This is a genomic window from Bradyrhizobium sp. C9 (assembly GCF_002532045.1).
Classification (GTDB): domain Bacteria; phylum Pseudomonadota; class Alphaproteobacteria; order Rhizobiales; family Xanthobacteraceae; genus Bradyrhizobium.
In genome coordinates this window covers 1-55,635 of the sequence record NZ_NWTG01000038.1, presented here as the reverse complement: position 1 = coordinate 55,635, position 55,635 = coordinate 1, and the positions used below count along the sequence as shown (strand labels likewise).

46 protein-coding genes are annotated in these 55,635 nt (G+C 65.5%); 24 read left to right on the top strand and 22 right to left on the bottom strand.

What is annotated here, in order from left to right; all coding sequences use genetic code 11:
• Window positions 1-78 precede the first annotated feature (78 nt).
• Together CO675_RS37635 and CO675_RS37630 are read right to left on the bottom strand one after the other, a co-directional pair.
• A complete protein-coding gene (locus CO675_RS37635; protein WP_097676923.1) occupies window positions 79-1,305 on the bottom strand; it encodes an ABC transporter substrate-binding protein in 1,227 nt (408 codons plus the stop codon).
• A gap of 55 nt (window positions 1,306-1,360) precedes the next feature.
• A complete protein-coding gene (locus CO675_RS37630) occupies window positions 1,361-2,563 on the bottom strand; it encodes a cytochrome P450 (protein ID WP_097676922.1) in 1,203 nt (400 codons plus the stop codon).
• An 82-nt stretch (window positions 2,564-2,645) separates the two neighbouring features.
• On the opposite strand from CO675_RS37630, the gene CO675_RS37625 reads away from it, so the two are divergent.
• Window positions 2,646-3,170 (top strand): MarR family winged helix-turn-helix transcriptional regulator, encoded by a 525-nt coding sequence (locus CO675_RS37625; RefSeq protein WP_095731163.1) that lies wholly within the window; start codon window positions 2,646-2,648, stop codon window positions 3,168-3,170.
• Between the two features lie 429 nt (window positions 3,171-3,599).
• Here CO675_RS37625 and CO675_RS37620 read toward each other — a convergent pair whose 3' ends face one another.
• On the bottom strand, window positions 3,600-5,459 hold the full coding sequence (locus CO675_RS37620) for a feruloyl-CoA synthase (protein WP_097676921.1): 1,860 nt from the start codon (window positions 5,457-5,459) through the stop codon (window positions 3,600-3,602).
• A gap of 155 nt (window positions 5,460-5,614) precedes the next feature.
• On the opposite strand from CO675_RS37620, the gene CO675_RS37615 reads away from it, so the two are divergent.
• Window positions 5,615-6,142, top strand: coding sequence for a MarR family winged helix-turn-helix transcriptional regulator (locus CO675_RS37615; protein WP_097676920.1), 528 nt, complete (start codon window positions 5,615-5,617; stop codon window positions 6,140-6,142).
• A 237-nt stretch (window positions 6,143-6,379) separates the two neighbouring features.
• The gene (atzF, locus tag CO675_RS37610; RefSeq protein ID WP_502693448.1) at window positions 6,380-8,167 is read left to right on the top strand and encodes an allophanate hydrolase; all 1,788 of its coding nucleotides are present in this window, start codon (window positions 6,380-6,382) and stop codon (window positions 8,165-8,167) included.
• An 18-nt stretch (window positions 8,168-8,185) separates the two neighbouring features.
• Here atzF and CO675_RS37605 read toward each other — a convergent pair whose 3' ends face one another.
• The 10 genes from CO675_RS37605 to ugpB all read right to left on the bottom strand — a co-directional run bounded on the left by CO675_RS37605 (window position 8,186) and on the right by ugpB (window position 19,499).
• On the bottom strand, window positions 8,186-8,905 hold the full coding sequence (locus CO675_RS37605; RefSeq protein ID WP_198964887.1) for a GntR family transcriptional regulator: 720 nt from the start codon (window positions 8,903-8,905) through the stop codon (window positions 8,186-8,188).
• A 13-nt stretch (window positions 8,906-8,918) separates the two neighbouring features.
• Complete coding sequence (gene hpxZ / locus CO675_RS37600) at window positions 8,919-9,311, bottom strand: oxalurate catabolism protein HpxZ (protein WP_097676918.1); 393 nt, start codon at window positions 9,309-9,311, stop codon at window positions 8,919-8,921.
• A gap of 1 nt (window position 9,312) precedes the next feature.
• Window positions 9,313-10,689 (bottom strand): AtzE family amidohydrolase, encoded by a 1,377-nt coding sequence (locus tag CO675_RS37595; protein ID WP_097676917.1) that lies wholly within the window; start codon window positions 10,687-10,689, stop codon window positions 9,313-9,315.
• Window positions 10,690-10,717: 28 nt separating this feature from the next.
• A complete protein-coding gene (locus CO675_RS37590; protein WP_097676916.1) occupies window positions 10,718-10,897 on the bottom strand; it encodes a DUF4089 domain-containing protein in 180 nt (59 codons plus the stop codon).
• Between the two features lie 21 nt (window positions 10,898-10,918).
• Window positions 10,919-12,637 (bottom strand): dipeptide ABC transporter ATP-binding protein, encoded by a 1,719-nt coding sequence (locus CO675_RS37585; RefSeq protein WP_097676915.1) that lies wholly within the window; start codon window positions 12,635-12,637, stop codon window positions 10,919-10,921.
• A 301-nt stretch (window positions 12,638-12,938) separates the two neighbouring features.
• The gene (locus tag CO675_RS37580; protein WP_097676914.1) at window positions 12,939-13,838 is read right to left on the bottom strand and encodes an ABC transporter permease; all 900 of its coding nucleotides are present in this window, start codon (window positions 13,836-13,838) and stop codon (window positions 12,939-12,941) included.
• A gap of 4 nt (window positions 13,839-13,842) precedes the next feature.
• Window positions 13,843-14,856 carry an ABC transporter permease gene (locus CO675_RS37575; RefSeq protein WP_097676913.1) on the bottom strand — a complete coding sequence of 338 codons (1,014 nt, stop codon included), beginning with the start codon at window positions 14,854-14,856 and terminating at the stop codon, window positions 13,843-13,845.
• A gap of 297 nt (window positions 14,857-15,153) precedes the next feature.
• Window positions 15,154-16,776: an ABC transporter substrate-binding protein gene (locus tag CO675_RS37570; protein WP_097676912.1), complete on the bottom strand. Its 1,623-nt coding sequence runs from the start codon at window positions 16,774-16,776 to the stop codon at window positions 15,154-15,156.
• 233 nt (window positions 16,777-17,009) lie between these two features.
• A complete protein-coding gene (locus tag CO675_RS37565) occupies window positions 17,010-17,957 on the bottom strand; it encodes an aminoglycoside phosphotransferase family protein (protein ID WP_097676911.1) in 948 nt (315 codons plus the stop codon).
• A gap of 222 nt (window positions 17,958-18,179) precedes the next feature.
• A complete protein-coding gene (gene ugpB / locus CO675_RS37560; protein WP_097676910.1) occupies window positions 18,180-19,499 on the bottom strand; it encodes a sn-glycerol-3-phosphate ABC transporter substrate-binding protein UgpB in 1,320 nt (439 codons plus the stop codon).
• A 183-nt stretch (window positions 19,500-19,682) separates the two neighbouring features.
• Here ugpB and CO675_RS37555 point away from each other — a divergent pair, with 183 nt between their 5' ends.
• The 6 genes from CO675_RS37555 to CO675_RS37530 all read left to right on the top strand — a co-directional run bounded on the left by CO675_RS37555 (window position 19,683) and on the right by CO675_RS37530 (window position 29,401).
• Window positions 19,683-20,672: a TRAP transporter substrate-binding protein gene (locus CO675_RS37555; RefSeq protein ID WP_097676909.1), complete on the top strand. Its 990-nt coding sequence runs from the start codon at window positions 19,683-19,685 to the stop codon at window positions 20,670-20,672.
• A gap of 97 nt (window positions 20,673-20,769) precedes the next feature.
• Entirely contained in the window at window positions 20,770-22,773 is a 2,004-nt protein-coding gene (locus CO675_RS37550) for a sensor histidine kinase (protein WP_097676927.1), read from the top strand.
• Entirely contained in the window at window positions 22,743-24,491 is a 1,749-nt protein-coding gene (locus CO675_RS37545) for an ATP-binding response regulator (RefSeq protein ID WP_097676908.1), read from the top strand. The genes CO675_RS37550 and CO675_RS37545 overlap by 31 nt, the downstream gene beginning before the upstream one ends.
• Window positions 24,488-25,225, top strand: a complete 738-nt coding sequence (locus tag CO675_RS37540; protein WP_097676907.1) for a response regulator — start codon at window positions 24,488-24,490, stop codon at window positions 25,223-25,225. Before CO675_RS37545 ends, CO675_RS37540 begins: the two co-directional genes overlap by 4 nt.
• Window positions 25,226-25,450: 225 nt before the next feature.
• Window positions 25,451-28,504, top strand: coding sequence for a DNA polymerase I (gene polA, locus CO675_RS37535; protein WP_097676906.1), 3,054 nt, complete (start codon window positions 25,451-25,453; stop codon window positions 28,502-28,504).
• Between the two features lie 261 nt (window positions 28,505-28,765).
• Window positions 28,766-29,401 carry a LysE family translocator gene (locus tag CO675_RS37530; protein WP_097676905.1) on the top strand — a complete coding sequence of 212 codons (636 nt, stop codon included), beginning with the start codon at window positions 28,766-28,768 and terminating at the stop codon, window positions 29,399-29,401.
• 167 nt (window positions 29,402-29,568) lie between these two features.
• On the opposite strand, the gene CO675_RS37525 is transcribed toward CO675_RS37530, so the two are convergent.
• Window positions 29,569-30,195 (bottom strand): glutathione S-transferase family protein, encoded by a 627-nt coding sequence (locus CO675_RS37525; protein WP_097676904.1) that lies wholly within the window; start codon window positions 30,193-30,195, stop codon window positions 29,569-29,571.
• Window positions 30,196-30,399: 204 nt separating this feature from the next.
• Here CO675_RS37525 and pyrE point away from each other — a divergent pair, with 204 nt between their 5' ends.
• Both pyrE and CO675_RS37515 read left to right on the top strand, forming a co-directional pair.
• Entirely contained in the window at window positions 30,400-30,963 is a 564-nt protein-coding gene (gene pyrE, locus CO675_RS37520; RefSeq protein ID WP_092122894.1) for an orotate phosphoribosyltransferase, read from the top strand.
• Between the two features lie 480 nt (window positions 30,964-31,443).
• Complete coding sequence (locus CO675_RS37515; protein WP_097676903.1) at window positions 31,444-32,241, top strand: DUF2865 domain-containing protein; 798 nt, start codon at window positions 31,444-31,446, stop codon at window positions 32,239-32,241.
• A 13-nt stretch (window positions 32,242-32,254) separates the two neighbouring features.
• On the opposite strand, the gene CO675_RS37510 is transcribed toward CO675_RS37515, so the two are convergent.
• Window positions 32,255-32,686, bottom strand: a complete 432-nt coding sequence (locus CO675_RS37510) for a hypothetical protein (RefSeq protein ID WP_097676902.1) — start codon at window positions 32,684-32,686, stop codon at window positions 32,255-32,257.
• Between the two features lie 195 nt (window positions 32,687-32,881).
• On the opposite strand from CO675_RS37510, the gene CO675_RS37505 reads away from it, so the two are divergent.
• Complete coding sequence (locus tag CO675_RS37505; protein WP_097676901.1) at window positions 32,882-33,175, top strand: GIY-YIG nuclease family protein; 294 nt, start codon at window positions 32,882-32,884, stop codon at window positions 33,173-33,175.
• Window positions 33,176-33,440: 265 nt separating this feature from the next.
• Here CO675_RS37505 and CO675_RS37500 read toward each other — a convergent pair whose 3' ends face one another.
• On the bottom strand, window positions 33,441-33,674 hold the full coding sequence (locus CO675_RS37500) for a hypothetical protein (protein WP_097676900.1): 234 nt from the start codon (window positions 33,672-33,674) through the stop codon (window positions 33,441-33,443).
• 244 nt (window positions 33,675-33,918) lie between these two features.
• Between CO675_RS37500 and CO675_RS37495 the strand changes: the two genes are divergently transcribed.
• The 3 genes from CO675_RS37495 to rocF all read left to right on the top strand — a co-directional run bounded on the left by CO675_RS37495 (window position 33,919) and on the right by rocF (window position 38,542).
• Window positions 33,919-36,429 (top strand): glycogen/starch/alpha-glucan phosphorylase, encoded by a 2,511-nt coding sequence (locus CO675_RS37495; RefSeq protein WP_198964886.1) that lies wholly within the window; start codon window positions 33,919-33,921, stop codon window positions 36,427-36,429.
• Window positions 36,430-36,554: 125 nt separating this feature from the next.
• Entirely contained in the window at window positions 36,555-37,373 is an 819-nt protein-coding gene (locus CO675_RS37490) for an acyl-CoA thioesterase (RefSeq protein ID WP_097676898.1), read from the top strand.
• Between the two features lie 191 nt (window positions 37,374-37,564).
• Window positions 37,565-38,542 (top strand): arginase, encoded by a 978-nt coding sequence (gene rocF, locus CO675_RS37485; RefSeq protein WP_097676897.1) that lies wholly within the window; start codon window positions 37,565-37,567, stop codon window positions 38,540-38,542.
• Between the two features lie 166 nt (window positions 38,543-38,708).
• Here rocF and CO675_RS37480 read toward each other — a convergent pair whose 3' ends face one another.
• From CO675_RS37480 to CO675_RS37475, 3 genes are all read right to left on the bottom strand, one after another.
• Window positions 38,709-40,325: a phosphoenolpyruvate carboxykinase gene (locus tag CO675_RS37480; protein ID WP_097676896.1), complete on the bottom strand. Its 1,617-nt coding sequence runs from the start codon at window positions 40,323-40,325 to the stop codon at window positions 38,709-38,711.
• A 180-nt stretch (window positions 40,326-40,505) separates the two neighbouring features.
• Window positions 40,506-40,823: a hypothetical protein gene (locus CO675_RS40290; RefSeq protein WP_143279210.1), complete on the bottom strand. Its 318-nt coding sequence runs from the start codon at window positions 40,821-40,823 to the stop codon at window positions 40,506-40,508.
• A 331-nt stretch (window positions 40,824-41,154) separates the two neighbouring features.
• Window positions 41,155-41,889, bottom strand: a complete 735-nt coding sequence (locus CO675_RS37475; RefSeq protein WP_097676895.1) for a HugZ family pyridoxamine 5'-phosphate oxidase — start codon at window positions 41,887-41,889, stop codon at window positions 41,155-41,157.
• A 239-nt stretch (window positions 41,890-42,128) separates the two neighbouring features.
• On the opposite strand from CO675_RS37475, the gene CO675_RS37470 reads away from it, so the two are divergent.
• From CO675_RS37470 to CO675_RS37450, 5 genes are all read left to right on the top strand, one after another.
• Complete coding sequence (locus tag CO675_RS37470) at window positions 42,129-42,830, top strand: response regulator transcription factor (protein WP_016843287.1); 702 nt, start codon at window positions 42,129-42,131, stop codon at window positions 42,828-42,830.
• Window positions 42,831-42,940: 110 nt separating this feature from the next.
• On the top strand, window positions 42,941-44,749 hold the full coding sequence (locus tag CO675_RS37465) for a sensor histidine kinase (protein ID WP_198964885.1): 1,809 nt from the start codon (window positions 42,941-42,943) through the stop codon (window positions 44,747-44,749).
• The gene (locus CO675_RS37460) at window positions 44,746-45,186 is read left to right on the top strand and encodes an HPr kinase/phosphorylase (RefSeq protein WP_097676894.1); all 441 of its coding nucleotides are present in this window, start codon (window positions 44,746-44,748) and stop codon (window positions 45,184-45,186) included. The genes CO675_RS37465 and CO675_RS37460 overlap by 4 nt, the downstream gene beginning before the upstream one ends.
• Window positions 45,187-45,400: 214 nt before the next feature.
• The gene (locus tag CO675_RS37455) at window positions 45,401-45,802 is read left to right on the top strand and encodes a PTS sugar transporter subunit IIA (RefSeq protein WP_021076632.1); all 402 of its coding nucleotides are present in this window, start codon (window positions 45,401-45,403) and stop codon (window positions 45,800-45,802) included.
• Complete coding sequence (locus CO675_RS37450) at window positions 45,799-46,125, top strand: HPr family phosphocarrier protein (protein WP_097676893.1); 327 nt, start codon at window positions 45,799-45,801, stop codon at window positions 46,123-46,125. Before CO675_RS37455 ends, CO675_RS37450 begins: the two co-directional genes overlap by 4 nt.
• Window positions 46,126-46,340: 215 nt before the next feature.
• On the opposite strand, the gene CO675_RS37445 is transcribed toward CO675_RS37450, so the two are convergent.
• The 3 genes from CO675_RS37445 to CO675_RS37435 form a co-directional block, all read right to left on the bottom strand.
• A complete protein-coding gene (locus tag CO675_RS37445) occupies window positions 46,341-47,954 on the bottom strand; it encodes a glycosyltransferase family 39 protein (RefSeq protein WP_097676925.1) in 1,614 nt (537 codons plus the stop codon).
• A gap of 174 nt (window positions 47,955-48,128) precedes the next feature.
• Window positions 48,129-48,899, bottom strand: a complete 771-nt coding sequence (locus CO675_RS41230) for a M15 family metallopeptidase (RefSeq protein WP_097676892.1) — start codon at window positions 48,897-48,899, stop codon at window positions 48,129-48,131.
• Complete coding sequence (locus CO675_RS37435; RefSeq protein WP_097676924.1) at window positions 48,900-50,288, bottom strand: YARHG domain-containing protein; 1,389 nt, start codon at window positions 50,286-50,288, stop codon at window positions 48,900-48,902.
• 161 nt (window positions 50,289-50,449) lie between these two features.
• On the opposite strand from CO675_RS37435, the gene lepA reads away from it, so the two are divergent.
• From lepA to CO675_RS37415, 4 genes are all read left to right on the top strand, one after another.
• Window positions 50,450-52,261, top strand: a complete 1,812-nt coding sequence (gene lepA / locus CO675_RS37430) for a translation elongation factor 4 (protein WP_097676891.1) — start codon at window positions 50,450-50,452, stop codon at window positions 52,259-52,261.
• A gap of 201 nt (window positions 52,262-52,462) precedes the next feature.
• A complete protein-coding gene (locus CO675_RS37425) occupies window positions 52,463-52,798 on the top strand; it encodes a hypothetical protein (RefSeq protein ID WP_097676890.1) in 336 nt (111 codons plus the stop codon).
• A gap of 151 nt (window positions 52,799-52,949) precedes the next feature.
• The gene (locus CO675_RS37420) at window positions 52,950-54,176 is read left to right on the top strand and encodes an MFS transporter (protein ID WP_097676889.1); all 1,227 of its coding nucleotides are present in this window, start codon (window positions 52,950-52,952) and stop codon (window positions 54,174-54,176) included.
• A 138-nt stretch (window positions 54,177-54,314) separates the two neighbouring features.
• A complete protein-coding gene (locus CO675_RS37415) occupies window positions 54,315-55,487 on the top strand; it encodes an acyl-CoA dehydrogenase family protein (RefSeq protein ID WP_097676888.1) in 1,173 nt (390 codons plus the stop codon).
• Window positions 55,488-55,635 lie beyond the last annotated feature (148 nt).

The window sequence follows — 55,635 nt, the reverse complement described above, 5'->3', positions numbered from 1 at the left end:
CTTCCTTCTCTCCGTGCTTGGCCATATGCGATAGCCCTACCTGGAGGGGGAGGATGTAGACATGCGCGACCATCGACATCACTTCACCAGCGAGCATCCGCCATCGGCGATCGGCCGGAACGCCTGCTCGGCCGGGATGGTCGCGATCAGCTTGTAGTAGTCGTAGGGGTACTTCGACTCCTCCGGCTTCTTCACCTCGAATAGATACATCGGGTGGATGACGCGGCCGTCCTGGCGGATCGTGGTGTCGCCGAACAGTCTGTCCTTGCCCTTGAAGGTCTTCATCTGCGGCACCACGACCTTGGCATCGTCGCTGCCGGTGGCCGCGACCGCGTTGAGGTAGGCGAGCGTCGAGGCATAGACGCCGGCCTGATTGCCGCTCGGCATCTTGCCGTTCATGCCGGGACGCGCGGCAAAGCGCTTCGCAAACGCGCGGGTGTCGTCGTTCATGTCCCAGTAGAAGGCCTCGAGCAGTTGCAGGCCCTGCGCGACCTTCAGGCCCATGCCGTGGACGTCGTTCACGAACAGCAGGAACGCCACCATGGTCTGGCCGCCCTCCTGGATGCCGAACTCGGCTGCCTGCTTCACCGCGTTGATGGTGTCGCCGCCGGCATTGGCGAGCCCGATCACCTTGGCTTTCGAATTCTGCGCCTGCAGCAGGAAGGAGGCGAAGTCCGAGGTGCCGAGCGGATGCTTGCTCGATCCCAGCACCTTGCCGCCGTGCTTGTCGATGTAGTTGGTCGCCTCGGCTTCAATGCCCTTGCCGAGCGCGTAGTCGACGGTCACGAAGTACCAATCCTTGCCGCCACGCTGCATCATCGCGGCCGCGGTGGTGTTGCCGGTCGCCCAGGCGTCGTTGACCCATTGAATGGTGTTCGGCGAGCAGGCCTTGCCGGTGAGATCGGAGCTCGCGGTCGACGACGCCAGGAACGTCATCCTGGAGTCGCGCAGCACGGTGTTGATGGCGAGGCCGACCGCCGAGTTCGGCACGTCGACGATGGCATCGACGCCTTCGACATCGAGCCATTTGCGCGCGATCGCAGAGCCGACGTCGGCTTTGTTCTGGTGGTCGGCATAGACGATCTCGACCTTGATACCCTTGCCGCCGCCGCCAAAATCCTCCGCCGCCATGCGCGCGGCTTCCACCGAACCCATGCCGTTGGTGTCCTGGAAGATGCCGGAAATGTCGTTGAGCACGCCGATGCGCACGACATTGTCGGATATCTCCGCGCGTGCGCTGCCGGCGGCGCAGGCCAATGCCAGCGCAAGCCCAACCCCAAATCGCCCACCCCCAAAGCCCCTCATCGTATCCCCTCCCATGTTTCCTTAAACCAACCATGTGCCGGTATTGAGCGCCTCGTCAGGCCGGCGTGATCTCGACCGGCAGGCTGCTCAGCCCGCGCAGCGTATTGTTGAACAGCCGCTTCGGCTCGCCAGTGATTTCGATCCTGGCGACACGACGCGCCAGCGCCGCCATCATCACCTCGCCTTCGAGGCGGGCGACGAGCTGCCCGACGCACATATGGATGCCGGAACCGTAGCCGACATGCCCCGACGTGCGACGCGTGATGTCGTAGCTGTCGGGCGCCTCCCAGCGGCGCGGATCGCGGTTGGCCGCGGCCAGGAACATCAGCACCTTCTCGCCTTCGGGAATGCTGGCCCCGCTGAGTTCGACGTCGCGGGTCGTGGTGCGGAAGAAGGTCTGGACCGGGCTTTCGAACCGCACGGCTTCCTCGAAGGCGTTGCGCGCCAGCGTCGGATCGCTACGCAGCCTCTCGAATTGATCGGGGAAGCGGGCGAGGCAGTAGACGGCGGCGCCGATGCCGTTGACGGTGGTGTCGAGACCGGCCGACAGCAGCGAGCGCACCAGCAGCGGCGCCTCGGTCGCGGTAATGGCACCGCTATCGACATGGGCATGGATGCAGGCGCCGATACCACCCGGCGTGAGATTGTCGCGCTGACATTGTTCGGAGATATAGGCCTGGTGCGGCGCGGAGCGCTCGATCGCCCGCTGGCGCAGCTCGTTCGGCGGCCCGAAGGCGTTGAACACCAGGCTCGCGTAAGGCAACAGATGCTCGCGGCCCTCCGGCCGCAGGCCCAGCGCATCCGGGAAGATCGACAGCGGATAGGCTTCGGCGAGGTCCTCGATCGCGTCGAACCGGCGTTTCTCCAACAGGGCATCGACTCGGGCCTCCGCGGCGGCGGCAAATCGGCCGCGTAGCTGCTTCATCACGGTCGCCGACAGCACGCTGCTCAGCACGGTGCGGGTGCGGGTATGCGCCGGCGGGTCGGCCTCCAGGATCAGGCTCGGCGGCCGCCACGGCTTCTCCCTGGAGAAGTCGCTGAGGCCGACGCCGCGGCTGGAGCAGAACGTCACGGGATCGTTCAGCACCGCATGGACCTCGGCATAGCGCGCCACGCCGTAGACATTCCACTTGTCGAGATAGACCACGGGTGCGGCCTCGCGCAGCCGCTCATGGGTCGGGAACGGGTCGGCGAAGAACTCGAGCGCGAACGGATCGACGTCGAGATGCGGGACGGACGCAGCTTCTGTTGCAGTCATCGGGACCTCCCGAGGTTTGATCTTGTCAACACGGGCCGCATGTCACTTGCTCCCGAACAGTTTCGCAGCGATGATTTGAGAAATGAGCAGCCAGCCCCTCCCCCGAAAGCCCCGCCGGCCAAGACCGGCCGAACCCGCAGACGCCATTGATGGCCCGCTGCTGGACCTCAATCGCTATGTGCCGGCGTTCATCACCTTCATCGGCAACAAGCTGTCGAACAGCGCCACCGCATTTTACCAGAAGAATTTCGGGGTCAACGTCACCGAGTGGCGAATCATCTCGCAACTGGCGATCGAGCCGGGGATTCCGGCCTCGCGGATCTGCCAGGTGATCGGCTTCGACAAGGGACCGGTCAGCCGCAACCTCGCGGCGCTGCAGAAGCGCGGCCTCTTGACGATCCGCACCGCGCCGGACGACGGCCGCACCCATTCGATCACGCTGACCGCGCGGGGCCGGGCCGTCCACGACAAGGTCATCGTCGCGGCGCTGGAGCGCGAGCGGCGGCTGCTGTCGTGCCTGAAGAAGGACGAGCGCGAGGTGCTGATCGACCTGCTGCGCCGGCTCCACGAGAATCTCGGCGCCGTGACCGGGCAAAGCACGACCTGACCGCACGACCGGGCCACGGCCGACGCCCTGCGCAACCACGGTGTTCGCCCGGACTTCCACGCGTGCCGCTCGCGCGCTGCTGCGCAACATTGTCCTCCCAAAAGCGCGGCCGTTGACCGGCCCTGTTCCTATGGGCGAAAACTCGCACAGAGTAGTTGCCGTGGCAACTAAAAACGCGAGGGTGTGCGGCACGAGACCCCAGGGAACCGGTGCGGACGGATCCAATGGGGTCCGCCAGACGTGCCACAAATCTGGTGTCGTCCCGGCCTCCGAGCCGGACCCATAACCACCAATGTTGATTATTGCGCGCCGACGGAACGACGAGCTTTGCACACAACGCCGGCCGCGGAGTATGGGTCCCTGCTTTCGCAGGAACGACAGCGGTGTACGTGGTGGCGTCCTGCCAACGCAATGCCGGTACAAATCGCGTCACGAGCCCGCGCAGCCAATCGGCTCGGACGACGCGTCGTCCTCCAGCACCGCCATTGCTGCGGCGCGGCGCGTCAGCACGGCGCGCTGGTTGATGTAGCCCTTGTCGGTGATCTCGCCGCCGTCGACCGAGGCGGGCTCGGCGAGCAACAGCGCACGGGTGGCGTGGCCGGAGGAATGACTGCCCTGCGCCTTCAGCCGCGCCAGCCCCTGCCCGATCGCGGAACGGACCGCCGGATGGCCGATCGCCTCGCGCGCGTCGGCTGTCTCGGGCAGGCCTGCCAGCGAACGGCAGGCGGCCAGATTCGGGAACACCAGGAAGCGCACCTCGTCGCGGCCGTGGCCGGTAACGACGATATCCTGCGCCAGCGGCGCCAGCGCGGCGATGCCGGCGACGCGTAGGGTGCCGACACTGACCCAGGTGCCGGAATTGAGCTTGAAGTCCTCGGCGACGCGGCCGTCGAAGAACAGGCCGAGATCCGGCCGGTCAGGATCGGCGAAGGTGACGGCGTCGCCGATCTTGTAGAAGCCCTCGTCGTCGAAAGCCTGCGCGGTCAGCTCAGGCGCCTTCCAGTAGCCCGGCGTGACGTTCGGCCCGCGCACGCGGACCTCGAGCTTGTCGCCCGACGGCACGAGCTTCAGCTCGGTGCCTGATATCGGCACGCCGATATTGCCGGATCGCTTTGCCAGGAAATGACAATCGGTCGCCAGCGGCGAGGTCTCGGTCGAGCCCCAGGCCGACACCATCGGCAGCTTGCGGCCGACCGTTTGCAGCGACAATTCCTCCAGCGCATCCCAGAGATTCTGCGGCAGTGCCGCGCCGGCGTAGAAAGCGAACTTGGTGCCCTCGAAGAACTTGCGGCGCAATTCGTCGTCGGTGCGCAGCGCCGCGATCAGCATGTCGAAGCCGCGCGGCACGTTGAAATAGACCGTCGGTACCACGCTGCGCAGATTGGCGAGCGACGTGGCAAACAGGCCTGGCGCCGGCTTGCCGCCATCGACATAGAGCGTGCCGCCGTTGCGCAGCACCAGATTGAAATTGTGATTGGCGCCGAAGGTGTGGCTCCAGGGCAGCCAGTCCAGAATGACCAGCGCTTCGCCGGCCTGCTCCAGGAATGTCCAGGTCTGTGCCTTGGCCTGCTGGCTCGAGGTCAGCATGCGCTGGGTGTTGATCACGGCTTTCGGCGTGCCGGTCGACCCCGAGGTGAACAGGAATTTTGCGATCGTGTCCGGCGTCACCGCGGCGAAAGCCGTGGCGACATCAGGCGATTCAGGCGTCGCCACGACAGTGCGGAACGGCAGCGCATCGGCATCATCGGGATTGCCGCTGACGATGGTTGCCCGATGCAGCGGCGCGATCGCGGCGAGCGCGGCCGCGAACGGCCTTGTGCCCGTGACATAGATCGCGCCGGGATCGAGCAGGCTGATCATGCTCTTCAGCTTGTCGAAGTCTTTCGACATCAGGGAATAGGCTGGCGAGATCGCGGCCGAGGGCACGCCGACATGCTGGGCGGCGAGCGCGAACAGCGCGTGGTCGATGCCGTTGTCGGCGAGGATGACGAGTGGTCGTTCCGTGCTCAGCCCTTGCGCCAGGATCCAAGATGCAGCCCGCCGCACGATTCCGAGCGCATCGCGATAGCTGACGGTGCTCCAGGGCGCTTCGGCGCTGGTGCGCTCGCCAAGGAAGATGCGATCCGGCGCCTGCCGCGCCCAGTGCTCCAGCCAGTCGCCGACGCAGCGGGCGCTGTCTTGCAGCGGCGCGGTGGAGCGGACGAGGATGCTGCCGTCGTCGCGGCTGACGGCAACGATCGCGGGCGTCGCGAACAAGGTGCTCGGATTGTCTCCGCTGGCGGCCGTCATGGTTTCCTCCTCGCCCGCATCTTATCAGGATCGCGCTGCAACATGGTGCGGTGGCGCAGTCCCGGCCAGGCTCTTTGGACATAATGTTGCGGACATCAATTGTTGTCGTCAACAACAATCTTTCCATCCTATCTCGGGCGCGCTAGCCTTGGGGCATGGCGAGCAAGCAACAGACGTCGCGCAAGGCGGCAGGAACTAGAGCGGCCATCCGCCGCCCGCAGGCGCGCGCGGCGAATGGCCGGACGCAAGGCGATGCCGGCGACGACATCGGTCTCGACGCGCTGGTCGGACACGCCGGCTATGCGGTGCGGCGCTTCCAGCTCTGGATCTTCCAGGACTTCATCAAGACGCTGGCGACGGTCGACATCCGCCCGACCCAATATTCGGTCATGACCGTGATCGGGGCCAATCCGGGCCTCAGCCAGATGGCGGTCGCGAAACGGCTCGGGATCGAGCGCGCGCGGCTGGTGCATCTGCTCGACAGCCTGGAAGAACGCGCCTTCGTCAGCCGCATCCCTTCCGCCACCGACCGCCGCTCCCACGCGCTGCATCTGACCGGGCCCGGCAAGACCGCGCTGGTGCAGTTCAAGCGGCTCGCCGCCGAGCACGAGCGGCATGTCGCCGACAAGATCGGCAGGGAAAACCGCGAGCAACTGCTGCGAATCCTCGCCTGCTTCACCTGATCGATCGACCGGATTTCGGCTGGGTCACGCCTGCCATAAAATTGAGCAGACAGGCACGCAAGCCAGTTCGCGTCAGCCGCCAGCGACCATTTCAAGCAACTGATATTGTGCAATAATCCGTCGCGCCGCGGGCGCAGGCAAATTGTACACAATGGCACATTGCTTGCTTCGATCAGGCTGCAATTCCCTCGCGGCAGGCATCCGATGCCTCACCGCGCCAGAGACGAGGCCAACCACGTGACTGAAACTGTCGCCGCGATCGTTGCTGCACACCGCGCCGGGACCATGACGCCGGCGCAAACCGTGGCGCGCAGCTACCAGCGCATCCGCGAGCACAACGACCCCGCCATCTTCATCAGCCTCCGCGACGAACAGGACGCGCTCGCCGAGGCCGCGCGGCTCGCTGATCCGACGCTGCCGCTCTACGGCGTGCCGGTCGCGGTGAAGGACAATATCGACGTCGCGGGACTGCCGACCACCGCCGCCTGCCCGGCGTTCTCCTACATGCCCGCGCAGGATTCCACGGCGGTGGCAAGACTGCGCGCGGCCGGCGCCATCATCATCGGCAAGACCAATCTCGACCAGTTCGCCACCGGCCTGGTCGGCGTGCGCTCGCCCTATGGCATTCCCAAAAATCCGGTGCGCGATGATCTCGTGCCGGGCGGATCGAGCTCGGGCTCTGCGGTCGCGGTCTCCGCGGGCCTCGTGCCGCTGTCGCTCGGCACCGACACCGCGGGCAGCGGCCGCGTGCCGGCGATGCTCAACAACATCGTCGGGCTCAAGCCGAGCCTCGGGCTGATCTCGAACGCGGGGCTGGTGCCGGCCTGCCGCACGCTCGACTGCATCTCGGTGTTCTCGCTCACCGTCGACGACGCATTGGCCGCGCTCGCGGTGATGGCCGGGCCGGATGACGCCGATCCGTTCTCGCGCGACCGGCCGCTGGCAGCTCTCACACCGTTTCCGGCCAAGCTGAAGCTCGGCATTCCCAAGAGCGGCCAATTGATCTTCTTCGGCGACCGCGAGGCCGAGAAGGCCTATGGCGAAGCCTGCAGACGCTGGCAGGCGCTCGGCGCCGAACTTGTCGAGTTCGATCTCGAGCCGTTCTACGAAACCGCGCGGCTGCTCTATGAAGGCCCGTGGGTCGCCGAGCGCTATCTCGTGATCCGCGACCTGCTGGCGTCGTCGCCGGACGCGATCCATCCGGTGACCCGCGAGATCACGATCGGCGGCGCGCGGCCGACCGCGGCCGATACTTTCTCCGCGCTCTATCGCCTGCAGGCGCTGCGCCGTGTCGCCGCGCGCACCTTCGCGCAATGCGATGCGATCGTGCTGCCGACCGCGCCGACGGTCTACTCCACCGCTGACGTGCTGGCCAACCCGATCGAGCTCAACTCGCGGCTCGGCACCTACACCAATTTCGTCAATCTGCTCGATCTGTGCGGCCTGGCGCTGCCGGCGGCGATGCGGCCCGACGGTGCGCCGTTCGGCATCACGCTGCTCGCCCCCGCGGGCCGCGACGCGGAACTTGCCCGCATCGGCCGCGCCTTCCACGCCGACACCGGGCTTGCGCTCGGCGCCAAGGCGGTGCCGCAGTCGCCGCTGGCCGCAGTCCCGGCGCAGGCCGGCGCCGACGAGATCACGATCGCGGTGGTCGGCGCACATCTCTCCGGCATGGCGCTGAATCACGAGCTGACCACGCTCGATGCGCGCCTGCTGGAAGAGACAGTCACTGCAGCGGACTACAGACTCTACGCGCTCGACACCACGCCACCGAAACCCGGCATGCTGCGCATCGAGGCGGGTGCGGGTCATGCGATCAAGCTCGAGCTGTGGGCGATGTCGCCGGCCGCATTCGGGAAATTCGTCGCAGCAATCCCGCCGCCGATGGCGATCGGCACGCTCCGGCTCGTCGACGGACGGCAGGTCAAGGGCTTCATCGTGGAGCCCGCCGCGATCGCCGGCGCGAAAGATATTTCGGCCTATGGCGGCTGGCGCGCATTCATGGCGGAGAAGGCGAAGAAGTAGCCTGCCTGAGAGCGGGCGCTACACCGACACCGCGTAGGTCTCGTATTCCCCGCGCACCTGCTCGATATGGGCGCGCATCGCCGCCGCAGCGCCGATCTTGTCGCCGCGCAGGATGGCGACGACGACGCGGTCGTGCTCGGCGTGGGATTTTGCCAGGCGCCCGAGGTTGCGAAATTGGGCGCGACGGAACGGCTGCACGCGCACCCGCGTCGCGAGCGTGATCTCGGCGATATAGGCGTTCTGCGACCCGGCGTAGATCGCATTGTGGAAGCGCTCATTGACCTCGTGGAAGCGCTCGGGATTGCCGGTGTAGCTCAACACCCGCAACTCCTCATGGACCGCCTCCAGCGCGTGACGATCCGCCGGCGTCATCCGCTCGGCGGCAAGGCCGGCGCACATCGCCTCCAGCTCGGCCATCGCCTCGAACATGCCGGTGAGCCTTTCAAGGGACGGCCGCGCCACCACCGCACCACGGTGCGCGCGCGCGTCGATCAGGCCGCTGGCGGCGAGCTGCCGCAGCGCCTCGCGCACGGGCGTGCGCGAAACGTTGAAGCGGCGCGCCAGATCGGTTTCATCGAGCCCCGCGCCCGGAGGCAGCGTGCCGCGCACGATCTCGTCGGCGAGCTGCAGCCGCAATTCTTCGGCGCGGGTGGTCTTGTCGACCAGCGACGACGGACGGTCGATGCGGCGCACCGTCATCTCGGATTCTGCGCCCTGCGGCAGATCGTCCAGGCTCATCTTCGAGCGCCCTTCAGGCCCCTTTAGGTTCATCGATGACGCTGACATGGGCGGCGACGATTCTCCAGCCCTCAGGGAAGCGAATCCATGTCTGCATCTGCCGCCCCACCCGGCCGGGTGCGCTGTCCCGATAGAACAGTGTCGAGGCGATCGCGGTGTCGCGGCCATAGGTCGTGATCACGGTGCGGTCGATCCTGCGCATCAGCCCGGCCGCCGGCCGCCCGGCACGGAACGCCGCGATCTCGGCGTAGCCGTAAAGGTTCTCGCCGATGCCATAGCGCAGCGTCCGGCTGTCGCTCCGGAACAGCTCGTCGAGCACGGCGACATCGTTCGAGACCAGCGCCTGCTCGTAACGCTCGAACTGCGCGGTGACCTCGGCGAGCACGTCGGGAAGATCGATTTCCATTTTAGAGTCCTCTTGGCGCGGGAGCCGCGACGACACCCATCCGTTCCAGCGCGTAGGCGACCCGCAGCGCGATATCCTCGCGCCAGGGCGCGGCAATGATCTGCACGCCGATCGGCATCGGTTCAAGCGGCACCGGCACGGCGGCCACCGGCAGGCCGATAAAGGAGATCGGCTGGGTGTGGATCCCGATATTGGGGCGAACCGGAAGCTCGACCCCGTCGAGCGTGAAGGTGGCCTGGCCGATCTTCGGCGCCACACATGGCGTTGCCGGCGCCAGGATCACGTCGACCGACTGGAACAGCTCCAGCACCCTGGCGCGGTACCAGCGGCGGAATTTCTGCGCCTTGTCGACATAGACCGCCGGGATCATCGCGCCCGCGATCAAGCGGTCGCGCACCGGCGGATCAAAGTCGTTGGCGCGCTTGCGCAGCCGATCGAGGTGCAGCGCGGCGCCCTCGGTGGTGGTCATGATGAATGCGGCCGCACGGGCGCGCGCCGCTTCGGGCAGCTCCACGGTCTGCGTGGCGCCGAGCGCCTTTGCCACGCGCGCGACCGCTTCGACGGCCTCCGGCAGCAGATTCTGCTGGAAATATCCGCCGGCGATCGCAACCCGTAGCCGGCCGACATCATTGGCAAGCAGCGGCACGGTCGGCTCGACCGACTGCACACTGCAGGCGGGATCATCGGCATCAGGTCCCTGCATGGCGTCATAGGCGAGCGCGAGATCTGTCACGCTGCGCGCAAACGGACCGAGATGATCGAAGCTTGCGACGAACGGAAAGGAGCGCGCGCGCGACAGCCGGCCATAGGTCGGCTTCAGGCCGAACGTGCCGCAGAATGACGACGGCACCCGGATCGAGCCGTTGGTGTCGGAGCCGAGTGCGATCGGCACCAACGCGCCGCCGACGGCGCTGCCGGAGCCGCCCGACGAACCGCCGGCCATCCGCGTCGGATCATGCGGATTGCGCGACGGACCGTCATGCGCGTTCTCGCCGGTGAAGTCGTAGGCGTATTCGCCCATGTTGAGCGCGCCGACCAGCACGGCACCGGCCGCTTCCATCCGCTCGATCAGCGTGGCATCGCGCGGCGACGGCGGCAGGTCGCGATTGATCTTGGAGCCGGCGCGGGTCGCAAGGCCCTGCACGTCGAACAGGTTCTTCACCGCGAACGGCACGCCGGCAAGCGGGCCGGCCGGCTGGCCCGCCGCGATCGCGGCATCGACCGCCTTGGCCCGGGCCCGCGCGCGATCGGCGGTGACGTCGGTGAAGGCGTTGAGGACCTTGTCGTGCACAGCAATGCGCGCAAGCGCCGCTTCGGTGGCGGCAAGGGCCGTGATCTTGCGGCTCGATACCGCCTGCGCGATTTCGGCGGCAGTCATGGAAGTGGGAGTGTCCGACATCGCGATCTCAGGTCGAATAGACGGCGGCCGACGCGAGCTCATCGGGCAGCGGGAAATCATCGACCAGCCGCGCCAGCCGCAGCGCGACCTCGAGATTTGCGCGCACCGCCGGACGCCAGGCGTCTTCCAGCGGCAACGCCATCGTCCGGGCGACGGCGGTCATGTAATCGTCGAGATGATCGTCCATTTCGCTCCCAACAAGTTTTTTTCAGGACACCGGCAACGGCGGATGCGGGATCGCCGTGAGCAGCTCCCTTGTATAGGCATCCTGCGGATTGCCCAAGACGTCATCGGATGCACCCTGCTCGACGATGCGACCGCTGCGCATCACGATGACGCGATCACACAGCAAGCGCACCACGTTGAGATCGTGCGACACGAACAGATAGCTCATGCCCATCGACTGCTTGAGGTCCTGCAGCAGATTGAGCACCACCGCCTGCACCGAGACGTCGAGCGCCGCGGTCGGCTCGTCGAGGATGACGAGCTTCGGGTGCAGTGCAATCGCACGCGCGATACCGACGCGGGCCTTCTGGCCGCCGGACAGCTGATGCGGAAAGCGGTCCAGCAGATTGACCGGCAGGCCGACCAGCCGCGCCAGCTCCTCGCAGCGGTCGCGGAGCGCGTCACGGCCCCTGATATCGCCGAGCTGCATGATCGGGTCCGCGATCGCGCGCGCCGCGGTAAAGCGCGGGTTGAGGCTGTCGGTCGGATCCTGGAACACCATCTGGATCTGGCTGCGCCGCGGCAACCGCGCGAAGGATTGCGGCATGATGGCGCCGATGTCCTCGCCGTCGAACACGATGCGGCCGGAGGTCTGGTCCAAGAGCCGCATCACCATCATCGACGTCGTCGACTTGCCGCAGCCGGATTCGCCGACCAGCCCGACGCTCTCGCCGTGGTCGATGGAGAAGCTGATGCCGTCGACCGCGCGGAAGATCTCCTCCTCGACCGGCGGCTTGCGGCCGAACAGTTTTGCGAGCACCGAGCCCGCGCCCTGGCGGGGATATTCTTTCACAAGCTTTTCGACTGATAGAAGCGGCTGCCCGCGCTCCACCGGCGCGGGCTCGGCCGCGGTCGCGACAGCCTTGGGAGCCTCGGCATCCTCGGGCAACAAGTCCCTGAGCGACACCCCGATCCGCGGCGTCGCGCGCATCAGCTTCTTTGTATAGTCGTGCTGGGGCGCGGCGAAGATGTCGGCCGACTTTGCGGTTTCGACGACACGGCCCTTCTCCATCACCACGACGCGATCGCAATAGGCAGCGGCGAGGCCGAGATCGTGCGTGATCAGGATCGTCGACATCGATCGGCGCCGGGTCAGCTCGACGATCAGGTCCATCACCGCCTTCTGGGTGGTGACGTCGAGGCCGGTGGTCGGCTCGTCTGCGATCAGAAGCTGCGGGTTGCAGGCCAGTGCGAGCGCGATAACGACGCGCTGGCACATGCCGCCGGACAGCTCGAACGGATAGGCGTGATAGCGCTCGCGCGGACGCGCGATCTTGACCTGCTCCAGCGCCTCGATCGCCGTCTCGCCGCGATCGGTGACCTGCGCCTGCTGCACGTGCTGGCGCAGCACGTCCTCGATCTGGTGCCCGACCTTGCGGATCGGATTGAGGGCAGCGCGCGGATTCTGGAAGATCATCGAGACTTCGCGGCCGCGCAGGTCGCGCATCTGGCTCTCCGAGGCCGACTTGACGTCGATGCCGGAGAACATCACCGAGCCGTCGGCGATCCGCCCCGCCCGATCCAGGATCCGCATCACGGCATAGGACGTCACCGACTTGCCGGAGCCGGATTCGCCGACGATGCCGACGGTCTCGCCCTTGCCGACGGAGATGTTGACGTGCTGCACCGCCTTGATGATGCCGCGCCGGGTGGTGAACTCGACCGTGAGGTCCTGGACGTCGAGCAAGGGCCGGGCGGTCATGCGCGGCACCCCTCACGCGGGGCGTCATCCAAAAATCCGCAAAACAACCCCATGCACAGTAGCGAAACGGTAATAAGACACCACGCCGAGACAGTCATCACGTCCTCCGCTTGTTCAGTGCGCCCCCTCGCCCCGCTCTTGCGGGGAGAGGGTTGGGGTGAGGGGCATCTATCGGCACACACAACTGGCTGAGGAGTGCGCGAAGAGCCCCCCTCACCCGGTCCGCTAACGCGGCCCGGCCTCTCCCCGCACGCGGGGAGAGGCGAGGAAAGCGCGCATGCGTTAGCCACGTCCACATCATTCACGTCCTCCGCTGCGGATCGACGATGTCGCGCAGGCCATCGCCGAGCAGGTTGAAGCAGAACACCGCGATCATCAGCGCAAGGCCCGGAAACAGCGCGATCCACCATTCGCCTGAGACCATGAAGCCGGCGCCCTCGGCAACCATGATGCCCCACTCCGCGGTGGGCGGCCGGACACCGAGGCCGATGAACGAGAGACCCGCGGCGTTGAGGATCGCATAGCCCATGGTCAGCGACATCTGCACGATCATGATCGGCATGATGTTGGGCAGGATGTGTCCGAGCAGGATCCGGTACTCGCCATTGCCGGACAGCCGCGCCGCCTGCACGAAGCCGGCGTTGCGGCGGACGTTGGCTTCGGCGCGTGCGACGCGGGCATAGAGCGGAAAATTCACGATCGCGGTCGCGATGATGATGTTCTGCACGGTGTTGCCGAGCGCCGCGACGATGCCCATCGCCAGCACGAACAGCGGAAAGGCCATGATGGTGTCGGCGATGCGTCCGACGATCCGATCGGTCCAGCCGCCGAAATAGCCGGCGGCGATGCCGGCGAGCCCGCCCATCAGGAACACCAGCACGACGGAGGCGACCGCGATGAAGGTGTCGAGCCTTGTCGCCACGATGACGCGGCTGAAGATATCGCGGCCGAGCTGATCGGTACCGAACCAGTGCGCGGCGGACGGCGGCTTCAGCGCGGCCGCGGTGTTCGAGGCAAGCGGGTCATACGGCACCACGTAGGGCCCGAACAGCGCGGCGAACATGATCAGGATCAGCAGCGCGAAGGCAAAGCCGGTGACCTTGTTCTCGCTCAGGACATAGCGGGCCTGCTCGATGATTGCGGCGAGCCCGGATGTTCGCGCAGGACCGACAGGCTCGACCGTTGGCGCAACGGAGCTCATGGTTTCAACCCTCCAGCCGCACGCGCGGATCGATCACGCCATAGAGGATGTCGATCAACAGATTCAGCAGCACGTACATGACCGCCATGGTGAGGACAAAACCCTGCACCGGCGCAAAGTCGGACGCGATCAGCGCCTCGACCGCATAGGAGCCGATGCCGGGCCAGGCGAACACCTTCTCCACCAGCACGTTAGCCCCGAGCAGGAACGAGAACACCATGCTCAGCGTGGTGATGACCGGCAGCATCGCGTTGCGGAACGCATACGTCACGATCACCTTGCCGGGCGACAGGCCGCTGGCCCGCGCGGTGCGGACGAAATCGGACGCCAGCACCGCCAGCATCGAGGCGCGCGTCATGCGCGCGATCGGCGCCAGCGAAAAGATCGCGAGCGTCACCGCCGGCAGGATCAGCTGGCTGAACGCCGACCGGAACGCCTCGAAGTCGCGCGCGATGAGCGTATCGATGAGATAGAAGCCGGTGACGGTCGGCGGCGCGCTGTAGAACACGTCAAGCCGGCCGAGCGGCGCCGGCGCCCAGCCGAGCCGGAAATAGAACAGATAGACCAGCACGAGCCCGGTGAAGAACACCGGCAGCGACACCCCGGCCGTCGTGGTGACGCGGCAGAGGTGGTCGATCCAGGAACCCGGTCGCGTCGCCGCCAGCACGCCGAGCGGGATCGCGATCACGATCGAGACGACGAGGCCGAGCAGAGTGAGCTCGGCGGACGCCGGCAGGCGATTGCGCAACTCGGCGGCGACCGGCTGCCCGGTGGTGAGCGACGTGCCGAGATCGCCATGGGCGAGATCGTTGGTGTAGCGGACGAACTGCTCGATCAGCGGCTTGTCGAAGCCGAGCTTCTTCCTGATCTGGTCGACCGCCTCCTTGGTTGCCGCAGGCCCTGCGAAATACGCCGCCGGATCGCCCGGCAGCGCGCGCGTCAGCAGGAACGTCACGATCACGACCCCGATCAGCGACGGAATCGCAAACAAGAGGCGCTTGCCGATCAGGGTCAGCATGGCGTGCTCCTGATGGCATCAGGCAAAGCCACAACGGGACTGGCAGGGCTCCCTCCCCCCTTGTGGGGGAGGGTTGGGGAGAGGGGTGCCGCTTGCTCCGATGCCAGACAGAACGCCCCGCTGATCCGCGCGTAATGCTGAGAATGGTCGGGCACGATCTCGCCTGACGTCGTCCTTGCGCGTATGCGGCGCACCCCTCTCCCCACCCTCCCCCACAAGGGGGGAGGGAGCCTGAGAGATGTGGCCACCTCACTACGAGGCAAACACGCGAGTGCGTCGCGCGCGCTCATCATGACCTCAGCCCTTCGCCATCGCGCGATAGTCGAGGCGGCGGTGGAACCAGTATTGGTAGCCCGAGATGTTCTTCTGCATCGCGACGTTGACGAACGGCTGATACAGCGGGATGCGCGGGATATCGGTGTAGGCGAGATCGACGAAGCCCTTGACGTCGGAATCGTAGGCTGCGGTGTCGCCGGTGGCAGCAGCGATGCGCGCGCCGTCGATGAGCTTGTCCATCTCCGGCGACTTGTAGCTCATCGTGTTGAAGATCGAATTGTTGCCGTGATAGCACCAGTAGAAGAAGTACTCGGGGTAATCGAGCCAGCCCGAGAACACGTTGGTGAACAGCGGCATTTCCTTCTTGGTGAGCTCGGTGCGCCAGTTGGCGCCGGGTACTTTGTTGATGGTGGTCTTGATGCCGAGCTGCGCGAGGCTCTCCTGCACCAGCACGCAGAGCGGCTCGTTGACCCCGGCGAAATTCAGGTCGAACGAGATCGTGGTCTCGAAGCCGTTGGCGTAGCCGGCCTCGGCGAGCAGCGCCTTGGCCTTCTCCATGTCGGTGAAATATTTGGTCGGCTGCGGCCACGCCACCTCGGTCGGCTTGTCCTTTGGTGCGCCGAACATCGGGTTGGCGAGACCGAACAGCACCGCATCCATGATTTTTTGGTAAGGCATCGCGTAGGCCATCGCCTGCCGCACCTTCGGATTGTCGAACGGCGGCTTGGTCACGTTCATGCCGATATACTGGATGCCGTTGGAGAACGGCAGCGAGACCACGTTGAGCTTGCCGTTCGCCTTCATCTCCTGGAAATCCTTGAACGGCAGTTCATAGGAGATGTCGGCATCGCCGCGTTCGAGCAGCGCACGGCGGTTGCCGGCCTGCGGCACCATGCGCCAGATCACGCGCTTGATCTTCGGCATCGGACCAGAGACCCAGTCGTCGTTGCGCTCCATGACCACTTCGGTGCCGGCGGTCCATTTGGTCACCTTGTAGGCACCGGAGCCCGCGGTCTGCTGCTTGGTGAATTCGAGACCCCAGGGATCCTTCTCGCTGGCGTTCTTCTTCACCAGCTCGGAGTTGACGACGCAGGGCACGATGACCGCGAGATCGGGGATCGTGAGCTTGTCCTTTTTCAGGAAGTCGACGCGCACGGTGCTGTCGTCGACGACGACGAACTGCTCGGGCTTGGTCAGCGAGCCCGCGCTCATCTGGAAGGTCGGGAAGCCGCCGACGCTGACGGCACGGTCGAGCGACCATTTGACGTCCTTCGCCGTCACCGGCGCACCGTCGTGGAATTTGGCGTTCTTGCGCAGCTTGAAGGTGACCGACATGTCGCCGATGTTGAAATCCTCGGCGAGCTCGGGCTTGAACTTGTCGCGGTCGTAATAGGGCACGCCGCCCGGACCGCTCTTCATCTCGTGGCTGATCAGCCGGTCGTAGCAATTCCACGACACCTCATAGCCGGGCACGTTGGTGCCGACGCCGTGGATATCGAGATTGTTGGGACCGCCTTCGGAGACGATCAGCAGCGTCTCGGAACGTGCGTCGGCCTTGGCCGGCGACCAGATCGCGGGCGCGGTCGGCGCCAGCGCCCCTGCTGCCAGCCCAGACACCGATTTGAGGAAATCGCGACGCTTCATGTGATGCTCCAACGCCCTTGGGGAACAGGCCCTGAAACTCAGATCGCAAGGATTGTGCCAACCCTTAACGAAACCTTATGAGGCGCTAACGCGCTGGAGATGTTTAAAAAATCGTCGGAGGTATCTCGTTCGGACGTCAATCAGCATGGCATGCATTGCATACAAAGAAAGGCCATTTGCTTAATATATAAGCAGATCATGGGCACTGCTCGCTTTCTGGCCGGCGACCGATGTCAGTCGGGCCAGATCAACTCCTGCAGCTGCACGAGATCGTCGACCCGGTCCGGCCAGCCCGCGATGCAGATGTGCCGGAGCGGATCGCTGGCCGAGTGCAGCAGCATCAGCGCCATCAGCCGCCGCTTCAGCGTGAACGTCACCTCGCTGCGCGGGATGCCGTAGCCGTCGAACAGGCTGCGCACCCGACGCGGGTGCCCGGCGGCCATGAAGGCGCTCGGACCGAGCAGATCGTACTCGCCCCACCCGGTCCGGACGTCGCCGAAGTCGAACAGGCCGGTGACGTGCCAGCCGTCGGCGCGGCGGCCGAGCAGGAAATTCTCCGGAATGTACTCGCCGGTCAGGATCACCGGCGGCGCGTGCATCGGGATCAGCTCAGCGGCATCGCGCAGGAGATCGTCGAGCGAGGTGAGGAATTTCGCCGGCAGGCCGAGCCGTTCGTGCCGCGCCCGGCACTGCGCGATCTGGCCGCGCATGAAGGCCTCCCAGCGCGGCTCGATCGCCAGCAGGCCGCCGGGCGGCACGCGCTGCACCTCGGCAATCACGGCGCCGATCTCGCCGAGCACGCGCTCGCGCTCGGCTTCCGGCAGTGCCGGCCATGCCTCCGAGCCGACGGTGCCGGCGAGGTGCGTGATGACGAGATAGGGCCAGCCGTCGCGTTCGCCCTCCGCGACAAGGTCGGGGATCGGAATGCCGAGCCGTCCACGCAGCTGTGCGAGCGCGCCGCGTTCGGACGCGAATTGCGGCCGCAGAAACGGCGGGAACAGTTTCAGGATCAGCTCACCATCGAGCCCGACGACGAGATTGGTGCCGGTCGAGAACACATGCGGATCGTCGCAGCGCAGGCCGTGGCCGTCGGCGATGTCACGCGCGACAGGCAGCCAGCGCGACGTGTCGCTGCGCCAGGCGCGGTAGGAATCGTAGTCGGTGAGGGAAGGAAGATGCATTCGCGCGCGGCTCTCAACACTGTCGTCCTGGCGAAAGCCAGGACCCATAACCACCGAATTCGATTGTAAGCGGGATCGCGGCCCTAGCCTCGCGCAACGATGAGCGGCCGGGGTAATGGGTCCTGGCTTTCGCCAGGACGACCCTGAGTGTGTGGCGCCGCTTATGAGCGATACATTCACATCCTCGCAGGATGCAGTGAAGTAACGCAGACGGCGCCATCCTCACCGGTCCGGATTGGCGCGCTCGAACTGGCGCAGCAGGCGGTTGCCGCGCTCGACGGCGTTGTCCATCGCGGCCTGTGCCGAGCGCTTGCCGGCGAACACCTGCTCGAGCTCCTCCTCGATCACGTCGCGGATCAGGACGAAGGAGCCGAGCCGGATGCCTTTGGAATTGTCGGTCGGCGGCTTCAGCGTAACCTCCTCGATCGAGATCGAGGCGCCGGGATTGCGCTCGTAGAATCCCTGCGTGCGACTGAGATCGAACGCGGCGCGGGTGATCGGCAAATAGCCGGTGTTCTGGTGCCAGGCGGCCTGCACCTCGGGCTGCGACAGATAGGCGAAGAACTTTGCCACCCCGGCATATTCGGCGCGCGGCCGGTCGCGCAGCACCCACAGCGTCGCACCGCCGATGATCGAATTCTGCGGCGCGCCCTGCACGTCGGGATCATACGGCATCATGCCGTAGCCGACCTCGAATTTCGAATTGGCCTTGATGTCGGCACGCGTGCCGGACGAACCGATGAAGATGCCGCACTCACCCTTCTGAAAGCGCGGCTCGGCGGTCTGGCCGCGGCCGCTATAGTCGAAGGTCTTGTCGGCCTGCCACTGCGCGAGCTGCGCGATGTGACGTACCACCAGCGGGTTGTTGAAAATCAGCTGCGCGTCGAGCCCGGAGAAGCCATTGGCCTTGGTCGCGATCGGCAGATTGTGAAAGGCGGAGAAGTTCTCGACATTGATCCAGGACGGCCATGACGTGGTCACGCCGCACATCGCACCCGCGGCACGCAATCGCTTGGCCACGATGCCGAGCTCCGGCCAGGTCTTCGGCGGCACGCTCGGATCGAGCCCGGCGGAGCGGAACATATCCTTGTTGTAGTACAGGATCGGCGTCGAGGCGTTGAACGGGAACGACAGCATGTTGCCGTCGACATCGGCATAGTAGCCGGCCACCGCGGGCAGATAGGCCGACGGCGCGAACGCCGCCGACTGATCGCGCATCAGCTCGAACACCGGATAGATGGCGCCCCGCGCCGCCATCATGGTTGCGGTGGCGATCTCGTTGACCTGAACGATCGCCGGCTGGCTGCGCGAGCGGAACGCGAAGATCGCCGCGGTGACGGTCTCGGTGTAGTTGCCCTTGTAGGCGGGCACGATCCGGTAGTCGGATTGCGCGGCGTTGAAGTCGGCGGCGAGCTTCTCGAGCTGCTTGCCGAGTTCGCCCGACATCGCGTGCCACCACATGATCTCGGTCGCCGCCTGCGCGGGTGCCACAAGCAGAAGGGCCGCGACGGCGAGATACAACAGCTTCAAGACGAACTTCACGACGAGTCGTTCCCGGATGCCAACACGCGGTCATACGGCGCTACAACCGTAAATTCAATCGACACCGCAGGTTGCAGCGCGGTTCTAGCGTTTGGCCGATGGGCGAGCCAGCGCCATTCTGCTAGAATGCGTTGAACCTTTTGCTCCCGCCCTGGACACAAATCACAAGGGGAATTGTAACCAGTGTACCGCCGCGCCGGCCTTTCGCGGACAATAACGCTTGCCGTCGCGCTGTTATGCACAGCGATCTCGGCGAGTGCCTTTGCGCGCGAATTCCGCACCGCCGATACCCAGAATGAAGACTATCCGACGGTCCAGGCGCTGAATTACATGGATCGCCTGATCGCCGAACGCACCGGCGGCCGGCACCGCATCGTGGTCTTCCACTCCCGCCAGCTCGGCGAGGAAAAGGAAACACTGGAGCAGACCCGGGCCGGCGCCATCGATCTGAACCGGACCAATGTCGCGCTGATCGGAACCATGGTGCCGTCCGTGAACGTGCTGGCGATGCCGTTCCTGTTTCGATCCCTTGAGCACCTGCAGCATGTGCTGGATGGACCGATCGGCAACGACATCCTGAACAGTCTCGAGGCCCACGGCTTCGTCGGCCTGACCTTCTACGATTCCGGCGCCCGCTCGATCTACAACAGCGTCCGCCCGGTGCGTACGCTCGACGACCTGAAGGGGCTGCGGCTGCGGGTGCAGCAATCCGCACAGATGTCGGACATGATCCGCGCGCTCGGCGCCCAGCCGGTCGAGATGGCCTACGGCCAGGTGCTGACCGGGCTCGCCAACCGGCTGATCGACGGCGCGGAGAACAACTGGCCGTCCTTCGTCACCACCGGCCACTACAAATACGCCGGCTACTACACCTTGACCCAGCACACGGTGAGCCCCGAAGTGCTGGTGATGTCGCGCAAGGCCTGGGCCAGCCTCACGCCGGACGAGCAGACCATCTTCCGCGAGGCCGCGCAGCGCTCCAGCCTGTACATGCGCGAGAAGTGGCGGGAGCTCGAGGAGCACTCGCGCAAGCAGGCCGAGCTCGCCGGCGTCAAGGTCGTGACCGATTTCGACCGCAAGCCGTTCGAGGCGGCGGTGGCCGGCATCTATGCCAAGGCGGAGCGCGATCCGGCGATTTCGGCGCTGATCGAACGCATCCGCAACGTGGAGTGACCGGATCTTGGACGCACCCAAACAGGACGGGACGAAGCGACGGCGGGCGGCCTTTGGGCCGCAGGGCCGTTTCCGCATCGTCCAGTTGCTGCGCGCGGTGCCGATCCGCTGGCGCATTCTTTCGATCGCGCTGCTCAATTCCGCCGTCGTGATCGTGCTCGCGGTGCTGATCTGGAACGGCGCGAAGGTGCTCGGCTCTGCCTGGGACGATGTCCGCCAGGTCCGGGAATCCGACAAGATCCTGGCCAAGCTCGAGAGCGAGACCAGCCGTCTGCAGAACCTGATCCATCGCTACATCAACCAGCCGAGCCCGGACCTGTTCGCGGAAATCCTGCTGCTGCGCGAGGCCGTGCTCGGCACGCTGACCAACCGGGCCTCGACCGACCCGATGCTGTCGGGCTCGGTCGAGCAACTGGAGCGCGTCACCAGCCGCTTCCTCGACGGTTTCGGTGAACTGCGCACCGTGCAGACCAAGATCGCCAAGACCTACGACGAAGAGGTGCTGACCCCGACCAAGGACATGGCCGGGCTCTATTCGATCATCGAGGGCGCCACCGGCCATCGCGACGCGCTGATCTGGCCCGCGCTCGGCAAGTCGCGCGAAGCCTTCACCTCGCTCCTGGTCGCCGCCAACGCCTACTATCTCTCGCTTGCTTCGTCGTCGGCCGAGGAAGCCCGCCGCAACATCGACACGATCGAGAAGACGATCCCCGTCATGACCGATATGGCGGAGAACGATCTGCAGCGCATGGCGCTGGCGCGGCTCAAGGTCAAGACCGCCGAGCTGCGCGACGGGCTCGGCAAGCTCAGCGAACAGCTCACCAACCGCACCGACCTGTTGCGCAACTCGATCGACGCCAGCCAGGCCGACGCGATCGGCGCGATCGACGATCTCTCGGTGAAGATGCGCCAGCGCGAGCAGAAGGCGCAGGAGACCTTCGACAAGACGCTGACGTCGATCTCGCGCCGGGTGCTGTCGATCGCCGTGATCTTCCTCGGCGTCATCATGTCGGCGGGCGTCATGATCGCATTGTCGATCCGGCTGCCGCTGGCGCAGATCATGGCCGCGATGCGCACCATCACCTCGGGCGACCTCGACCGGCCGGTGCAGGGCACCTCGGCCAAGGACGAGGTCGGCGCGATGGCGCGCGCGGTCGAGGTGTTCCGCGAGAACGCGATCGCCAAGCGCAAGACCGAGGACGAGCTGCGCAGCGCCAAGGAGAAGGCCGAGAGCGCGCTGCTCGAGCTCAACGCCGCGCAGCAGAACCTGATCGATGCCGAGCGCCTCGCCGCGCTCGGCGGCCTCGTTGCCGGCGTCGCTCACGAGGTCAACAATCCGATCGGCATCAGCCTGACGGTCGCCTCGAGCTTTGCCCGCCGCAGCGAGATGTTCGAGAACGACCTGAAGTCCGAGCCGCTGCGCCGCTCCAAGCTCGACGAATTCGTGCGCGCCTCGCGTGACGCATCGCAGCAACTGGTCTCGAACCTGCAGCGCGCCGGCGAGCTGATCCAGTCGTTCAAGCAGGTCGCGGTCGATCGTTCGCACGCCGAACGCCGCCAGTTTGCCCTGAGCGAATCCACCGACCAGATCGTCGCGAGCCTGCGGCCGGTGCTGAAGAAGGCGGCGATCGCGCTGTCCGTCGATGTACCCGACGGGCTCCTGATCGACGGCTATCCCGGCGCCTATGGGCAGATCTTAACCAATCTTTTCCTCAACGCCGTCAATCATGCCTTCGCCGGCGGCCGCTCCGGCAACATCACGATCTCGGCGCGCGGCCGCGGCGCTGATGATGTCGAGATCATCTTCGCGGACGACGGGGCTGGCATGACGCCGGACGTGCAGCGACAGGCGTTCGACCCGTTCTTTACGACGCGCCGCAACGAAGGTGGCACGGGCCTCGGCCTCCATATCGTCTATAACCTCGTCACCCAGCAGCTCGGCGGCCGCATGATGCTGGAGTCAAGGGTAGGACAAGGCACCACTTTTCGCATTATCATGCCCAGGATCGCCAAGGGGGCTGCCAAGGGCGAGCCCACGATCACTGACGCAGCAGCCGACGGAACCAGTCAATGGCCGAACAGGACGATGTCCTCCAACTGATCGACGACACCGAGAGCCCCCCGGAGGACTCGCCGGTACGGAAATGGAAGATCGCCGTGATCGACGACGATCACGCCGTCCACGAAGGCACCCGTTTTGCGCTCAGCGACTACAACCTGAACGGCGCGACGCTGGAGATCCTGTCGGCCTACTCTGCGGCCGAAGGCCGCACGCTGATGCGGGACAACCCCGACATCGCAGCCGTGCTGCTCGACGTCATCATGGAGACCGACGTCGCCGGTCTCGAGCTCGTCGAATACATCCGCAACGAGATCAGGAACGAGACCGTCCGCATCATCCTGCGCACCGGCCAGCCCGGCCAGGCGCCGGAGCGGCGCGTCATCGTGCAGTACGACATCAACGACTACAAGGCGAAGACCGAGCTCACCGCCGACAAGCTGTTCACCTCGCTGACCGCCGCGCTGCGCAGCTATCAGCAGCTCGAGCGCATGGTGCAGACACGGCGCGGGCTCGAGATCATCATCGACGCGGCTTCGACGCTGTACGACTTCAAGTCGATGCAGCGGCTGGCCGAGGGCGTGCTGACGCAACTCGCCTCGCTGCTCAATGTCGATTGCGCGGGGATCCTGGTGCTGCGCGACGACGGCAACGCCGCCGCCTGTGATTTCTCGGTGCTGGCCTGCTCGGGCTGCTACAGTCGCTTCATCGGCACGACCTCGTCGAAGGCGCTCGACGCCGACCTGCGGCACATGGTGGAGGAAGCCTTCCAGCGCCGCAAGAACGAGTTCGCCGACCACCGCAGCGTGCTCTATTCGCGCACCGGCAGCGGCCGCGAGGTCGTGGTGCTGCTGCAGGCCGAGCGGCAGCTCTCCGACACCGACCGTGCGCTGGTCGAGATCTTCTCGAGCCGGCTGTCGATCGCGTTCGACAACGTGATCCTCTACCAGCAGCTTCAAGAGGCCAACACCCAGCTCGAGGACCGCGTCGTGCAGCGCACCCGCGCGCTGATGCAGGCCAACCGGCGGCTGTCGGCGCAATGGCTGCGGCTGCAGCGCGCCAACGGCTTCAAGAACGAGATCCTCGGCACCGTCGCCCACGATCTGAAGAATCCGCTCGGCGTGATCCTCGGCCGCACCGAGATGCTGACCGAATTGATCGGCGCCGGCTCGCCGAAGGAAAGCGTCACCGCCCAGGTCGAGCACATCAGGGACGCCACCAAGCGGCTGACCTCGATGGTCGACCATTTGATCTCGGACGCGATGGCCGACGCCTTCGACATCACCATCCGCCGCGAGCCGGTCGACGTCGCGGCGCTCGTCAACGAAGTCACCGAGGCCAATCTGCCCTCGGCCGTCAACAAGCAGCAGAGCATCTCGGTCTCGGGGCCGCAGCAGTTCGTCACGATGTGCGACGCCGACCGGATCCGCGAGGCGATCGACAATTTGGTCAGCAACGCCATCAAGTACTCGCCGATCGGCGGCAAGATCACGGTCGCGGTCAGCCACGAGGGTGACGACACGGTGATCCGGATCGCCGACCAGGGCCCCGGCCTCAGCCCCGAGGATCTCGGCCGGCTGTTCGGCCGGTTCCAGCGGCTGTCGGCCAAGCCGACCGCCGGCGAAAGCTCGACCGGGCTCGGCCTCTCCATCGTCAAGCGCATCATCGACATGCATGGCGGCCATGTCACCGCCCAGAGCCCGGGCCCCGGACAGGGGTCGACCTTTACGGTTACACTGCCGGCGACAGAGACATCATGAACCAGAACCCGCATATCTTCATCGTCGACGATGAGGCGCCGGCCCGCGAGATGGTCGGCGATTACCTCAAGATGCACGGCTTCGGCGTGACGCTGTGCGATGGCGGCAAGAGCCTGCGCAAGGAGATCGAGAGCAGCACGCCCGATCTCGTGGTGCTGGACCTCAACATGCCCGAAGAGGATGGTCTGTCGATCATTCGCGACCTCAAGAGCAAGATCAACGTCCCCGTCATCATGCTGACAGCTACTGCCAGCCCGATCGATCGCGTGGTCGGGCTCGAGCTCGGCGCCGACGACTACGTGGCAAAGCCCTGCGAACTGCGCGAGCTGATGGCGCGTATCCGCTCGGTGCTGCGGCGGAGCGGGCCGGCGAAATCGGCTGCGCCGGAACCTTCGAGCGCCAAGGCCGAGAAGGAGCAGCTGGTGCGGTTCGGCACCAAATGGCTCGATCTCGAGGCCCAGGCGCTGCGCGACGACGAGGGCAATGAGCACCCGCTGACGGCCTCCGAATTCGGCCTGCTCAAGGTGTTCGCGGCCAATCCGAAGCGCGTGCTGTCGCGCGAGCGGCTCTTGGAACTCGCCAATGCGCGCGACGCGGAGGCCTTCGACCGTGCCGTCGACCTGCGCATCATGCGCATCCGCCGCAAGATCGAATTCGACCCGACCAAGCCCTCGGTGATCAGGACCATCCGCGGCGGCGGCTACCTGTTCTCGCCGACCGGGGATAAGGCGTAGCGTCGCGAAAGCTGTCCCGCCCCTCGATGTCGTCCTGGCGAAAGCCAGGACCCATAACCACCGTTTTTGATTGCGAGCGGGATTCACGGCCCCAGCGTCCCGTTACGATTGACATCTGGGGTAATGGGTCCTGGCTTTCGCCAGGACGACAAATCGCTGTGTGGCACGAGCGGATTCAGCGACACAAAGGCTGTCAATCCGCGCAAAAATCCCTAAGTTTCGGCCATGCCGAAAACAGCCTCCAAAGACCCCGCCAAGCCCGCCCCGAAGACCTCAGCAAAGCCCGTCGCCGCCAAGCCGGTTGCGAGCAAGCCCACGGCCAAGGGGGACCACGTCTTCCTGGTCGATGGTTCGGGCTACATCTTCCGCGCCTACCACGCGCTGCCGCCACTGAACCGCAAATCCGACGGGCTGCAGGTCAACGCCGTGCTCGGCTTCTGCAACATGCTGTGGAAGCTGCTCCGCGACATGCCGGAGGACAATCGGCCGACCCATCTTGCGATCATCTTCGACAAGTCGGAGATCACGTTCCGCAACAAGCTCTATCCCGACTACAAGGCGCACCGGCCGCCGGCGCCCGACGATCTGATCCCGCAATTCGCGCTGATCCGCGAGGCGGTGCGCGCTTTCGACCTGCCCTGCCTCGAGCAGGCCGGCTTCGAGGCCGACGATCTGATCGCGACCTATGCGCGGCTCGCCACCGAGCGCGGCGCGACCACGACGATCGTGTCATCGGACAAGGACCTGATGCAGCTCGTCAACGACAACGTCGTGATGTACGACACGATGAAGGATCGCCGCATCGGCCGTGATGAAGTGATCGAGAAATTCGGCGTGCCGCCGGAGAAGGTGGTCGAGGTGCAGGCGCTGGCCGGCGATTCCACCGACAACGTTCCTGGCGTACCCGGCATCGGCGTCAAGACCGCCGCCCAGCTGATCATCGAATATGGCGATCTCGATCAGCTGCTGTTCCGCGCCGGCGAGATCAAGCAGCCGAAGCGGCGCGAGGCGCTGCTCGAGAACGCCGAGAAGGCGCGCATCTCGCGCCAGCTGGTGCTGCTCGACGACAAGGTCGATCTCGAGGTGCCGCTCGACGACCTCGCGGTGCACGAGCCCGATTCGCGCCGACTGGTCGCCTTCCTCAAGGCGATGGAGTTCTCCACCCTCACCCGCCGCGTCGCCGACTATGCGCAGATCGATCCGGCCAACGTCGATGCCGATCCCGGCAACAAGAGCGGCGCCAGCGTGTTCTCGCCGCTGCCGCCGTCGGACGTGACGCCGGCGCCGGGAGACGCGCCGACATCGGCCGCAGCACCGCTTGCGAAGGCCAAGCCGACCGGTGCACGCGACGACAAGAACTCCAGCCTGAAGGGCACGCCGGCAACGCTGGCCGAGGCCCGTGGCGAAGCGATCCGCAAGACCGGCTTCGATCGCAAGGCCTACCAGGCGATCGGCAGTCTCGACCAGCTCAACGCCTTTGTCGCGCGCGCGCACGACACCGGCTACATCGCGATCGAGGCGATGTCGGAATCGATCGATCCGATGCAGGCCGAGTTGTCGGGACTGGCGCTCGCCGTTGCGCCCAACGATGCCTGCTACATCCCGCTCAGCCATAGAGAGCCTGGCGGCGGCGCCGGGCTGTTCGATGCCGGCCTCGCGCCCGGCCAGATCAAGACCGCCGATGCGTTGAAGGCCTTGAGGCCGCTGTTGGAGTCCGCCGGAATCCAGAAGGTCGGCTTCAACGTCAAGTTCACCTCGGTGACCTTGGCGCAGCACGGCGTCACGCTGCGCAACATCGACGACGCGCAGCTGATGTCCTACGCGCTCGATGCCGGCCGCGGCTCGCATGCGCTGGAGGCGCTTGCCGAACGATGGTTCGGACATGCCGTCGTCAGCTACGGCGGCCTCGTCGGCAGCGGCAAGGGCAAGCTGACCTTCGACCAGGTCACGATCGACAAGGCGACCGAATACGCGGCCGAAAGCGCCGATTTGATCCTGCGGTTATGGCGGGTGCTGAAGCCGCGCCTCGTCGCCGAGCGGATGACGACGGTCTACGAGACGCTGGAGCGGCCGCTGGTGTCGGTGCTGGCGCGGATGGAGCGCCGCGGCATCTCGATCGACCGCCAGGTGCTGTCGCGGCTGTCGGGCGATTTCGCCCAGACCGCGGCACGGGTCGAGGCCGAGATCCAGGAAATCGCCGGCGAGCCGGTCAATGTCGGCAGCCCGAAGCAGATCGGCGACATCATCTTCGGCAAGATGGGATTGCCCGGCGGCACCAAGACCAAGACCGGCGCCTGGTCGACCACCGCGCAGGTGCTCGACGATCTCGCCGAGCAGGGCCACGACTTCCCGAAGAAGATCCTGGAATGGCGCCAGGTCTCGAAGCTGAAGTCGACCTACACCGACGCGCTGCCCAACTATGTCAATCCGCAGACCCACCGCGTGCACACCACCTACGCACTGGCTGCGACCACGACGGGCCGGCTGTCGTCGAACGAGCCGAACCTGCAGAACATCCCGGTGCGAACCGAGGACGGCCGCAAGATTCGCCGCGCCTTCATCGCGACGCCCGGCCACAAGCTGGTGTCGGCCGACTATTCGCAGATCGAGTTGCGGCTGCTCGCCGAGATCGCCGACGTGCCGGTGCTGCGCCAGGCATTCCGCGACGGGCTCGACATTCATGCCATGACGGCCTCCGAAATGTTCGGCGTGCCGATCAAGGACATGCCGAGCGAGGTGCGACGCCGCGCCAAGGCGATCAACTTCGGCATCATCTACGGCATCTCGGCGTTCGGCCTCGCCAACCAGCTCGGCATCGCGCGCGAGGAAGCCTCCGCCTACATCAAGAAGTACTTTGAGCGCTTCCCCGGCATCCGCGCCTACATGGACGAGACCAAGGACTCTTGCCGCCGCAACGGCTATGTGACGACGCTGTTCGGCCGTAAGATGTACTACCCGGATATCAAGGCGTCCAACGCCTCGGTGCGCGCCTTCAACGAACGCGCCTCGATCAACGCGCGCTTGCAGGGCACCGCGGCCGACATCATCCGCCGTGCCATGATCCGGGTCGAGGACGCGCTCGCCGAGAAGAAGCTCTCCGCGCAGATGCTGCTGCAGGTGCATGACGAGCTGATCTTCGAGGTGCCCGACAACGAGGTCGCGGCGACGCTGCCCGTCGTGCAGAAGGTGATGCAGGACGCGCCCTTCCCCGCGGTGATCCTGTCGCTGCCGTTGCAGGTCGATGCCCGCGCCGCCAACAATTGGGACGAGGCGCATTAGAATCCACCTCGCCCCGCCTGCGGGGAGAGGTCGGATCGCATGGAGCGAAGCGGAATGCGATCCGGGTGAGGGGGAGTCTCAACGAATTCGAATCCCACCAACATTGCGGATGCAGCCCCTCACCCCAACCCTCTCCCCGCAAGAGCGGGGCGAGGGAGCGCACCACCACTGTCGCCGCGACATTGCTCCGAGAGCAATTCCAACATGGCCGCGCGGCGGATGACACGCTAGAAGTGCGTGTATCCCCTTGCGAGACCGGTCATGCCCCACACATCCGCGTTGCTCGGCTTTGCGCTCGTCTGCCTCGGCATGGTGCTGACGCCGGGGCCGAACATGATGTACCTGATCTCGCGCTCGATCACGCAGGGGCCGGCGGCCGGCATCGTCTCGCTCGGCGGCGTCGCGCTCGGCTTCGTGTTCTACATGCTGTGCGCGGCGTTCGGCATCACCGCGCTGCTGTTCGCGATTCCCTACGCCTATGACGCGCTGCGCTTTGCGGGCGCGGGCTATCTGCTCTGGCTGGCGTGGCAGGCGCTGAAGCCGGGCGGCCGCTCACCGTTCCAGGTCAAGGCGCTGAAGGTCGACGGCCCGCGCAAATTGTTCGCGATGGGCTTCCTCACCAACCTGCTGAACCCGAAGATCGCGATGCTTTATCTCGCGCTGCTGCCGCAGTTCATCGATCCGGCCGGCGGCAGCGTGCTGACGCAGTCGCTCGCGCTCGGTTCGATCCAGATCGTGATCAGTGTCAGCGTCAATGCGATGATCGCACTCGCCGCCGGCTCGATCGCGGTGTTCCTCGGCACCCGCCCGACCTGGCTGCTGGTGCAGCGCTGGCTGATGGGCACGGTGCTCGCGGGGCTGGCGATGAAGATGGCGCTCGAGGCAAGGCGGGCGTAGGAAGTACCCTCTCCCCTTGTGGGAGAGGGTGGCGAAATCGAGCGGAGCGAGGTGCAGCCGGGTGAGGGGTCTCTCTCCACGAGCTCACTCGCGGAGACAACCCCTCATCCGTCGCTTCGCGCCACCTTCTCCCACAAGGGGAAAAGGGGAGAACGCTCCGCCGCTCTTCAATCCAGCTTCGCGTCCATGCCGCGCTTCGTCGCCGGGCGGGCCATCAGCGTCTCGTACCAGCGCTTGACGTTGGGAGTGTCTGATAGCTCGACCTTGTGGCGCGGATGGCGCCAGGCCCAGCCGAGGATGGCGAAATCGGCCACCGACAGATCGCCGGCGACGAAGTCGCGCCCCTGAAGCCGGCGGTCCAGCACGCCGTAGAGCCGCCGCGTCTCGGCCATGTAGCGCTTCAGGCCATAGGCGCGGTCCTGCTCGTTCTCGAGCGCGATGAAATGGTGCACCTGGCCCGGCATCGGGCCGAAGCCGCCCATCTGCCACATCAGCCACTCATAGACCGGGATCCGCTCGATGAGCGGTTTCGGCAGGAACTTGCCGGTCTTCTCGCCGAGATAGAGCAGGATCGCGCCGGACTCGAAGATGCTGACCGGCTTGCCGCCGGGGCCGTCCGGATCGACGATCGCCGGGATCTTGTTGTTCGGGCTGATGGCGAGGAAGGCGGGCGCCATCTGCTCGCCCTTGCCGATATTCACCGGGATCACCTTGTAGGGCAGCCCCATTTCCTCCAGCGCCACCGAGATCTTGCGGCCATTCGGCGTGTTCCAGGTGTGCAGCTCGATGGTCATTTCCGCTTCCCTCGCAAGTGTTTGGCGCCTGCTTTAGGGGGATTGGAACGGGCGCACAACCCGCGCTTTCGGCACACGGCTGCGCTGAAATGGCGGCGCGGGCACTGTTGACGGCGGGGTTTCCGCGCTGGAATGTGCGCCGGACCGCCGATAGATTGCCGGCCGCCTCAAAGCCCCCAAAGAAACCCTCAAGGGAAAAAGCCTTTGTCCAAATCAGCCTCCCGCGCCCGCCTCGCCGAGATCATCCGCAAGCGCTCGTTCGGCCGCGGCGAGATCACGTTGGCGTCGGGCCGCAAGAGCGATTTCTATTTCAACCTGAAGCCGACGATGCTCGACCCCGAGGGCGCAGCGCTGCTCGCCGAACTCACCTATGAGGCGCTGAAGGACGACCGGCTCGATTTCGTCGGCGGGCTCGAGATGGGCGCGGTGCCGCTCGCCGGCGCCATCGCGCAGCTGTCATGGCTGAAGGGTCATCCGATCGCGGCGTTCTTCGTGCGCAAGAAGCCGAAGGAGCACGGCGCACGGCTCGCCGTCGAAGGGCTCGCCAAGGGCGAGAGCCTCGCGGGCAAGCGCATCGTGATCGTCGAGGACGTCACCACGACAGGCGGCTCGGCGCTGAAGGCGGTGGAAGCCGTGCGCGAGGCCGGCGGCGAGATCGCGCTGGTCTTCACCATGGTCGACCGCGAGGAAGGCGCGACCGAGACGTTCGCCGAAGCCGGCTTGCCGTTCCGCGCGCTGTACAAGGCCGGCGAGTTTTTGAAGGACTGACGGTCTCTCTTCACCTTGCCCCGCTCTCGCGGGGTCGAGACGAGCGAAACTCGCTGTTAGAGGGTTGGGCTCTCTCCCCGCTTGCAACTGTTGAGAGACCTGTACTGGATCGATCCGCGAGCTCGCTTCGCCTCTCCCGCTTGCGGGGGAGGCCGGATCGCATCGCTAGATGCGATCCGGGTGGGGGCTCTTTCCACGAGTCCCATCGCGGTGAAACCCCCACCCCAACCCTCCCCCGCAAGCGGGAGAGGGAGCGCAGTACCGACGCAGTTGCACCTCAAACCGCATATGCGATAGCCCGCCGCAAGCGGGGCGAGGTAAGCGCGGTTCGCGCCGCCTCGCCTTCGTGTGACGCCGTCACCCCAAATCAATCGCTCGTTTACCATCCCGTCTTAAGGTGAATCCGCCGGGGCAGCTTGTCGCCGCGGCGTGGCGCGTCGGGTGGAGTTGGCGTTGCGTACAGAGTTGAGTGATCGGCGCATGCGGCGCCGCGTGATGCTTGCCGCCGCTGCGTTCGCGGGTTCCGTCCTGGTCGTGCCCGCTCCCGTCTCGGCCGAAGGGCTGTTCGACTTCTTCTTCGGCGGTTCCCAGAAGCAGCAGGGCCGGCAAGCCCCGCCGCAGGCCAATTTCTTCGCCGATCCGTTCGGCCTCAACCAGCAGCCGGAACGGCAGACGTCCGCACCGGTCTCGGGGACGCGCGTGGCCGGTTCCGGACCGGCATATTGCGTGCGCAGCTGCGACGGCAAGTATTTTCCGCTGACGATGCGCGGCAACGCGACGCCGGCGCAGCTCTGCCAGGCGTTCTGCCCGGCGAGCGCGACCAAGGTCTATTACGGCAGCCATATCGACAGCTCCGCCTCGAGCACAGGCGAGCGCTACACCGACAACGAGAACGCCTTCGCCTATCGCAAGGCGCTGCGCGCCGACTGCACCTGCAACGGACGCGACCCGGCCGGGCTCGCGCCGGTCGACCTCGCGCTCGATGCCTCGCTGAAGGCCGGTGACGTGATTGCAACCACCGACGGTCTCGTCGCCTATACCGGCGTTCGCGTCGGCAACGAACAGTCCTTCGACTTCACGCCGATCGCCTCCTATCCCGGGTTGACCGCGGCGGTCCGCGCGCGGCTCGGCGAAATGAAGGTCGCACCGGTCAGCGCCGAGATCGCCAGCGACGCGCCGCTGCCGGAAACCAGAAGCGATGTCGCGCCGGCGACACCATCGTCGGTGGTGCCGAAGGGCCATGCCGCAAAGCCCGCCAAGCGGGCCGAGGCGAACTGACGGCGTAAGCCCGTCAGCGCGCCACGATCACGCCGATCACGTTCGGCGCGGCCATGTATTTCTCCTCGATCGCGACCCGCGCGGCGGCGCGGTTCTCCGGGGTGAGGAGGCCGCGCTTCTCGGCGAGGATCATCCAGCAATAGCCCCACCAGTCGGTCAGCATGCCGTGATCGTCGACGAGGTCGTAACCCTGCTCGCCGGCGAAGATCCGCGCATGCGCCTCATCGAGCGTATCGAGCCAGGCGTGATCCTCGTTCGAGAACAGCTCGTCGCTGAAATCATCCGTGGTGTAGCCCCAGATCGACATGCAGACCGCATTGAACTCGCGGTCGAGCTGGTCGTCGTCGATCGGCTGACGCCGCGAGGCCTGATGCAGCCGCGACAGCGACCGCGCGAAATCGGCGATCCGGGTCAGAGCGAATTGATCAAAGGCGATGGTGGACATGTAGTCCTCGCGGAGACTGGGAGACCATAGATATTGTGTCGGCGTAGGCGCCGAATCACAATGATATATCAAAGACTTGCTAAAGTGTTCTTAATTCGTTCTGATGGGTTAATAGATCATCCCCGGACGTCGTCCTGGCGAAAGCCAGGACCCATTACCCCGGCTGGTCGACCCATTGCGAGCTTGGGCCAAACCATGAGCGCTGCAAGCAGCTACTACGTCTACGTCCTCGCGAGCCGCCATCACGGAACGATCTACGTCGGCGTTACGAACGACATTCGCCTGCGGCTCGAACCGCATCGTTCGGGTCGCGGATCCAAGTTCGTCTACAAGTACGGCGTATTTCGTCTCGTTCATGTCGAAGAATTCGCCACACCACAGGAGGCCATCGCGCGCGAGAAGCAGCTGAAGTTCTGGAAGCGCGATTGGAAGATCAAGCTGATTGAAGCGGACAACCCGGATTGGAACGACCTCTCGGGCCTCATCTGATTATTGGGGTAATGGGTCCTGGCTTTCGCCAGGACGACGAAGGAGGCATCGTCGCTCCGTCACGCGGATGCCTGCCCACAAAGCAATTGGGCCGCTGACTAGGTCAGCGGCCCGTTGAAAATTGCTTCGGAATGAAATGCGTCGGAGCTGAAAAATGTGCCCGCCCCACGAGCGACAGGAGTGTTTGTAAAGATCTCGTTAAGCCTTGGAAATCCGTATCACTCCGGTGTTCCCGATCGCGCGTGAAGGCGCGTTGTGCGGCCGCTCAATTCGCTGCGGACAGCAGCCTGTCACCGCAGGCATTCGCGTAGAACTTGCCGCCGCATTGCCGCTTGATGGCGGCGCAGCGCGCGGCCGGCGAAGCGTTCTGCGCCACGCTGAAGCCGCAAGTCAGGCCGTCGGCGCTGCGGCCCGGTTTGCCCGCCGCATAGGCGGCGCTGGTCGCCGTGATGCACACCATGAGCAACGCCGCGGCCGCGATCTCGATCAGGAGTCTCATCGCGCATCCTCCGTCAAATGGTCGCAAAATTCCGGCTTTCACCGCCGATCGTAGCACCGGCAATGGCGGTTCCGAAGGCTCCCAAATCGGCCCGGTCCTTGCATAAAATATCGGCAGCGCCATGCACGGCAACGTTCCCCGCGGTTCCGGTTGCCACGCAACGCGCGTATCATCGACCTGGGGCATGATCCGGACACTATGATCGCATCATGATCCGGACCTCTGAACGGCAGGATTGGGCGCTTTGCACGAACAAACAAACTACCCGGCATTGAACCAGCCGATCGACGAGCTGGCGCTGACCGAGATCAAGGGCGCGATCCTCGCCAAGCTCCGGCTTGCGATCGGCAAGGACGCCACCGTCGCGACCAGGCGTGACTGGTACAAGGCGGCGGCGCTGGCGCTGCGCGACCGCATCGTGCACCACTGGCTGACGGCCGAGAAGCAGACCTACGACGCCGGCTCCAAGCGCGTCTATTACCTCTCGCTCGAATTCCTGATCGGCCGCCTGTTCACCGACGCGCTGAACAATATGGGATTGCTGCCGCTGTTCGAGGCGGCGCTCGGCGACCTCGGCGTCGACCTCTCGGACCTGCGCAAATGCGAGCCGGACGCGGCGCTCGGCAATGGCGGCCTCGGGCGGCTCGCGGCTTGTTTCATGGAGAGCATGGCGACGCTCGCGATCCCCGCCACCGGCTACGGCATCCGCTACGATTTCGGCCTGTTCCGCCAGATCATGAACCAGGGCTGGCAGCAGGAATATCCCGACGAGTGGCTCGCCTTCGGCAACCCCTGGGAATTCCAGCGCCCGGAGGTGGTCTACAACGTCCACTTCGGCGGCCATGTCGAGCATGTCGACGAGCGCGGCCGCGACCGCGCCACCTGGCATCCGGCGGAAACCGTCGAGGCGATGGCCTACGACACGCCGATCGTCGGTTGGCGCGGCCAGCACGTCAACGCGCTTCGGCTGTGGTCGGCGCACGCGCCCGATCCGCTCAAACTCGACGTCTTCAACACCGGCGACTACGTCTCGGCCAGCGCCGAGCAGGCGCGCGCGGAAGCGATCTGCAAATTCCTCTATCCGAACGACGAGAGCGCGGCGGGCCGCGAGCTCCGGCTGCGCCAGGAATATTTCTTCGTCTCGGCCTCGCTGCAGGATCTCGTGAACCGGCATCTCGCCTCCGACGGCGGTCTGCGCAACCTCGCGCAAAAGGCCGCGGTGCAGCTCAACGACACCCATCCTAGCCTGGCGGTCACCGAGCTGATGCGCATCCTGGTCGACCTGCACAATTTCCGCTGGGACGAGGCCTGGAAGATCACGGTCGCGACGCTGTCCTACACCAATCACACGCTGCTGCCGGAAGCGCTCGAGACCTGGCCGGTCGAACTGTTCGAGCGGCTCTTGCCGCGGCATCTCGAGATCATCTACCGCATCAACGTGGCGCATCTCGCGCTGGCTGAAGAACGCTTCCCCGGCGACATCGAATACCGCGCCTCTGTGTCGTTGATCGACGAGCGCAGCGGCCGCCGGGTGCGGATGGGCCAGCTCGCCTTCGTCGGCTCGCATCGCATCAACGGCGTTTCCGCGATGCATTCCGATCTGATGAAGGAGACCGTATTCCACGACCTCCATCATCTCTACCCCTCGCGCATCACCAACAAGACCAACGGCATCACCTTCCGCCGCTGGCTGATGCTGGCCAATCCGCGGCTGACCGCGCTGCTGCGCGAGACCTGCGGCGAGGCGGTGCTCGACGACTTCTCGCTGCTCGAGCGGCTCGAGCCCCACTCGAGCGACCTGGAATTCCAGAAGCGCTTCCGCGACGTCAAGCATCACAACAAGCTGGCGCTGGCGCGGCTGATCGGCGAGCGCAACCACATCAAGGTCGACCCGTCGGCGCTGTTCGACGTGCAGATCAAGCGCATCCACGAATACAAGCGGCAGCTGCTCAACATCCTGGAGACGATCGCGCTCTACCACGCGATGAAGGACGATCCGGGTGCGAACTGGGTGCCGCGGGTCAAAATCTTCGCGGGCAAGGCGGCAGCGAGCTACCGCTACGCCAAGCTGATCATCAAGCTGATCAGCGACGTCGCCGAGATCGTCAACAATGACGCTTCGCTCGGCGGCAGGCTGAAGGTCGCCTTCCTCGCCGACTACAATGTCAGCCTCGCCGAGGTGATCATCCCCGCCGCCGATCTCTCCGAGCAGATCTCGACCGCCGGCATGGAGGCCTCCGGCACCGGCAACATGAAGCTCGCGCTGAACGGCGCGCTGACCATCGGCACGCTCGACGGCGCCAACATCGAGATCCGCGACAATGTCGGCGAGGAGAACATCGCGATCTTCGGCCTCGAGGCCGGCGACGTCATGGTCCGCCGCAAGCAGGGCCTCGATGCCAGCGACATCATCCGCAAATCGCCGCGGCTCGAGCGCGCGATCCGCGCCATCGAGAGCGGCGAATTCTCGCCGGGCGATGCCGCGCGCTTCGCCTCGATCGGGCACGCGCTGCGCTATCTCGATCACTACATGGTCTCGGCCGATTTCGATTCCTACTACGACGCGCAGCGCGGCATCGACGCGCGCTGGCGGGTGCCCCCGGCCTGGACCCGGGCCTCGATCCTCAACGTGGCGCGCATGGCGTGGTTCTCCTCCGACCGCACCATCCGCGAATACGCCGAGGACATCTGGCACGTGCCGGTGCATCCGAGCGCATCGCCGCAGCTCGGCAGCCAGCGCGAGGCGAAGGGGTAATCCCGAGATACGGAAATCGATTACGTCCGACGTCATTGAATTCGGCATCCTTGCCGAGCTATTGCATGTCGAGCGTCATTGCTCCTGGCGATGACGGAAGTGCCAGCCAATATTGAAAGATCTGCATGCTCACCAAGGCTCCGCACCTTTTCGATGAAGCCACCGCCGTGACTGCCGGCGACAGCCGCTGGCAGGGACGGACCAGCCCGGACTACTGGGCGTTCGTCGGCCCGTTCGGCGGCTGCACCGCCGCGACGATCCTGCGCGCCCTGATGCAGCACCCGCAGCGCGCGGGCGATCCGCTGGCGCTGACGGTCAATTACTGCGCGCCGGTCGCCGAGGGCGTGTTCGATCTCGATGTCCGCCTGGTCAGAAGCAACCGCTCGAGCCAGCACTGGTCGGTCGAGATGACGCAGGGCGGCGGCGAGGTCACGACCTTGGCGACGGCCGTTTTCGCCGAGCGCCGCCCGTCCTGGTCGCACCAGCCCGCCGAGTTTCCCGGCGCGATCCCGTTCGAGCAGCTCAGGCCTTATCCGAAGCTCGCGATGACCTGGGCCAACCAGTATGATTTCCGCTTCGCCGAGGGCGAACCGAAACTCGGCGGCGGCGCTGCGAAGCAACCATTGAGCCCCTACTCCAAGCTCTGGATTGCCGACCGCGTGCCGCGCAAGCTCGATGCGCTGTCGCTGATGTCGATGTCCGATGCGTTCTTCGGCCGCGTGTTCCACGCGCGGCAGGAGCTGGTGCCGTTCGGCACGGTGTCGCTGACGACCTATTTCCACGCCGACCTGGCCGACATGGATGCGGAGGATACCACCCGCGTGCTCGCCACCGCCGACGCCAAGACCTTCCACAAGAGCTATGGGGACCAGCACGGCGAATTGTGGTCGCCGTCCGGCCGCCTGCTCGCCACCACGACGCAGATCGCCTATTTCAAGGCGTAGCGCGTTTTCGAGCAAAGCCTGTCCCGCACTTGATGCGGGATGGGCCGCCGGTTCGCGGTGAAGACAACGCGCCAAATCTGGACGCACAGCTCAACTATCCACATGGCCGGATTGGACCGCCTTGCCTATTTCAAGGGTTGAGGGAACAGTGGCGCGTCGCTTCTGTTCCACCCCTTTGGGAGCCCTGCCGCATGTCCGAAGCCGACAATTCCAAGCCCTCGCGCATCGCCTTGCTTGGCGTTCCCATCGAGATCGGCGCGTCGCAGCCCGGCCCGCTGATGGGCCCGGACGCGCTCCGCACCGCGGGCATCGCGCGCCTGCTCGAGCAGCTCGACTTCCACGTTGACGATCACGGCAACCTTGCGATCCCGGCTGTGGTCGCCGACGGCCCGGTGCCGGCGAACACCAGATTCTACGACGAGGTGAAGACCTGGACCCGCGCCCTCTCCGAGCGCGCCTACTGGCTGGCGCATTCCGGCGCGATCCCGATCTTCATGGGCGGCGATCACTCGCTGTCGATGGGGTCGATCAACGGCGTCGCGCGCTACTGGCAGGAAAAAGGCCGGCCGCTGTTTGCGCTGTGGGTCGATGCCCATGCCGACTACAACACGCCGGCCACCACCATCACCGGCAACATGCACGGCATGTCGGCGGCCTTCCTGTGCGGCGAGGACGGGCTGGACGAATTGCTCGGTGGATTGCCGCGCGCCTCGATCCCATCCGATCAGCTCGCGCTGATCGGCACCCGATCAGTCGATCCGCTGGAGCGCAAGCTGCTGCGGCAGCGCAACGTCTCGATCGCGGACATGCGCCAGATCGACGAGTTCGGCGTCGCCGTGCTGACCCGCCGCGTCATCGACCGCGTCAGGGCCAAGAACGGCGTGCTGCATGTCTCGTTCGACGTCGACTTCCTCGATCCGGACATCGCGCCCGGGGTCGGCACCACCGTGCCGGGCGGCGCGACCTATCGGGAAGCGCATCTGATCATGGAGCTGCTGCACGATTCCGGACTGGTGCGCTCGCTCGATATCGTCGAGCTCAATCCGTTCCTCGACGAACGCGGCCGTACCGCGCGCGTCGCGGTCGAATTGATCGGCAGCCTGTTCGGCCTGCAGATCACGGATCGGCAGACGCCGAGCAACGCGGTGTTGCCGGAGATGGGCGAGTAGCAGGCAACACATTCGATGTCGTCCCGGCCTGCGCCGGGACGACAGGGGAGTATGTGGCGCCGTTCGCTGCTCGGCTTGAGGGACTGAGCCGTCGCCGAGCCGACTTGGCAAACAAAAAAGGCGGCCACGAGGGCCGCCTTTTCAAATCGCGTATCGCTTGCGCCGACTACTCCGCTGCGAGCTTCACTTCCGGCGCGGCGGCGCGGACCTCGGCGTCGACCTGCGCTTCGAACTTGGCGAAGTTCTTCTGGAACATGCCGACCAGCGCACGCGCGGTCTTGTCGAACTCGGCCTTGTCGGCCCAGGTCTTGATCGGATCGAGGATGTGCGGCTCGACGCCCGGCAGCGAGGTCGGCACCGCGAAGCCGAAATACTTGTCGGTGCGGAAGTCGGCATTGCGGAGCGAGCCGTTCAGCGCCGCGGTGAGCAGCGCGCGGGTTACCTTGATCGGCATGCGGCGGCCGGTGCCGTACTTGCCGCCGGTCCAGCCGGTGTTGACCAGCCAGCAATCGACATTGTGCTTGGCGATCAATTCGCGCAACAGGTTGCCGTAGACCGACGGATCGCGCGGCAGGAACGGCGAACCGAAGCAGGTCGAGAATTCCGGCTGCGGCTCGTTGCCGAGACCACGTTCGGTGCCGGCGACCTTCGCGGTGTAGCCGGACAGGAAGTGATACATCGCCTGCGCTGGCGTCAGCTTGGCGATCGGCGGCATCACGCCGAAGGCGTCGGCGGCGAGCATCACCACGTTCTTCGGATGCGGCGCGCGGCCGGTGCGCGAGGCGTTCGGAATGAAATCGAGCGGATAGGCCGAGCGGGTGTTCTCGGTCTTCGAGCCGTCGTCGAAATCGGGCACGCGATCTTTCGCGCCGAGCACGACGTTCTCCAGCACCGCGCCGAAGCGCTTGCTGGCGGCAAAGATCTCCGGCTCGGCTTCGCCCGACAGCTTGATGCACTTGGCGTAGCAGCCGCCTTCGAAGTTGAAGACGCCGTCCTCGCTCCAGCCATGTTCGTCGTCGCCGATCAGCGTGCGCTTCGGATCAGCCGAGAGCGTGGTCTTGCCGGTGCCGGACAGGCCGAAGAAGATCGCCGTGTCGCCGTCGGGGCCGACATTGGCCGAGCAGTGCATCGGCATTACGCCCTTCTCGGGCAGATAGAAGTTCAGCGTGGTGAACACGCTCTTCTTCATTTCGCCGGCATAATAAGACCCGCCGATCAGGACGATCTTGCGGGCGAAATCGATCGCGACGACGTTCTCCGACTTGCAGCCGTGACGTTTCGGATCGGCGCGGAAGCTCGGCAGATCGATGATCGTGAGTTCGGGCACGAAGCTCGCGAGCTCCGACGTCTCGGGGCGAATGAGCAGCGTGCGGATGAACAGCGAATGCCAGGCGAGCTCGGTGAAGACGCGCGTCCTGATGCGATGCGTCGGGTCGGCGCCGCCGTAGAGATCCTGCGCGAACAGCGTCATGCCTTCGGCATGCTTGAGGAAGTCGGCATGCAGCGTCGCGAACTGCTCCGAAGTGATCGACTGGTTGCCGGCCCACCACATGCTCTTGTCGGTCAGCCCGTCGCGGACCGTGAACTTGTCCTTCGGGCTGCGGCCGGTGAACTCACCGGTGTCAGCGCAAAGCGCGCCATCGGCCGAGAGCACCGCTTCGCCATTGCGCAACGAGTGCTCGTAGAGCTGCGGCGCACCATAGTTCCAATGCACGCCCTTGAGATTTTTTAAGCCGAATTTGTCGGCGCCGAAGGCACCGTTATGCACGCCCGTCTCTTGCACGAAGAACCTCCTCGAACCCGCGTATCCTTGTTCGCGCGAATGTCGCTAGTCGCGCCCCGTCGCGGTGATGACCGTCATCAGAATATAGCCTCTCGGCCCCGGTCCGGCGACCTAATAGTGGGGATCGCCGGGCTTGCCAAGCCGGTCGGACGGCTTTTGGCTTATTCCAGGTCAGGTACATCATCGGGCGCAAATACCGCAGCGCGAAACGCTTTCGCTTTGCTTTCGCTTTCTCGTTGTTTTCGCGGCGATCGGGCGACGTTTCGTCGCCTTTCCCGCTGCGAGCAGGGCATTGCGATGCACAAAGGGTGCCAGCGGTTGGCGTGTATCCGCGCCGCGCAACGCAGCCGGCACGTAGAATGCCGGGTATGCGTTTCGCGCTGAGGATGTGTCGTTGAGATGGACCGCCACGAGTTGACGCTGCGCTACGGTGCCAGGCAAGTCGTCCACGATCATGTTGCACGCGGATAGCACCACTGGGTCGGCATTGAGCTGCATGCGATCGAGCCCGATACGCCGTCGTCGAAGCTGGATGCTTTCAATGCCCGGCAGCGTCGAATGTTCCGCAGCGGGCTGCGCTCGGCGGCAGCAAGATCACTGACTGCGACGATTGATGGTAACGCAATCACCGCGACGCACGTGCACGTCAGCGCGATGGGATCTCGCGATGCGGGCGATTTCCCGAAGCTGCAGCGCCAGACATTCTCGCCACCCGCATCGCGCCGATCGGCGATGATATCGGCGGGGGCGCGAAATGATCGCGCTGTCAGAGACGCTCCACCCGGCCTCCGCAACTGCACCCGGAGCCGCACTCTGCGACACGATGCCTCTATCCCTTGGCGCGCGCCTCACCGGCGAGGCGCACCAGCATCTTGCGCAGCTCGGTGCCGTTGCTGACCCTTTCAGGGAAATCGAGCCGCAGCGTGTTGCGGCCGGCCTGCATGTCCATGCCGTAGGGGTCGCAGCCGGTGCACAGCCAGTCGGCGCTTTCCGCAGCCAGCAGCCGCGTGGCGTAGAGGTTCATGGCCTCGCGGTGATCCTCGTTCATATGCGCCACCGCGCCCGGCTCGGCCTCCAGCAGCGCTTCAGCACCACTGAGCATGGTCAGAAACTGTGCAGGCTTGAGGTCGACGATCCGGCCGAACCCGGCGACCAGATGGGCGGCGCTCGGCCGGATCACGAAAAACGAGAAATCCTTAAATTCTACAAAGGTTTCCGCTGATGGATGTGCGCCGAGATAGCGCCGGCGGACGAGCTCCTGCTCGGACTGTGCGACCTCCTCCGCCCGGCCGGCCAGCATGATCCGGGCGCCCTCCAGCGGATCGCCCTCGGTGCGCTCGTCCAGCATCAGCGACACCCTGTCGTCGGCCAGGATATTCCGGGTGTGCAGCGCCAGCCTGGAAATCAGCAGGATCGGCGAGCCATCGGGGTGGCTGGCCAGATTGACCAGCGAGCAATAGGGATCGCCGGAGCCGGTCATCAGCGTGGCGAGCGCGCCCTGGCGGCTGCGGCGGAGCAGCGAGCGGGCAAGGTGGGCAGGATCGAAGTCGGCGGTCGGTTGCATGGGCCTATCGGGTCGTTTTGGCGGCGAATCGGGCGGTTCCCTTTGAAAAAAGGGCCTTTTCTCAAAGTCTCAGGGTGCTATATGGGGGTCCAACGCGTGGGCCGCAGAGCGTTTTTTGCGGAACTCGGTCACACTTCAGCCCAGCTTGCATTGCTCGTTGACCGCGTTCGAAGCCCATATTCTACGGCGAGTCGCCAGAGTGCCCGCCGTCCAAGCCACTCTCATTGTGAAAGCAGCTCATGCCCACAATCGCCTTGGTCGACGACGACCGCAACATTCTCACGTCGGTCTCGATCGCGCTCGAAGCCGAAGGCTATCGCATCATGACCTACACGGACGGTGCGTCGGCGCTGGATGGGTTTCGCACGTCACCGCCCGATCTTGCGATCCTCGATATCAAGATGCCGCGCATGGACGGTATGGAAACGCTGCGCCGGCTGCGCCAGAAGTCCGACCTGCCGGTGATCTTCCTCACCTCGAAGGATGAGGAGATCGACGAATTGTTCGGCCTGAAGATGGGCGCCGACGATTTTATCCGCAAGCCGTTCTCCCAACGCCTCTTGGTCGAACGCGTCAAGGCCGTGCTCCGCCGCGGCCAGCCGAAGGATCCGACCGCCGCGCCGAAGGAGCCGGACGCCCGCGCGCTCGACCGCGGCCTGCTGCGGATGGATCCCGAGCGCCACACCTGCACCTGGAAGAACGAGCCGGTGACGCTCACCGTGACCGAATTCCTGATCCTGCAGGCGCTCGCCACCCGCCCCGGCGTCGTGAAGAGCCGCAACGCGCTGATGGACGCGGCCTATGACGACCAGGTCTATGTCGACGACCGCACCATCGACAGCCACATCAAGCGGCTGCGCAAGAAGTTCAAAGTGGTCGACGACGATTTCGAGATGATCGAGACGCTGTACGGCGTCGGCTATCGCTTCAAGGAAGCCTGATCTGCGTGCCCCAGGCGGCTTGTTAACTGACAGGCTCCGCACGGCTGGGGTAAGCTCGGGCGACTGTCTGCTTCGCGGGACGACATCCATACCAACCGGCAGCTTTGCCAGTGCTTGATCGAACGCAGCTCGAGCAGGGACTGAACACCGAGGACGCATCGCAGCTCCTCGATCAAGAGGCCGTGGCCGACGATCTGGCGCAGGACAAGGGCTGGCGCCGTCCGCTCGGCTGGGTGCGCCGCGCCGGCCAGTTCTTCTTCGCGCTGTCGTTCTCGAGCCTGACGCGCCGCATCGTCTCGCTTAACCTCGCCGGCCTCGTCGCGCTGGTCGCCAGCATCCTCTATCTCTCGCAGTTCCGCGCCGGCCTGATCGAGGCGCGCACGCAGAGCCTTCTGGTCTATGCCGAGATCATCTCGGAGGCGATCGCGGCATCCGCGACCGTCGAAGGCAATACCGTCACCATCGATCCCGACCGGCTGCTCGACCTCAAGCCCGGCGAGAGTTTTGGCCAGCCGGATGAATCGGCGGATTTTCCGATCAATCCCGAGCGCGTCGCGCCGACCCTGCGCCGCCTGATCGCGCCGACCAAGACGCGGGCCCGCATCTTCGACCGCGACGGCGGCCTGATCCTCGACAGCCGCAACCTATTCGCGCGCGGCGACGTGCTGCGCATGGAGCTGCCGCCGCCGTCCGAGAAGCCGTCGCTGTATGAGAAGACCAGGGCCACGATCAAGACCTGGCTCAATCGCGGCGACCTGCCGATCTACCGCGAGCTCGGCCCCGAAGGCGGCAAGGGCTATTCCGAAGTCGCGCAATCGCTCGAGGGCATGAAGGGCAGCGCGGTGCGCGTCACCGATCGCGGCGCGATCATCGTGTCGGTTGCCGTTCCGGTGCAGCATTTCCGCGCCGTGCGCGGCGCATTGATGCTGACCACGCAGGGCGACGACATCGATCAGCTGGTGATGTCCGAGCGGCTCGCGATCCTCAAGATCGGCGGGGTCGCATCCGCCGTCATGATCATGCTGTCGCTGCTGCTGGCGAGCACGATCGCGGGCCCGGTGCGGCGGCTCGCCGAAAGCGCCGAGCGCGTCCGCAACCGCATCCAGACCCGCGTCGAGATTCCCGACTTCACCGGACGCCGCGACGAGATCGGCCATCTCTCCGGCGCGCTGCGCGACATGACCAACGCGCTCTACAGCCGCATCGAGGCGATCGAGATGTTCGCCGCCGATGTCGCCCATGAGCTGAAGAATCCGCTGACCTCGCTACGCTCCGCAGTCGAGACGCTGCCATTGGCGCGCAACGAGAACAGCCGCGCGCGGCTGCTCGCCGTGATCGAGCATGACGTCAGACGGCTCGACCGCCTGATCTCCGACATCTCCGACGCCAGCCGGCTCGACGCCGAATTGCAGCGCCAGGATATGGCGCCCGTCGATCTGCGCCGGCTGCTGACCACGTTGACCAGCGTTGCCAACGAGACCCGGCTCGGCCACGACGTCGCCGTCGAAGCCCGCTTCGAGGGCCGCGGACCGACCGACACGCTCTCGGTGCCCGGCCATGATTCCCGGCTCGGCCAGGTGATCTCGAACCTGCTGTCGAACGCGCAATCGTTCTCCAAGCCGGGCGACAAGGTGCGCATCGTCTGCCGCCGCACCCGCGGCGAGGTCGAGATCGTGGTCGACGATGACGGCCCCGGCATCGGCGAGGACGCGCTGGAGCGGATCTTCGAGCGCTTCTACACCGACCGGCCGCACCAGGGTTTTGGCCAGAACTCCGGCCTCGGGCTTTCGATCTCCAAGCAGATCATCGAAGCGCATGGCGGACGCATCTGGGCCGAGAACCGCGCGGGCCCTGCGGACGAAGACGGCAAGCCCACCGTCGCCGGCGCGCGTTTCGTGGTCAGGCTGCCGACACTATGAGCGACAATTCAAGCGTGCACGCATCCGCCGTTCTGGTCGGCGAGCGTGCGGTGCTGATCCGCGGTCCGTCGGGCGCCGGCAAGTCGCGCCTCGCCTTCGATCTGATTCTCGCCGGACGTACCGGAGCGCTTCCGCCGGCCATTTTGGTGGGCGATGACCGTGTCCATCTCGACACAGCCGGCGAACAATTGTGGGTTCGCCCGGCACAGCAATTGGCAGGTCTGATCGAGATCCGAGGCCTCGGAATCCGCCATTGTCCGTTCGCAGGCGAGGCCGTGGTCGGCCTGATCGTCGACCTTGCTGCCGACGATGCCGAGCGGCTACCGCCGCCCGAGGCGCTCAAGATCAGCCTTAATGGTGTTTCAATACCGCGAATTCCCGTGCCGGCAGGCTTCCAACCCCTGCCGCTGGTTGTCGCTGCGCTGACGACAACCTGAAAGTTCATCCTCCCGTAATCTTGCGGCCAATTGTGGGAAGGGAATTGGTAACCATATCACATCCACTATCGCGTCGGATTTTGCCGGCGCAGCCTCCCCTCTCTACCGCCAGGAACCGGGAGACTAGCCAAGATGCCCTCTTGCGCAGGGCCTCTGGATGGTCAAAGTGGCGCGTTCGTGCGGTGCACCAAAGGGCGCCCGCGAGGAGTTTCCGATGATTGGTCTAGTGCTGGTGACCCATGGGCGCCTTGCCGACGAGTTCCGAGCCGCGCTCGAACACGTCATGGGTCCGCAGAAACAAATTGAAGCAATTACGATCGGGGCCGAGGACGATTCCGATCTCTGTCGAAGCGACATCATCGAAGCGGTGAACCGCGTCGATAGCGGCGACGGCGTTGCGATCCTCACCGACATGTTCGGCGGCACGCCGTCGAACCTTGCGATCTCCTGCATGAGCCGCCCGAAGGTGGAAGTGCTCGCGGGCATCAATCTTCCGATGCTGGTCAAGCTCGCCAAGGTTCGCGAAGAGCGTTCGCTGCCCGACGCGATCGCGATGGCGCAGGAAGCCGGCCGCAAATACGTCACCATCGCCAGCCGCGTTCTCGCAGGCAAATGAGCGGCGCGGCCCCGGGCGAAAATCATGTCGGCCCGGGCGTGCCAGCGGGCGCCATCTCGCGTGAACTCCTGATCGTCAACAAGCGCGGCCTGCATGCGCGGGCATCGGCCAAGTTCGTTCAGCTGGTCGAGCGCTTCAACGCTGAGATCTGGGTGACGCGCGGTGGCGAGACCGTCGGCGGCACCTCGATCATGGGCCTGATGATGCTGGCCGCAGGGCCCGGCACCACGGTCGTGGTTTCCGCGAAAGGCGACGAAGCACAGCAGGCGCTGGACGCCATCGCCGAGCTCGTCGCCAGCAAGTTCAACGAAGAAGGCACGTAACGGCGGGCCTCGCGCCGCTACGCCAGGCCATCACCGTCACCCTGAGGAGCGCGCATCGCGCGCGTCTCGAAGGGTCGATGGCCCCGCCGGTGGCCGATTCATCCTTCGAGGCTCGCTCCGCTCGCACCTCCAGCGACAAAGGCGAAGCCTTTGCGCGGGGGTGACGGAAACCGCGCTGGCGACTGATCAAGTCAGTTGGCTACAATGCCCCAGCGCTACTTCGCCGGCGGCACCAGATAGACCTTCCACATCGTCGACGGACCGGGATGGCCGTTGAAGAAGCGCATGGTGTTCATCACCATCGGCTCGGCGTTCTTGGCATGCTCGGCCATCCACGCCTCGCATGGCTGCAGGAACACCGGATCGGTGGTGTCGCAGACGCCGATAAAGCCGAGGCGCTTGGCTTCGTCGAGCGACGTCAGTCCTGACGACCACGCTTCGCCCGGCACCAGCGAGGCCGGATGATCCGGACTGTAGAACGTCATCGGCTCGCCGATGTCGGAGCGTGCGACGACCACCGCCCAGCGCGAATGGAATCTGTCCTGCCAGGTCTGGGTCAGCTCGCGCGCCAATTCGGAGCGCGCGGCGTAGGTCGAGCCGCCGACACGGTTGGACGCGATCTCTTGCGTCGCGATGCTGGGCGCGGCGATCAGCGTGGCGATCGTGGCCACGAACCAGACCGCCGTGATCGAGAACAGCGCCATGCGCGGGAAACGCAGCGAAGGGATCGCAACCAGCGCAAGCGGCACCAGGAAGAACAGCGGGATGCCCCAATCGGTCTTGATATAGACGGTGAAGGCCAGCGCGCCGAGCGGCGGCCCGATCGCGACGATCGACTGGATGATCCAGATGTTGAGCGCCTGAGGAAGATTGACGGCCGGATTGGGACCGCGCGACCAGATCCGCGCCAGCACGTCCGACGGCCGCCATGGCACCGACCCGAGCAGCAGCGCCACCAGGCCCAGCACGGTCGGAATCGCGAGCAGCCCGAGATTGTGTATGATGTAGCCGATCACGAGCTGGACGTTGAGCTCGCGGCTCGACAGCGCGTAGACGTCGCCGGCATAGGTGAACGGCACGAAGTTCACCTCCTCCAGCCACACCAGATGCGGGATCATCGTCACGACCATCGTGCCGATCGCAACCCACGGCGCCGGCGAGCGCAGGAATTGCATGCGCTGCGGATGGATCAGCGCGGCAAGCCCGATCGCGCCGATCATCGTCACCACCCAGTACTTGGTCATCAGCGCCAGCATGCCGGCAAAGCCGAGCAAGAGCCCCGATTTGAAGCTGCGCTTCTCGAACGCGTTCAGATAAGCCAGCACCAGCAGCGGCAACGGCACCAGCTGCGCGAGGTCGGCGTTGTATTTGAAGCCCTTGAAATTGAAGATCGGGTAGAGCGCGAGCATCACCACCATGAAGAACGCACGGCGGCGATCGACGACGCGCAGTGCGATCAGCCAGCACACCACCAGCGCGAAGCTGACGGTTGCCATCGCAAGCGCGTAGGTCGACCAGTTGGTGACGGGGAAGATCCTGAACCAGACCCCGGCGATCCAGCCCGACAGCGGCGGATGCTTGCCATAGCCGAGCAGGAAGCGCTGGCCCCAGGCATAGGCCTCCGCGACATCCATATGGACGTCCTGCGCAGCCTTGAGCTTGACCAGGATCAGCGTCCACAGCACCGCGTGAACCAACGCGAAGCCGATCACGAACCACAGGCTGGTCCTGGGATCGACGGCGCGGGAGGCAATCCAGGCGGCGATCCGCCGGATCGTCAGTCTGCGGGTGGTGCGCCTTGCGGCAGGGAGAGCGGTGGCGGTCGACATGGCCTGTGCCTGAGGCATGACCCGGAAACGTGGAAAGTGGTTTCCTGGAAAGATCATGCCGAATGGAAGCGGAAGGAACGATGAGTGATTGCTCACCAGCGTTTCATCGCGCTTTAGCGCGTTTTTGTGGCCAGTGTAATCAGCTTGGCGTGAGAACGCCTCCAACCGGCCCCTTCACTTCTCGAGAAGCTCCGGCCGGTACTCGAAATGCATGGTATCGTAGTGGTACCACTTGCCGCCCCAGATGAAGCCATGGCGCTCGAAAATGTCGACGATCTCGCGCGGCATCCGGTTTTTATAGGGAATGGTCCCGCTGCCCTTGCCCGCCCATAGCCAGTAATCCGAGACCTTCAGGTTGAGGTCGATCGCGGCCGCGTAGCCATGCATGCTCATCCGCCCGGTATCGGCGACGGCGCGACAAGATAGCACACCCGCGATCGGGAAGGCCGCGGCGCGCAGCGCCGGATCGAGCGCATCGATCTCGGCGGAGACCTGCTTGAGACGCTCGGCGACGCCGTTGACCCGGGTGACCTGAACCGGCTTGCCCCAGGACCGCGGTAGCCAGGTGATCGTCACCAGGTTCCGCCTGACCTCGGCCGTGTTGCAATCGCCATACATCTTCTTGAAGAAGGCCTCGTTGCGGAAGCGGCCGGGATCGACATTCGTGGCCGGTGGCGCCGCCGGCCCGGACGGATAAGGCTGCCGCATCTGGTCGAGGATCGAGGCATTACGCAGCAGCTGATCGAATGGCTTGCCGGAGACGCCGTCGTCGACCGGCATCACGGTGCCGTCGCGCCAGGTGATCGTGGTGTCGTCATGGGCGGACAGCGCGTCGGGATAGGCGCGCACCAGGCGGTCGAGCAGTTCGCTGTTGCTCTGAGCATGCGCAAGCGGCGGCAGCAGCGCCAGCAGAGCAACGATGCAGGCGGGCCAGCGCGCGGCCATTCAGCGCTTTCCGGCCTGATCGATCAGCGCGACATTGGCCTCCTCGATCGCATTCAGCTTCGGATTCCAGCTGTTCGGCGCATACCAGGGGAAGCGGGCGAAATACGCCTTGAGATCGGCGGAATCGAAATAGCGTCCCCTGCGGGCGAAGATCTCGTTGCGTGCGATCCGCAACTCGTCCCGCGACAGCCGCCGCAGATCGGCAGGCGTCAAGAGACGCCGATCGGAATCCGGGAAGATGAAACCGCTTTGCGTCGCGCCGCCACCGGATTCGAAGCGATCGATCAGCGCGACATTCGCACTCTCGATCTCATTGAGCGGCGGATCCCATGAGCGGGGCACATACCATGCGAACCTGCTGAAGCGCGCGGTCAGGTCTGGCGCGTTGAAGTAGCGCCCGCGCCGCGCGAAGATTTCATTGCGCGCGATCCGCAGATCGTCCTTGCTGAGCACCCTGAGATCGCTCTCCGACAGCAGGCGGCTGTCGGAATCCGCAATGATGAAGTCCGATTGCGTGCGCACCACCGGCGGTGCCGACGGCGGCACGTTTTGTGAAGGCAGAGCTGGCGGCGGCAGGCTTTGCGTCGGTGGGATCACCGTCGCCGGCGGATCGGCGGTCGCGACCTGAGCCGGCGCGTTGCCGGCGAAATAGAACGAGCCGTCGATCGGCGAGGTCGAGACCCAGGGCTGCTGCGCGCTGCCGGTCGCGCGCTTGACGACGAGGCCGACCTGATTGAAGGCCTGCAGCACGTCGAGCCCGGGCTTCTGCATGGTGTCGACGAGCGCGCGCGTGTAGGGGCTGTGACCGTCATCGCCGTCGAGCGCGACGTTGCCAGGCTGGGTCGCATAGGACAACAGCGTGCCCTCGGGCGCGCGGATCTGGGCAAGGCCACCATCGGTGGCGCGCAGGCCGCGCCCGCCGAACGGATTGTTCCGGCAGGCATCCAGGATGACGATGTTGAGCCGCGTGCCCGCGCCTTCCATCTGCCGCAGCACGAGGCCCACATCGACCATCTGGAAATCGACATCGGCCTCGCGCACTGGATTCGCCGAGACCGGCACCAGATAATTCGTTCCGCGCACCTGGATGCCATGGCCGGCGTAGTAGAACAGCGCGACGTCGGCGCCGATCAGCTGGCTGCCGAAGCGCTGGATCGCAGCATCGAAACCGGCCTTGTCCAGATCGACCTGGGCCTGCCCGCCGACCAGCGCAAAGCCCAGCCGCTGCAGCGTGCCGGCCACGAGCTCTGCATCGCCCTTCGGATTCTGCAACCGCGACACGTTCTGATAGGTCGAATTGCCGACCACCAGCGCGACGCGCTTGTCGGCGACCGCCGGCGCGGCGAACAACATTGCGAGCAATCCGGCGGCGAGAAGGGTCCAGCGCATCGTCAGATCCACGGTTTTGGGCCGAAACACCTAGCAGAAACATGCCCGAAAATCGATCACGGCGGATCTGACTGAAACACGGCCGTGATTCGCCGTCACACCCCTGCAAAATACCGCAATATGGTTGCCCGTGCGGGGGTGCGGATGCTATCCCGCGCCCCATGACAACTGCCCCGATTTCGAACATCCGCAACTTCTCCATCGTCGCCCATATCGACCATGGCAAATCGACCCTTGCCGACCGCCTGATCCAGATGACGGGCGGCCTGTCGGATCGCGAAATGGCGGGCAAGGAGCAGGTGCTCGATTCGATGGATATCGAGCGCGAGCGCGGCATCACCATCAAGGCGCAGACCGTCCGGCTGAATTACCGCGCCAAGGACGGCAAGGATTACATCTTCAATTTGATGGACACGCCCGGCCACGTCGACTTCGCCTACGAGGTCTCGCGGTCGCTGGCGGCCTGCGAGGGTTCCCTGCTCGTGGTCGACGCCAGCCAGGGCGTCGAGGCGCAGACGCTCGCCAACGTCTATCATGCGCTCGACGCAGGTCACGAGATCGTGCCGGTCCTGAACAAGGTCGACCTGCCCGCGGCCGAGCCCGAGAAGGTCAAGCAGCAGATCGAGGACGTGATCGGCATCGACGCCTCCGACGCCGTGATGATCTCGGCCAAGACCGGCCTTGGCGTGCCAGATGTGCTGGAGGCCGTCGTCACCCGCCTGCCGCCGCCGAAGGGCGACCGCGACGCGACCTTGAAGGCGCTGCTGGTCGACAGCTGGTACGACGTCTATCTCGGCGTGGTCGTTCTGATCCGCGTCGTCGACGGCGTGATGAAGAAGGGCAGCCGCATCCGCATGATGGGCACCGGTGCTGCCTACGACATCGAGCGCGTCGGCTTCTTCACGCCGAAAATGCAGCAGGTCGACGAGCTCGGCCCCGGCGAGATCGGCTTCATCACCGCGGCGATCAAGGAAGTCGCCGACACGAGAGTGGGCGACACCATCACCGACGACAAGAAGCCGGTCACCGAAATGCTGCCGGGCTTCAAGCCGGCGATCCCGGTGGTGTTCTGCGGCCTGTTCCCGGTCGACGCCGACGATTTCGAGACGCTGCGCGCTGCGATGGGCAAGCTGCGCTTGAACGACGCCAGCTTCTCCTTCGAGATGGAAACCTCCGCTGCGCTCGGCTTCGGCTTCCGCTGCGGCTTCCTCGGGCTGTTGCATCTGGAGATCATCCAGGAGCGGCTGTCGCGCGAGTTCGATCTCAACCTGATCGCGACCGCGCCGAGCGTCATCTACAAGATGAAGCTGACCGACGGCACCGAGCTCGAGATCCACAACCCGGTCGACATGCCGGACGTGGTCAAGATCGCCGAGATCGAGGAGCCGTGGATCGAGGCCACCATCCTCACCCCGGACGAATATCTCGGCAGCGTGCTGAAGCTGTGCCAGGACCGCCGTGGTTCGCAGAAGGAGCTCACTTACGTGGGCTCCCGCGCGATGGTGAAATACGATCTGCCGCTCAACGAGGTGGTGTTCGATTTCTACGATCGCCTGAAGTCGGTCTCCAAGGGCTACGCCTCGTTCGACTACCATCTGACCGACTACAAGCCGGCCGACCTGGTCAAGATGCAGATCCTGGTCAACGCCGAGCCGGTCGACGCGCTGTCGATGCTGGTGCATCGCACCCGCGCCGAGGGCCGCGGCCGCGCCATGGTCGAGAAGATGAAGGAGCTGATCCCGCCGCACATGTTCCAGATCCCGATCCAGGCGGCGATCGGCGGCAAGGTGATCGCGCGCGAAACCGTGCGCGCGCTGCGCAAGGACGTCACCGCGAAGTGCTACGGCGGCGACATCACGCGCAAGCGCAAGCTCCTGGAGAAGCAGAAAGAAGGCAAGAAGAAGATGCGGCAGTTCGGCAAGGTCGACATTCCGCAGGAAGCCTTCATCGCCGCGCTCAAGGTGGATAGCTGAGACGCGGTCACGGCCCGTCGCCAGCCTGACGACATCAGCGCCGGACCGGTCCTGATCGAAAATCTCGAAAACAACCCCATGCACAGTAGCCGGATAGCTGACACGCTGTCGCAGGCGCACTTGTTGCCCATTCTTGTCCCGGCAACAAAACGCACCATGATTTGAATCGCCACGGCGCGGCGGCCCGACTAAGCTCCTCGCATGTTGCGTATCCTGTCTCTCTCGATCGTCATCCTCGCTTTGCTGCAGCCGGACCTGAGCGCGGCCGCTTCCTCGAAGAAGCGGCACGGCTCTACCCGCTGGCATGGCTACGGCTTCCTGCCCGGCTACCGCCAGCCGCCCAACGAGACCATTCCGGTGCTCGGCCCGCGCGGCGCCGCCCGCGGCTATCCGGACTTTTCGCCGGAATATTACTATGGCGGCGATTGGCACTATTTCGGCCGGCCCGGCTTCCATGGCGGCGGGCGCTACAATGGCGGCAGCTACGGCCCGTGCTGGGTCTGGACGCCGATCGGCCGCGCCTGGCAGTGCGGCTAGCCACGCGTCGCCGCGACATCTTGCGCATGCAACGCACAATCCGCTGATCCCGGAATGAGAGGCATGTTGCCCGTCATATTGCCCCCGGACCCCGGATAGGCCACCATCCTCGCTGCGCGCACCACAATAAACAACAGCGCCGGGGAAACGCATGAGCAAGGACGCTCGGTTCGACTATGGCTGGGTCGTCGTCGGCGCGGGCGCGCTGATGACCTGCGTCGGCTTCGGCACCATGCTGTCGCTCGCGGTGTTCCTGCAGCCGATCTCGGATGCGATGGGCTGGTCGCGCGCCGGTGTCTCGGCGGCCGCGACGCTGGATTTCCTCTGCATGGGATTTGCAGCGTTCGCCTGGGGCGCGCTGTCCGACCGCTTCGGCACCCGCGTCGTGGTGCTGGCGGGCAGCCTGCTGCTCGGGCTTGGCCTCGTGACGGCAAGCCAGGCAAAGACCCTGTGGCAATTCCAGCTCTGCTTCGGCGTGCTGATCGGGATCGCCGCCGGCAGCTTCTATGCACCGATGATGGCGCTTGCTAGCGCCTGGATCGACAAGCATCGCAGCCTCGCCGTCGCGCTGGTGTCGGCAGGCATGGGCGTATCGCCGCTGACGGTCGCGCCATCCGCCAGCTGGCTGATCACGGCCTATGACTGGCGCTTTGCGATGTTCGTGATCGGCATCGCCGCATGGGTGCTGCTGATCCCCGCATCGTTCCTGGTGCGCCCGGCGCCGCAGGGAACGAACGTTGCGATCGCAACGGCCGGCAATGCGCCGCAAGCGGAATGGACCGTGGCGCAGGCGCTGCGCACGCCGCAATTCATCACGCTGGCACTGGCGCATTTCGCCTGCTGTGCGGCGCATTCGGGCCCGATCTTCCACATGGTGTCCTACGCCATGGTGTGCGGCATCGCGCCGCTCACCGCGGTCACGGTCTACAGCCTCGCCGGCTTCTCCGGGCTCGGCGGACGGCTGCTGCTCGGGGTGCTGGCCGACCGGCTCGGCGCCAAGCCGGTGCTGGTCGGCGGCCTCCTGGTGCAGGCGCTGTCGATCGCGACTTATCTGGCGGTGGCGCAGCTCGGTGAGTTCTACGCGCTGTCCGTCGTGTTCGGGCTCGCTTATGGCGGCGTGATGCCGCTCTATGCCGTGCTGGTGCGCGAGTTCTTCGGCGCGCGCATCATGGGCACCGTGTTCGGCGCGGTGTCGGCCTTCGCGAGCCTCGGCATGGCGCTCGGGCCGTGGGCCGGCGGTTACGTGTTCGACACGTTCCATGGCTACACGTGGCTGCACGCCGGTTCCTTCGCGATCGGCCTTGCCGCGGTCGCGGTGGCGCTGAGTTTCTCCACCAAGCGCCAGCCCTCGCTCGATCTCGGCCGCGCCGCCGCCTGAGCGCGGCTGCATGCATCGCGCGGCCGCGATGGATAGCTGATCTGCATCGGCGCCGCCCCGCCTTGCCCTCCTTTGCCGGATGGGCCACCATCGCCTCAACCCGCCCAACAAGAACGTCGGAAGGGGCCGAGGACACGCATGAACAAGCCGCAGGGAGTAGACCTTGTCGAGCGGGCGCGCGCGCTGGCGCCGCTGATCATTGCTGAAGCCGACGAGATCGAACGGACACGGCGGCTGACGCCTGCCGTCACCGCGGCCCTGGTCGAGAACGGGCTCTATCGTGCGCTGCTGCCGAAGCGTTTCGGCGGCGCCGAGGCGACGCTGGACGCCTTCATGCAGATGCAGGAGGAGATCGCCAAGGCCGATGCCTCGACCGCCTGGTGCCTCGGCCAGTGCAGCGTCTGCGCCATGACCGCGGCCTATCTCGCGCCCGACGCAGCCAACGAGATCTTCAACACCGCGCCCGGCATCCTCGCCTGGGGCGCGATCGCCCATGAGGTCCGCGCTGAGCCTGGCGGCTACCGCGCCACTGCACGCTGGGATTTCGCCTCGGGCTCGCGGCAGGCGAGCTGGCTCGGCGCCCATGTCCGCGTCGTCGAGGCGGACGGCTCGCCGCGCAGGAAGGCCGACGGCGCGCCGGAGATCCGCACCATCCTGTTTCCGGTGTCGCAAGCCGTGATGTACGACGTCTGGGATGTGATCGGCCTGAAGGGCACTGGCACCGATTCCTATTCGGTCGACAATCTCTTCATCCCGGACAAATTCGCCGCGCTACGCGACGACCCCAGCGCGTGCCGCGAAGGCGGCCCGCTCTACAAGCTCTCCACCAACATGGTGTTCAGCATGGGCTTTGCCGCGACCTCGCTCGGCGTCGCGCGCGCCATGCTGGATGCGGCGACCGAGCTCGCCCGCGGCAAGACCCCGCAGGGCGTCAAGGCGATGCGCGACAACAACGCCGTGCAGGGCCAGATCGGCCGCACCGAGGCGAGCCTGCGCGCCGCGCGCGCTTATCTGTATGCGACGGCGAACGAGGTCTGGAGCGATCTCACCCGCGGCGATCCGATCAGCGAGGCACATCGCATCGCAATCCGCATCGCCTCGACCTGGACCATCCACCAGTCGGCCGCCGTGGTCGACATCGCCTATCACATGTCGGGCGCAACGGCGGTGTTTGCGAAGAATCCGTTCGAGCGGCGGTTTCGCGACATGCATGCGATCGCGCAGCAGATCCAGGCCCGCGACACACAATATGAGGACGCAGGCAAGGCGATCCTGGCGGGGAATCTGGGCGCGCCGCCGACGTCGCGGTAAGCGCGTCAGGTTGGACGCGGACTCATAAATCCGCCATGTCAGCTGTACCCTCTACACCGGATATCGCCGGGTGACCGTGGCACGTCGCCTCTTGACCGATTTTGTTGCAAAAGTCGGTTGCTCGCGATGGATCGTTCGGTCATGTCGC

What these genes read in the sequence shown, in the direction of transcription:
- CO675_RS37505 (WP_097676901.1), top strand. Translation starts at nt 32,882, where the DNA reads ATGAGCGCTGCAAGCAGCTACTACGTCTACGTCCTCGCGAGCCGCCAT.
- CO675_RS37540 (WP_097676907.1), top strand. Translation starts at nt 24,488, where the DNA reads ATGAACCAGAACCCGCATATCTTCATCGTCGACGATGAGGCGCCGGCC.
- hpxZ (WP_097676918.1), bottom strand. Translation starts at nt 9,311, where the DNA reads ATGGAAATCGATCTTCCCGACGTGCTCGCCGAGGTCACCGCGCAGTTC.
- CO675_RS37580 (WP_097676914.1), bottom strand. Translation starts at nt 13,838, where the DNA reads ATGAGCTCCGTTGCGCCAACGGTCGAGCCTGTCGGTCCTGCGCGAACA.
- CO675_RS37455 (WP_021076632.1), top strand. Translation starts at nt 45,401, where the DNA reads ATGATTGGTCTAGTGCTGGTGACCCATGGGCGCCTTGCCGACGAGTTC.
- CO675_RS37565 (WP_097676911.1), bottom strand. Translation starts at nt 17,957, where the DNA reads ATGCATCTTCCTTCCCTCACCGACTACGATTCCTACCGCGCCTGGCGC.
- CO675_RS37460 (WP_097676894.1), top strand. Translation starts at nt 44,746, where the DNA reads ATGAGCGACAATTCAAGCGTGCACGCATCCGCCGTTCTGGTCGGCGAG.
- CO675_RS37615 (WP_097676920.1), top strand. Translation starts at nt 5,615, where the DNA reads ATGGCGAGCAAGCAACAGACGTCGCGCAAGGCGGCAGGAACTAGAGCG.
- CO675_RS37545 (WP_097676908.1), top strand. Translation starts at nt 22,743, where the DNA reads ATGGCCGAACAGGACGATGTCCTCCAACTGATCGACGACACCGAGAGC.
- CO675_RS37415 (WP_097676888.1), top strand. Translation starts at nt 54,315, where the DNA reads ATGAACAAGCCGCAGGGAGTAGACCTTGTCGAGCGGGCGCGCGCGCTG.
- CO675_RS37490 (WP_097676898.1), top strand. Translation starts at nt 36,555, where the DNA reads ATGCTCACCAAGGCTCCGCACCTTTTCGATGAAGCCACCGCCGTGACT.
- CO675_RS37530 (WP_097676905.1), top strand. Translation starts at nt 28,766, where the DNA reads ATGCCCCACACATCCGCGTTGCTCGGCTTTGCGCTCGTCTGCCTCGGC.
- CO675_RS37475 (WP_097676895.1), bottom strand. Translation starts at nt 41,889, where the DNA reads ATGCAACCGACCGCCGACTTCGATCCTGCCCACCTTGCCCGCTCGCTG.
- CO675_RS41230 (WP_097676892.1), bottom strand. Translation starts at nt 48,899, where the DNA reads ATGGCCGCGCGCTGGCCCGCCTGCATCGTTGCTCTGCTGGCGCTGCTG.
- CO675_RS37525 (WP_097676904.1), bottom strand. Translation starts at nt 30,195, where the DNA reads ATGACCATCGAGCTGCACACCTGGAACACGCCGAATGGCCGCAAGATC.
- CO675_RS37585 (WP_097676915.1), bottom strand. Translation starts at nt 12,637, where the DNA reads ATGACCGCCCGGCCCTTGCTCGACGTCCAGGACCTCACGGTCGAGTTC.
- CO675_RS37625 (WP_095731163.1), top strand. Translation starts at nt 2,646, where the DNA reads ATGAGCAGCCAGCCCCTCCCCCGAAAGCCCCGCCGGCCAAGACCGGCC.
- CO675_RS37605 (WP_198964887.1), bottom strand. Translation starts at nt 8,905, where the DNA reads ATGAGCCTGGACGATCTGCCGCAGGGCGCAGAATCCGAGATGACGGTG.
- CO675_RS37445 (WP_097676925.1), bottom strand. Translation starts at nt 47,954, where the DNA reads ATGTCGACCGCCACCGCTCTCCCTGCCGCAAGGCGCACCACCCGCAGA.
- CO675_RS37470 (WP_016843287.1), top strand. Translation starts at nt 42,129, where the DNA reads ATGCCCACAATCGCCTTGGTCGACGACGACCGCAACATTCTCACGTCG.
- CO675_RS37630 (WP_097676922.1), bottom strand. Translation starts at nt 2,563, where the DNA reads ATGACTGCAACAGAAGCTGCGTCCGTCCCGCATCTCGACGTCGATCCG.
- CO675_RS37570 (WP_097676912.1), bottom strand. Translation starts at nt 16,776, where the DNA reads ATGAAGCGTCGCGATTTCCTCAAATCGGTGTCTGGGCTGGCAGCAGGG.
- polA (WP_097676906.1), top strand. Translation starts at nt 25,451, where the DNA reads ATGCCGAAAACAGCCTCCAAAGACCCCGCCAAGCCCGCCCCGAAGACC.
- CO675_RS37500 (WP_097676900.1), bottom strand. Translation starts at nt 33,674, where the DNA reads ATGAGACTCCTGATCGAGATCGCGGCCGCGGCGTTGCTCATGGTGTGC.
- CO675_RS37635 (WP_097676923.1), bottom strand. Translation starts at nt 1,305, where the DNA reads ATGAGGGGCTTTGGGGGTGGGCGATTTGGGGTTGGGCTTGCGCTGGCA.
- CO675_RS37620 (WP_097676921.1), bottom strand. Translation starts at nt 5,459, where the DNA reads ATGACGGCCGCCAGCGGAGACAATCCGAGCACCTTGTTCGCGACGCCC.
- CO675_RS37590 (WP_097676916.1), bottom strand. Translation starts at nt 10,897, where the DNA reads ATGGACGATCATCTCGACGATTACATGACCGCCGTCGCCCGGACGATG.
- lepA (WP_097676891.1), top strand. Translation starts at nt 50,450, where the DNA reads ATGACAACTGCCCCGATTTCGAACATCCGCAACTTCTCCATCGTCGCC.
- CO675_RS37595 (WP_097676917.1), bottom strand. Translation starts at nt 10,689, where the DNA reads ATGACTGCCGCCGAAATCGCGCAGGCGGTATCGAGCCGCAAGATCACG.
- CO675_RS37575 (WP_097676913.1), bottom strand. Translation starts at nt 14,856, where the DNA reads ATGCTGACCCTGATCGGCAAGCGCCTCTTGTTTGCGATTCCGTCGCTG.
- CO675_RS37435 (WP_097676924.1), bottom strand. Translation starts at nt 50,288, where the DNA reads ATGCGCTGGACCCTTCTCGCCGCCGGATTGCTCGCAATGTTGTTCGCC.
- CO675_RS37510 (WP_097676902.1), bottom strand. Translation starts at nt 32,686, where the DNA reads ATGTCCACCATCGCCTTTGATCAATTCGCTCTGACCCGGATCGCCGAT.
- CO675_RS37515 (WP_097676903.1), top strand. Translation starts at nt 31,444, where the DNA reads ATGCGGCGCCGCGTGATGCTTGCCGCCGCTGCGTTCGCGGGTTCCGTC.
- CO675_RS37420 (WP_097676889.1), top strand. Translation starts at nt 52,950, where the DNA reads ATGAGCAAGGACGCTCGGTTCGACTATGGCTGGGTCGTCGTCGGCGCG.
- CO675_RS40290 (WP_143279210.1), bottom strand. Translation starts at nt 40,823, where the DNA reads ATGCAGCTCAATGCCGACCCAGTGGTGCTATCCGCGTGCAACATGATC.
- rocF (WP_097676897.1), top strand. Translation starts at nt 37,565, where the DNA reads ATGTCCGAAGCCGACAATTCCAAGCCCTCGCGCATCGCCTTGCTTGGC.
- CO675_RS37450 (WP_097676893.1), top strand. Translation starts at nt 45,799, where the DNA reads ATGAGCGGCGCGGCCCCGGGCGAAAATCATGTCGGCCCGGGCGTGCCA.
- CO675_RS37425 (WP_097676890.1), top strand. Translation starts at nt 52,463, where the DNA reads ATGTTGCGTATCCTGTCTCTCTCGATCGTCATCCTCGCTTTGCTGCAG.